The sequence below is a fragment of the Paenibacillus jiangxiensis genome, from assembly GCF_046098255.1.
Lineage (GTDB): Bacteria > Bacillota > Bacilli > Paenibacillales > Paenibacillaceae > Paenibacillus > Paenibacillus jiagnxiensis.
In genome coordinates this window covers 1-54,057 of the sequence record NZ_JBJURI010000041.1, presented here as the reverse complement: position 1 = coordinate 54,057, position 54,057 = coordinate 1, and the positions used below count along the sequence as shown (strand labels likewise).

At 50.8% G+C, this 54,057-nt stretch carries 58 protein-coding genes; 9 read left to right on the top strand and 49 right to left on the bottom strand.

Annotated features, from left to right (window positions below; translation table 11 throughout):
- From ACI1P2_RS28225 to ACI1P2_RS28200, 6 genes are all read right to left on the bottom strand, one after another.
- Positions 1-428 (bottom strand): IS1595 family transposase (locus ACI1P2_RS28225; RefSeq protein ID WP_355326263.1); only part of this gene is annotated, 428 nt, incomplete at its 3' end.
- Between the two features lie 413 nt (positions 429-841).
- Entirely contained in the window at positions 842-2,755 is a 1,914-nt protein-coding gene (gene thrS / locus ACI1P2_RS28220; protein WP_355326260.1) for a threonine--tRNA ligase, read from the bottom strand.
- A 481-nt stretch (positions 2,756-3,236) separates the two neighbouring features.
- A complete protein-coding gene (gene spoVAE, locus ACI1P2_RS28215; protein ID WP_355326257.1) occupies positions 3,237-3,587 on the bottom strand; it encodes a stage V sporulation protein AE in 351 nt (116 codons plus the stop codon).
- Positions 3,584-4,603, bottom strand: coding sequence for a stage V sporulation protein AD (gene spoVAD / locus ACI1P2_RS28210; RefSeq protein WP_355326254.1), 1,020 nt, complete (start codon positions 4,601-4,603; stop codon positions 3,584-3,586). The genes spoVAE and spoVAD overlap by 4 nt, the downstream gene beginning before the upstream one ends.
- 1 nt (position 4,604) lies before the next feature.
- The gene (gene spoVAC / locus ACI1P2_RS28205) at positions 4,605-5,084 is read right to left on the bottom strand and encodes a stage V sporulation protein AC (protein ID WP_355326252.1); all 480 of its coding nucleotides are present in this window, start codon (positions 5,082-5,084) and stop codon (positions 4,605-4,607) included.
- Between the two features lie 34 nt (positions 5,085-5,118).
- A complete protein-coding gene (locus ACI1P2_RS28200; protein ID WP_355326249.1) occupies positions 5,119-5,979 on the bottom strand; it encodes a DUF421 domain-containing protein in 861 nt (286 codons plus the stop codon).
- A gap of 208 nt (positions 5,980-6,187) precedes the next feature.
- On the opposite strand from ACI1P2_RS28200, the gene ACI1P2_RS28195 reads away from it, so the two are divergent.
- Positions 6,188-6,394: a DUF1657 domain-containing protein gene (locus ACI1P2_RS28195; RefSeq protein ID WP_355326246.1), complete on the top strand. Its 207-nt coding sequence runs from the start codon at positions 6,188-6,190 to the stop codon at positions 6,392-6,394.
- 99 nt (positions 6,395-6,493) lie between these two features.
- Here the strand turns inward: ACI1P2_RS28195 and ACI1P2_RS28190 are convergent, their stop codons facing one another.
- The 12 genes from ACI1P2_RS28190 to ACI1P2_RS28135 form a co-directional block, all read right to left on the bottom strand.
- A complete protein-coding gene (locus ACI1P2_RS28190; protein WP_355326243.1) occupies positions 6,494-6,883 on the bottom strand; it encodes an NUDIX hydrolase in 390 nt (129 codons plus the stop codon).
- 248 nt (positions 6,884-7,131) lie between these two features.
- Entirely contained in the window at positions 7,132-7,557 is a 426-nt protein-coding gene (locus tag ACI1P2_RS28185; protein WP_355326240.1) for a DUF3892 domain-containing protein, read from the bottom strand.
- 61 nt (positions 7,558-7,618) lie between these two features.
- Positions 7,619-9,082: an alkaline phosphatase family protein gene (locus tag ACI1P2_RS28180; protein WP_408976367.1), complete on the bottom strand. Its 1,464-nt coding sequence runs from the start codon at positions 9,080-9,082 to the stop codon at positions 7,619-7,621.
- 106 nt (positions 9,083-9,188) lie between these two features.
- Positions 9,189-9,659 (bottom strand): siroheme decarboxylase subunit beta, encoded by a 471-nt coding sequence (ahbB, locus tag ACI1P2_RS28175; RefSeq protein WP_355326234.1) that lies wholly within the window; start codon positions 9,657-9,659, stop codon positions 9,189-9,191.
- Positions 9,652-10,134, bottom strand: coding sequence for a siroheme decarboxylase subunit alpha (gene ahbA / locus ACI1P2_RS28170; protein ID WP_355326231.1), 483 nt, complete (start codon positions 10,132-10,134; stop codon positions 9,652-9,654). The genes ahbB and ahbA overlap by 8 nt, the downstream gene beginning before the upstream one ends.
- Before the next feature lie 3 nt (positions 10,135-10,137).
- The gene (locus ACI1P2_RS28165) at positions 10,138-11,154 is read right to left on the bottom strand and encodes a radical SAM/SPASM domain-containing protein (protein WP_355326228.1); all 1,017 of its coding nucleotides are present in this window, start codon (positions 11,152-11,154) and stop codon (positions 10,138-10,140) included.
- A 29-nt stretch (positions 11,155-11,183) separates the two neighbouring features.
- Positions 11,184-12,353, bottom strand: coding sequence for a radical SAM/SPASM domain-containing protein (locus ACI1P2_RS28160; RefSeq protein WP_355326225.1), 1,170 nt, complete (start codon positions 12,351-12,353; stop codon positions 11,184-11,186).
- Positions 12,354-12,518: 165 nt separating this feature from the next.
- Positions 12,519-13,316 (bottom strand): GNAT family N-acetyltransferase, encoded by a 798-nt coding sequence (locus tag ACI1P2_RS28155; RefSeq protein WP_355326222.1) that lies wholly within the window; start codon positions 13,314-13,316, stop codon positions 12,519-12,521.
- A 253-nt stretch (positions 13,317-13,569) separates the two neighbouring features.
- A complete protein-coding gene (locus tag ACI1P2_RS28150) occupies positions 13,570-13,971 on the bottom strand; it encodes a GNAT family N-acetyltransferase (protein WP_355326219.1) in 402 nt (133 codons plus the stop codon).
- 141 nt (positions 13,972-14,112) lie between these two features.
- The gene (locus ACI1P2_RS28145) at positions 14,113-14,358 is read right to left on the bottom strand and encodes a hypothetical protein (RefSeq protein WP_355326216.1); all 246 of its coding nucleotides are present in this window, start codon (positions 14,356-14,358) and stop codon (positions 14,113-14,115) included.
- Positions 14,359-14,487: 129 nt separating this feature from the next.
- Positions 14,488-15,525: a TolB-like translocation protein gene (locus tag ACI1P2_RS28140; RefSeq protein WP_355326213.1), complete on the bottom strand. Its 1,038-nt coding sequence runs from the start codon at positions 15,523-15,525 to the stop codon at positions 14,488-14,490.
- Between the two features lie 54 nt (positions 15,526-15,579).
- Positions 15,580-16,026: a sensor histidine kinase gene (locus ACI1P2_RS28135; RefSeq protein ID WP_355326269.1), complete on the bottom strand. Its 447-nt coding sequence runs from the start codon at positions 16,024-16,026 to the stop codon at positions 15,580-15,582.
- A 310-nt stretch (positions 16,027-16,336) separates the two neighbouring features.
- Between ACI1P2_RS28135 and ACI1P2_RS28130 the strand changes: the two genes are divergently transcribed.
- Positions 16,337-17,305, top strand: coding sequence for a cation diffusion facilitator family transporter (locus tag ACI1P2_RS28130; protein ID WP_355326210.1), 969 nt, complete (start codon positions 16,337-16,339; stop codon positions 17,303-17,305).
- 30 nt (positions 17,306-17,335) lie between these two features.
- Here ACI1P2_RS28130 and ACI1P2_RS28125 read toward each other — a convergent pair whose 3' ends face one another.
- The 8 genes from ACI1P2_RS28125 to ACI1P2_RS28090 all read right to left on the bottom strand — a co-directional run bounded on the left by ACI1P2_RS28125 (position 17,336) and on the right by ACI1P2_RS28090 (position 24,611).
- Complete coding sequence (locus ACI1P2_RS28125) at positions 17,336-18,223, bottom strand: GNAT family N-acetyltransferase (RefSeq protein WP_355326207.1); 888 nt, start codon at positions 18,221-18,223, stop codon at positions 17,336-17,338.
- A gap of 119 nt (positions 18,224-18,342) precedes the next feature.
- Positions 18,343-19,062, bottom strand: a complete 720-nt coding sequence (locus ACI1P2_RS28120) for a YebC/PmpR family DNA-binding transcriptional regulator (protein ID WP_355326204.1) — start codon at positions 19,060-19,062, stop codon at positions 18,343-18,345.
- 210 nt (positions 19,063-19,272) lie between these two features.
- The gene (glpX, locus tag ACI1P2_RS28115) at positions 19,273-20,250 is read right to left on the bottom strand and encodes a class II fructose-bisphosphatase (protein ID WP_355326201.1); all 978 of its coding nucleotides are present in this window, start codon (positions 20,248-20,250) and stop codon (positions 19,273-19,275) included.
- 40 nt (positions 20,251-20,290) lie between these two features.
- The gene (locus tag ACI1P2_RS28110; protein WP_355326198.1) at positions 20,291-21,100 is read right to left on the bottom strand and encodes a pyruvate, water dikinase regulatory protein; all 810 of its coding nucleotides are present in this window, start codon (positions 21,098-21,100) and stop codon (positions 20,291-20,293) included.
- Between the two features lie 13 nt (positions 21,101-21,113).
- Positions 21,114-21,734 carry a helix-turn-helix transcriptional regulator gene (locus ACI1P2_RS28105; protein WP_355326195.1) on the bottom strand — a complete coding sequence of 207 codons (621 nt, stop codon included), beginning with the start codon at positions 21,732-21,734 and terminating at the stop codon, positions 21,114-21,116.
- Between the two features lie 320 nt (positions 21,735-22,054).
- Complete coding sequence (locus ACI1P2_RS28100; protein WP_355326192.1) at positions 22,055-22,540, bottom strand: hypothetical protein; 486 nt, start codon at positions 22,538-22,540, stop codon at positions 22,055-22,057.
- Positions 22,537-23,334 carry a DUF3100 domain-containing protein gene (locus ACI1P2_RS28095; RefSeq protein WP_355326189.1) on the bottom strand — a complete coding sequence of 266 codons (798 nt, stop codon included), beginning with the start codon at positions 23,332-23,334 and terminating at the stop codon, positions 22,537-22,539. The genes ACI1P2_RS28100 and ACI1P2_RS28095 overlap by 4 nt, the downstream gene beginning before the upstream one ends.
- A gap of 14 nt (positions 23,335-23,348) precedes the next feature.
- Positions 23,349-24,611: a M20/M25/M40 family metallo-hydrolase gene (locus ACI1P2_RS28090; RefSeq protein ID WP_355326186.1), complete on the bottom strand. Its 1,263-nt coding sequence runs from the start codon at positions 24,609-24,611 to the stop codon at positions 23,349-23,351.
- Between the two features lie 228 nt (positions 24,612-24,839).
- Between ACI1P2_RS28090 and ACI1P2_RS28085 the strand changes: the two genes are divergently transcribed.
- Positions 24,840-25,610, top strand: a complete 771-nt coding sequence (locus tag ACI1P2_RS28085; protein ID WP_355326183.1) for a class I SAM-dependent methyltransferase — start codon at positions 24,840-24,842, stop codon at positions 25,608-25,610.
- Here the strand turns inward: ACI1P2_RS28085 and ACI1P2_RS28080 are convergent.
- From ACI1P2_RS28080 to ACI1P2_RS28010, 15 genes are all read right to left on the bottom strand, one after another.
- Positions 25,599-25,937: a hypothetical protein gene (locus tag ACI1P2_RS28080; RefSeq protein ID WP_355326180.1), complete on the bottom strand. Its 339-nt coding sequence runs from the start codon at positions 25,935-25,937 to the stop codon at positions 25,599-25,601. The two genes, ACI1P2_RS28085 and ACI1P2_RS28080, sit on opposite strands and share 12 nt — an antisense overlap.
- Positions 25,938-25,948: 11 nt before the next feature.
- Positions 25,949-26,134, bottom strand: coding sequence for a hypothetical protein (locus ACI1P2_RS28075; protein ID WP_355326177.1), 186 nt, complete (start codon positions 26,132-26,134; stop codon positions 25,949-25,951).
- 35 nt (positions 26,135-26,169) lie between these two features.
- On the bottom strand, positions 26,170-26,631 hold the full coding sequence (locus ACI1P2_RS28070) for a GNAT family N-acetyltransferase (RefSeq protein WP_355326174.1): 462 nt from the start codon (positions 26,629-26,631) through the stop codon (positions 26,170-26,172).
- A gap of 129 nt (positions 26,632-26,760) precedes the next feature.
- A complete protein-coding gene (mnhG, locus tag ACI1P2_RS28065; RefSeq protein ID WP_355326266.1) occupies positions 26,761-27,120 on the bottom strand; it encodes a monovalent cation/H(+) antiporter subunit G in 360 nt (119 codons plus the stop codon).
- A complete protein-coding gene (locus ACI1P2_RS28060; RefSeq protein ID WP_355326171.1) occupies positions 27,104-27,397 on the bottom strand; it encodes a Na(+)/H(+) antiporter subunit F1 in 294 nt (97 codons plus the stop codon). Before ACI1P2_RS28060 ends, mnhG begins: the two co-directional genes overlap by 17 nt.
- The gene (locus ACI1P2_RS28055; RefSeq protein WP_355326168.1) at positions 27,394-27,873 is read right to left on the bottom strand and encodes a Na+/H+ antiporter subunit E; all 480 of its coding nucleotides are present in this window, start codon (positions 27,871-27,873) and stop codon (positions 27,394-27,396) included. The genes ACI1P2_RS28060 and ACI1P2_RS28055 overlap by 4 nt, the downstream gene beginning before the upstream one ends.
- Before the next feature lie 5 nt (positions 27,874-27,878).
- Positions 27,879-29,393, bottom strand: a complete 1,515-nt coding sequence (locus ACI1P2_RS28050; protein WP_355326166.1) for a Na+/H+ antiporter subunit D — start codon at positions 29,391-29,393, stop codon at positions 27,879-27,881.
- Complete coding sequence (locus tag ACI1P2_RS28045; protein WP_355326163.1) at positions 29,386-29,724, bottom strand: Na(+)/H(+) antiporter subunit C; 339 nt, start codon at positions 29,722-29,724, stop codon at positions 29,386-29,388. The genes ACI1P2_RS28050 and ACI1P2_RS28045 overlap by 8 nt, the downstream gene beginning before the upstream one ends.
- A 2-nt stretch (positions 29,725-29,726) precedes the next feature.
- Positions 29,727-32,597 (bottom strand): Na+/H+ antiporter subunit A, encoded by a 2,871-nt coding sequence (locus tag ACI1P2_RS28040; protein WP_355326160.1) that lies wholly within the window; start codon positions 32,595-32,597, stop codon positions 29,727-29,729.
- 192 nt (positions 32,598-32,789) lie between these two features.
- Positions 32,790-33,863, bottom strand: a complete 1,074-nt coding sequence (locus tag ACI1P2_RS28035; protein WP_355326157.1) for a M42 family metallopeptidase — start codon at positions 33,861-33,863, stop codon at positions 32,790-32,792.
- A gap of 52 nt (positions 33,864-33,915) precedes the next feature.
- On the bottom strand, positions 33,916-34,632 hold the full coding sequence (locus ACI1P2_RS28030; protein WP_355326154.1) for a class I SAM-dependent methyltransferase: 717 nt from the start codon (positions 34,630-34,632) through the stop codon (positions 33,916-33,918).
- 284 nt (positions 34,633-34,916) lie between these two features.
- Positions 34,917-35,198, bottom strand: a complete 282-nt coding sequence (locus ACI1P2_RS28025; protein ID WP_355326151.1) for an HPr family phosphocarrier protein — start codon at positions 35,196-35,198, stop codon at positions 34,917-34,919.
- Between the two features lie 101 nt (positions 35,199-35,299).
- On the bottom strand, positions 35,300-35,737 hold the full coding sequence (locus tag ACI1P2_RS28020) for a GNAT family N-acetyltransferase (protein WP_355326148.1): 438 nt from the start codon (positions 35,735-35,737) through the stop codon (positions 35,300-35,302).
- Positions 35,738-35,911: 174 nt separating this feature from the next.
- Positions 35,912-36,769, bottom strand: a complete 858-nt coding sequence (gene yidC / locus ACI1P2_RS28015; protein ID WP_355326145.1) for a membrane protein insertase YidC — start codon at positions 36,767-36,769, stop codon at positions 35,912-35,914.
- Complete coding sequence (locus tag ACI1P2_RS28010; RefSeq protein WP_355326142.1) at positions 36,738-37,058, bottom strand: hypothetical protein; 321 nt, start codon at positions 37,056-37,058, stop codon at positions 36,738-36,740. Before ACI1P2_RS28010 ends, yidC begins: the two co-directional genes overlap by 32 nt.
- A 192-nt stretch (positions 37,059-37,250) precedes the next feature.
- Between ACI1P2_RS28010 and ACI1P2_RS28005 the strand changes: the two genes are divergently transcribed.
- Positions 37,251-38,606, top strand: a complete 1,356-nt coding sequence (locus ACI1P2_RS28005; RefSeq protein ID WP_355326139.1) for a PQQ-binding-like beta-propeller repeat protein — start codon at positions 37,251-37,253, stop codon at positions 38,604-38,606.
- A 73-nt stretch (positions 38,607-38,679) separates the two neighbouring features.
- On the opposite strand, the gene ACI1P2_RS28000 is transcribed toward ACI1P2_RS28005, so the two are convergent.
- The 3 genes from ACI1P2_RS28000 to nirB (ACI1P2_RS27990) all read right to left on the bottom strand — a co-directional run bounded on the left by ACI1P2_RS28000 (position 38,680) and on the right by nirB (ACI1P2_RS27990) (position 44,441).
- Positions 38,680-39,999, bottom strand: coding sequence for a VTT domain-containing protein (locus ACI1P2_RS28000; RefSeq protein ID WP_355326136.1), 1,320 nt, complete (start codon positions 39,997-39,999; stop codon positions 38,680-38,682).
- Between the two features lie 137 nt (positions 40,000-40,136).
- The gene (gene nasC / locus ACI1P2_RS27995) at positions 40,137-42,269 is read right to left on the bottom strand and encodes an assimilatory nitrate reductase catalytic subunit NasC (RefSeq protein WP_355326133.1); all 2,133 of its coding nucleotides are present in this window, start codon (positions 42,267-42,269) and stop codon (positions 40,137-40,139) included.
- A 39-nt stretch (positions 42,270-42,308) separates the two neighbouring features.
- Positions 42,309-44,441 (bottom strand): nitrite reductase large subunit NirB, encoded by a 2,133-nt coding sequence (gene nirB, locus ACI1P2_RS27990; RefSeq protein ID WP_355326130.1) that lies wholly within the window; start codon positions 44,439-44,441, stop codon positions 42,309-42,311.
- Between the two features lie 203 nt (positions 44,442-44,644).
- Between nirB (ACI1P2_RS27990) and ACI1P2_RS27985 the strand changes: the two genes are divergently transcribed.
- Complete coding sequence (locus ACI1P2_RS27985) at positions 44,645-44,926, top strand: hypothetical protein (protein WP_355326127.1); 282 nt, start codon at positions 44,645-44,647, stop codon at positions 44,924-44,926.
- Positions 44,892-46,112, top strand: coding sequence for a nitrate/nitrite transporter (locus ACI1P2_RS27980; protein ID WP_355326124.1), 1,221 nt, complete (start codon positions 44,892-44,894; stop codon positions 46,110-46,112). Before ACI1P2_RS27985 ends, ACI1P2_RS27980 begins: the two co-directional genes overlap by 35 nt.
- 149 nt (positions 46,113-46,261) lie before the next feature.
- On the opposite strand, the gene ACI1P2_RS27975 is transcribed toward ACI1P2_RS27980, so the two are convergent.
- Positions 46,262-46,645, bottom strand: a complete 384-nt coding sequence (locus ACI1P2_RS27975; RefSeq protein ID WP_355326121.1) for a VOC family protein — start codon at positions 46,643-46,645, stop codon at positions 46,262-46,264.
- Between the two features lie 17 nt (positions 46,646-46,662).
- Positions 46,663-47,544 carry a LysR family transcriptional regulator gene (locus tag ACI1P2_RS27970; RefSeq protein ID WP_355326118.1) on the bottom strand — a complete coding sequence of 294 codons (882 nt, stop codon included), beginning with the start codon at positions 47,542-47,544 and terminating at the stop codon, positions 46,663-46,665.
- 120 nt (positions 47,545-47,664) lie between these two features.
- On the opposite strand from ACI1P2_RS27970, the gene ACI1P2_RS27965 reads away from it, so the two are divergent.
- Entirely contained in the window at positions 47,665-48,561 is an 897-nt protein-coding gene (locus ACI1P2_RS27965; protein ID WP_355326115.1) for a DMT family transporter, read from the top strand.
- Positions 48,562-48,688: 127 nt separating this feature from the next.
- Here the strand turns inward: ACI1P2_RS27965 and nirD are convergent, their stop codons facing one another.
- Both nirD and nirB (ACI1P2_RS27955) read right to left on the bottom strand, forming a co-directional pair.
- Positions 48,689-49,033, bottom strand: a complete 345-nt coding sequence (gene nirD / locus ACI1P2_RS27960; protein ID WP_355326112.1) for a nitrite reductase small subunit NirD — start codon at positions 49,031-49,033, stop codon at positions 48,689-48,691.
- Between the two features lie 248 nt (positions 49,034-49,281).
- Positions 49,282-51,729 (bottom strand): nitrite reductase large subunit NirB, encoded by a 2,448-nt coding sequence (gene nirB / locus ACI1P2_RS27955; RefSeq protein WP_355326109.1) that lies wholly within the window; start codon positions 51,727-51,729, stop codon positions 49,282-49,284.
- Positions 51,730-52,135: 406 nt separating this feature from the next.
- On the opposite strand from nirB (ACI1P2_RS27955), the gene ACI1P2_RS27950 reads away from it, so the two are divergent.
- Positions 52,136-52,714 (top strand): ANTAR domain-containing response regulator, encoded by a 579-nt coding sequence (locus tag ACI1P2_RS27950; protein WP_355326106.1) that lies wholly within the window; start codon positions 52,136-52,138, stop codon positions 52,712-52,714.
- Positions 52,715-52,735: 21 nt separating this feature from the next.
- Entirely contained in the window at positions 52,736-53,806 is a 1,071-nt protein-coding gene (locus tag ACI1P2_RS27945; protein WP_355326103.1) for an anthranilate phosphoribosyltransferase, read from the top strand.
- Positions 53,807-53,981: 175 nt separating this feature from the next.
- Here the strand turns inward: ACI1P2_RS27945 and ACI1P2_RS27940 are convergent.
- On the bottom strand, positions 53,982-54,057 hold a 76-nt coding region (locus ACI1P2_RS27940; protein ID WP_355324935.1), incomplete at its 5' end, for an IS3 family transposase.

Here is a 54,057-nt window from a genome sequence, read left to right as displayed (position 1 = left end):
TACAGGTCGCTGTTCACCTTCACGTCTCCGCAGAGCAGCTCCCGGGCATCGAACTCCCCGATGGCATGGCGGATTTTGTGTAGCATCGACCAGGCGGTCTTGTAGGTGACCTGGATCACCTGGCTCAGCCGCATCGCCGAGATGCCATCGGGCAGCAGAAACAACTCCAGCGCCTGGAACCACTTGGTCAGGGGGAGATGGGTTCGTTCAAAAATCGTGCCGACCAAAGCCGACGTTTGATGCGCACACCTGGCGCACTCGAACATGGGAATGCGCCGGGAAGTCAGACGACTGCAGCGGGTGTGGGCGCAACGCGGGCAGACGAAGCCGTTCGGCCACTTCATCGCGATCAATGCCTTCATACAGTCCTGCTCGTTGTGATAACGGCTGCTAAAGGATTGAAGTTCCGTTTCCGCTTGGACTTCCATGTCTGCTCACCCCCGAATCAACAAAAATACGAACATAGGTTCTTTTTCTCATTATACCAAACATATGTTCCTGTTTCAAGCCGAACATCCCACTTTAGCCACCTTTTTTTCTTATCTCGTTTCTCATTTCTCTTTCCCCTTTCCTTCCCCTAGTCCCCCCAAACCCCAACCCCGCATTCTGAATAAAAGGGATAATCTTGCAAAGCTGTATGAAGAGGCGGCAGGCAACAGGCATCAGGTAACGGACACCAGACACCAGACACCAAATACCATACCTTATAGACACCCATCTTACTCTGGCTACTAGACCTCTGAGGGGGCGCGAATTCCCTTCTTGCAAGAAAGATCAAGCTCTGCTGACCACGTCTTGACTGTTGGGAATCCCTAGTGAACGAACTTATTAAGCTTCCAACTTATACTCTTTCCTGTACTTCCATGCGCAGCAGCTCTATAACCTGAGCCACGGATTGCGAGCCAAGGTCCCCCACTCCCCTTTTCCGGATGGACACAAGGCTGTTCTCTCTCTCCTGCTCGCCTACCACCAGCATATACGGTACCTTTTCCAGCTGGGCTTCACGGATTTTATAACCAAGCTTCTCACTGCGCACATCCACCTCGGCACGCAATCCGGCCTGACTCAGCGCTGCCTTAACCTTGCATGCATATTCAGCATCGTTGTCCGAAACCGCCAGTATTTTCACCTGTACAGGAGCCAGCCATAATGGAAAAGCTCCGCTGTAATGCTCGGTAAGAATGCCGATAAACCGGTCAATGGAACCATAAATCGCCCTATGAATGACGACAGGACGTTGTTTGCCGCCATTATTTCCGATGTAGCTAAGTTCGAATTTTTCCGGCATCTGAAAATCAAGCTGAATCGTACCGCACTGCCAGCTTCGTTTCAGCGCGTCCAGAATGTGAAAATCAATCTTCGGACCATAAAACGCTCCGTCTCCTTCATTGATCCGGTATTCGATACCTTTTTGCTCCAGAACATTCTGCAGGGACTTCTCAGCCTGGTCCCACAGCTCCTCCGAGCCCATGAAATCAGCCGGGCGTGTCGACAACTCGATCCTGTATTCAAAACCGAAGGTTTGATATACGAAGTCAATCAGTTCGATTACTCCATTGATTTCCCCTTCAATTTGCTCCGGCAACACAAACAGATGGGCATCGTCCTGGCAGAAGGTCCGCACCCGCATCATCCCGTTGAGAGCTCCTGAAAATTCATGGCGATGTACCTGGCCGAATTCGAAAAGACGGATCGGCAGTTCCCGATAGGAATGCAGGCTGTTTTTGTAAACAAGCATGTGCCCAGGGCAGTTCATCGGCTTAAGCGCGAATTTGGTGTCATCTACATCTGTAAAATACATGTTGTCTTTATAGTGATCCCAATGGCCGGATCGCTCCCACAGCCTGTTGTTCAGCATGAGCGGAGTCCGTACTTCATCATAACCGCGCTGTAACTGCAATTCACGCGAGAAGCTTTCGAGCTCATTGCGCAGCGTCATGCCTTTGGGAAGATAGAATGGCATTCCCGGCGCTTCTTCGGAAAACATAAACAACCCAAGTTCTCTGCCAAGCTTTCTGTGATCCCGTTTCTTTGCCTCCTCCAGCAGCTCCAAATGCACAGCAAGGTGATTTTTCTTGGTGAAAGCTGTGCCATAAATACGCTGCAGCATCTTATTGTTTGAATCTCCCCGCCAGTAAGCACCTGCTACATTCAGCAGTTTGAATGCTTTGATCATTCCTGTGGACGGAAGATGCGGCCCGCGGCACAGGTCAATAAATTCACCTTGGGAGTATATCGTAATTACCGCATCATCAGGCAAATCCCGGATCAGCTCTATTTTGAACGGCTCTTCCCGGTCTTCGAACAGCTTCAGTGCTTCCGCACGGCTTACGATCCGGCGCTCGAACGGCAGGTTCTCCTGAATAATGCGCTCCATTTCTTTTTCGATGCTGACAAAATCATCTGCAGAAAGAGGGCTCTCCAGATCCATATCGTAGTAAAAGCCATCTTCGATCACAGGACCGATGCCAAGCATCACCCTACGCTCCCCATAAATTCTCTTGACCGCCTGTGCCAGCACATGCGCTGTGCTATGCCTGTAAATCTCCAGCCCTTCCTCGCTTTCCAGTGTGATGATTTCAACAGGTCCATCCTCCTGAAGAGGTTGATGAAGATCAACGAGCCTGCCGTTTATTTTTCCAGCAACCGCCTGCTTCAGGAGACTTGGACTTATAGAAGCCGCCACTTGTGCCATTGTGGTGCCTTTCGCATACCCCCTGCTTGCTCCATCCGGCAAAATGATGTTCATCCCCATGACTGTTCCTCCATTTCCTGAATTATAGTGAAAAATGTGAACGCAAAAAAACGCAGCTCTCCTCAAGGGACGAGTGCGTTCAGCTCGTGGTTCCACCCTAATTCAACCCCGCTAGACTGTTTATGCCGACGGGCACAAAGTTAGCAAGGTCCTTATTGGTATCCGGTATCGGGGATAAAACGGTGACGCTTACTGCCATGGAACAAATCCACAGGTTCAACGCCACGGCTGCAAAGGGGTAATTTCCATCCGGTAGCTGAAGAAGCTTGCAGCCTGAACTTCTCTCTCTGGGCAGCTCGTGAAGGAAATCATGTCTTTGGTCCGTGCCTCAATATTGATATGTTGGATATCTTACAAAATCAATATAGCAGAGTCAAGACATTTTGCAAATTTTTTTAAATTTGGGCCGACTGTACGACCGTCATTCATGGACGTTGCCTGCGTTAGAGAATCAGTTGAAATCAGGGATTACACAGCAAAATTACCCTTTTGGTTTGACTACTAATGCGGCGAGAAACGAGAAAATAATCGCAGATGAGATGCCCGCGCTTGTCACCTTGAAGATACCGCTAACGACACCTATCCAGCCGACGGTTTTCAGCTCTGTGATGGCACCGTGAACGAGCGCGTTGCCAAAGCTGGTAATGGGGACTGATGCGCCTGCTCCGGCAAATTCAATGAGCGGATCATACCACCCGAGTCCGTCCGCAATCGCACCCAATACGACCAGCAGAGCCATGGTGTGTGCGGGGTCCAGCTTAAACACATCAAAGCAGATTTGCCCCAGCACGCAGATCGCTCCACCCACCAAAAAAGCCCATACAAAGATCATGATGATACACCTCCTGCTTCAATGGAAACGGCGTGTGCAATACAGGGTATGGATTCTCCCTGCTGGTAACTGATCGGGGATAGCAAAGCACCTGTTGCGACCACCAGAATACGCTTCAGCTCCCCTTTGCGTATCCGCTTCAGCAGATGGCCATAGGTAACGACCGCTGAGCAGCCGCAGCCGCTGGCCCCGGATTGTACCATTTGCTTTTCATAGTCGTAAATCATCATGCCGCAGTCCGAATATTCGGTTTGTTCCATGGGGATGTTGTGCTTGCGGAACAGCTCCGAGGCGATCTCATAGCCGACCTTGGACAGATCGCCCGTTACAATCAGATCGTAATAACCCGGTTCCACGTCCAGATCACGGAAGTGGGCCTCAATTGTATCGACGGCAGCCGGCGCCATCGCCGCCCCCATATTAAACGGATCGGTAATTCCCATATCAATGACACGCCCGATCGTGGCAGAGGTTACAACAGGTCCTTCACCCTCGGAGGATACCAGCGCTGCCCCCGCACCGGTTACTGTGTATTGGGCTGTCGGCGGTTTTTGCGAACCGTATTCGGTCGGATAGCGGAACTGCTTTTCTGCGCTGGAGTTGTGGCTGCATGTGCCGGCAAGCGCAAACTTGGCCGATCCGGAATTGACAATCATGGAAGCAAGTGCCAGACTCTCCATCGATGTGGAACAAGCGCCAAATACGCCGAGAAATGGAATCGACAATGTGCGCGCCGCAAAACCGCTGCTGATCAGTTGGGCCATAAGATCGCCGCCGATATAAAACTGGACTTGTTCCTTCGTAAGTCCGCCCGACTCAATCGCCAGCTTGGCGGCCTCTTCAATCAGCGTCCGTTCCGCTTTTTCCCAGCTGTCCTGCCCCAACGTGGAATCGCCGTGGACAATATCAAAGTCTTCAGCAAGGGGGCCTCTTCCTTCGAAAGGGCCTACGACAGTCGCCGTTGACCGGATGACCGGCTTATTTTCAAATATCCAGCTTTGATGCCCTTTTAGCATTTCATGATCCCCCTCCGCCTTTAAAAACTAAGGTCAGAATGCCGATAACAAAGGCAGCTACCGTTCCGTACACGATTACGGGTCCGGCAACCTTGAACATTTTGCCTCCGACACCGAGAACATACCCTTCACTTTGATGCTCGATGGCTGCGGATGCCATGGAGTTGGCAAATCCGGTCACAGGTACGGCCGAACCAGCTCCCGCCCATTGGGCAATTTTGTCATAAACGCCGAGACTGGTCAGGATGACCGAAATAATGATGAGGGTAGCGACAGTTGGATCACCGGCACTCTTTTTATCAAAACCACCCCAATGAATGAACATTTCCTGAATGGCCTGGCCTACAATACAAATGGTGCCCCCGACAAGAAACGCCCGCAAGCAGTTGAGGAGGACCGGACGGGGCGGTTCCTTTTGCTGGGCAAGCTTCTGGTACTCCTGCTGTGTGGGTGTCATATTTTTCTTTTTGCTGTTTGACAAGGTAAGTTCCTCCGTTTCTGCTATAGGCTGAGATTTAGCGGCTGAGCAGCGGCTTCACGTCTTTAATCACGCTATCTAGTTGTTTGCAGCACTGTTCGTACAGCTTCTTTCCATCCTTGTCTTTTGTGGATAAAGAGAACATTTCCAGATCTGCTTCGCATTTTTTGAGCGTAGCGAGCAGCAGAGCTTTCTCCTGGGGCTGCGGGACCTTCAGCTGATCATCAAACAAATCGACATAGAGCTGACCGTAAGAATCGACCTGTCCGAGGAACACGTTTTCCAGCGCAACCCCCTGTTTTTCCAGCTCCGCAGTGAGCCAGCCCCTGTTGAAGCCGATCGTTGAAAGAGGCTCGTACATAATTTCCCCATCCATGATCACCGTTTGCGGCTCCTGTTCAGGCGCTACCTTGATGCCGAGGTTTTTCGGGGTAATAGGCAGGTTTTCTTTCGTGACCAGCACATTCAATTCCCCGCTTGGTTCCATAATGGCAAACTCAACGTCGGCGGTCCTGAACACATTTTTGCTGCGCAGCAGCTCCAGCAGTTCGTCGGCTGTCATGCGTTCCTTTTTTAAATTGTCCTCGAGTATTTTACCGTCTTTAATGACCACCCTGGCTACACCGTCCATAATACCTCTGAACCTCCTGCTCTTCAGCTGAAAAAACTCGATGGCCAGAGACACAAGCACCCATACGCAAAGGGAGACGACTCCCAGGTACCATGTGCCGTCAACTTCGAGCGGAATATAGGCGGCCAGGCTTCCGACAGTAATCCCGGTTATGTATTCGAACAAGGAGAGCTGGGAAACCTGCCTTTTTCCGAGCAGCTTGGTCATGATGAAAAGAACGACTATAGCCACCAACGTACGCATAGCGACGATAAACCAATCCTGCATTGGTGCACCTTCTTTCTCAAATTCCATGAGGAAAAAATTTACAGTATGCAGGGTTTCCATTCTCATTCATTTTAAACATAGGGCAGCCTGTGGAAATCGGTAAGGATGTTGCAGGTATGTTTTTGGGAAAGGACGGTTACATTAACTTCGTTGCTTGCTGAGGAAATAGTTAACAAGCACAACTAAGCATGTGAAGGAGGTGGGTTCAGTGACCGTGGCATCTAACGTAAAAACCTGCGTAGCTTCGTTAAAAAGCGCTCAGGCAAGCCTGGAACAGTTTGCTCTGTCAACGCAAAATCAAGAGGCGAAAACGCTGTTCACAAATGCGGCTCAGCAAACACAGCAGGTCGTTCAACAGGTGGAGCAAAGAGTTCAGCAGTTGGAGAATGAAGAGCCTCAATATAAAGGCTTTTAAAAAACATTACGGATTGTCTTGGCGTGCAACAAAAGATAGAGGTGTCCCCAATAAAACGATGGTTCCAGGGGCACCTCCTCCTCACTCTGTGATGAAATCTTACATCAAGCGATTCTCTTTCTGTAACTGATCAAGAATGATTTGACTTACTCGTGACACACGATCACGATCCTGAGAGGTCAACCATAACAACTCGGCAATTTCCGAGTCTGGACGCAACTCGCCGGTGAATTCAGCGGCATAACAGGTCATTTTCACAATGACACCTTCCGACTTTCCATCCGCCTGCGCTTCAAAGGTTCCAACATAAGAGATGCTTTCCGGTAAAATGTCCACGGACAGCTCTTCTTTGATTTCCCGGATAAGTGTTTCCTCATCCGTCTCGCCGGGTTCTCTTTTCCCTCCTGGCAAATAGCAAAGCTCTTTCCCTTGGGAACGCGCGCCGAGCACACGGCCATTTTGAATGTAAATCCATGCAATCTTATCCATGATTTTGCTCACCTTGTTCACCTGCTATAGAATTTTGTAGGTTGCTGTATTTCCTGATACCAATGGGTGATTCGGCTTCATTTATTGATAATTGCCGCCAAAACTCCTCCTGTCAAGAACTGCTTGAAGTTGTGTCAGCGCGTAAAATGATAGCTTACTTAGGTGGGGTATGTATCCTCACACGCAATTACATTATATATTCCAGTAGAACAAAGCAGCCTTGGCTAATGCCAGGCTGCCATTTTTGTTCAGAACCGGGGAAGGTTGGAGAGATTGTTGTCCGGATTCCCGTCCGGATATGACCTTAACGTTTTTTGCCCCTCACGGTTTATACCTGTGTTCACATCCTCAATCAGCTCTGCTTCCGCCATTCCGATGGCTGTTGCAATGTCAACCTCTTGCCCATTGTTCAAGCGGACGGCTGCAATCGCTCCGTTCTCGTAATGCACAGCCTCGATTAGTGCCTTGCGCGGATCGATCGTGTGCGGGCCGACTCCATACCGGGTCCCTTCCCGCATAAACGTACCGGTTGCTTCAGACTGCTGCATACCTGCATCCTGCCCGGAGCCCTGGCTGTCCATAGGCTCAAAATGAGGGATAGGCTGACCGTTCCAGGCATGGTCGGCGTTGTGTGTCGACAAATTCTCGTTTGTTCCTTGTTCAGGCTGTTTCAACACTGTTCACTCCTTAACCTGTGGTGTCCTGCATTCTTAGCATTGCTCCCGGAAGGACAGCTCATGTAATAAAATTTCCGGATGAAACCACCTCCATCAGGTAGGCCTTCAGATCGATGAGCCGCAGCTTGGACGGCCTCATATCCGTTCCGGCGATAATAAGCGGGATCAGCGACTCCTCCAGGCTTAAAGAGCCATGTCCTCCCCCACCCTTATGCGTGGGGGAACTCCGGTCAGCGAGCTCATAACCAGGCTTGGCTCCCACGATCAGATACTGGCCCCGGTGGGAATTCAAAGAACCGAATATCCGCTGCAAGACGTCCGGATATTTTCCGTACCGGATTTCATGTCCTGATTCATCCGGCTGCAGATCCAGCAGCTCCAACGGCCCCTCTATCGTCCATTTCTGCTCATAATCGTCCGTCCATGTACCTCCTGCCTTGAAACGCAGCTCCTGCCCCTTTTTGGCGGCCGCAATCCATCCTTCTTCCTTCCAGGCAACAAAATCGATCCGGGAATCCACGCTCAGCGGCTGTGCAATGTGCCGTAAATCCAGAGTATCCTTCAGGCAGTAAACATAAGCCATCGTTTCGTTGACAGCGAGTACGATTTCGGTATGGGCTGTCACCTTTTGACCCGGATGCAGCACGTTATATCCTTCAAACAGCTTGTGGAGCTGGATTATAGGCTGATCCTGAGCCGGCCTGATTTGGCTGACTCCGCTGTCCCCGGAAATGACGAATACAGCCCGCTGCAGCGCCTGTTCCGGCGAACCGAAAGCCTCCAGCACGGCTTGAAGCTTCTTGTCCGCCTCCACTGCTCCTTTCAGAACAGATGGCCCTTTTTTATGCAGCAGCTTGTCCATACTGGGCATGTAGACGTATAGAAAATCAGGCAGCTGTTCCGTCCGGATCAAGTGCTTCAGTGTCTCAACCGAATATGTATCGTTCAGGCCCAGACGGTGAAATATGCTTTGCGGTGCCTGTATTCTACCGTTTAACGGGTTGGATAAGCCTCCAAGACTGAACCAGTCCGGGCCCTTGACTTGAATCCGGTCGGGCCATGATGTAATCATGCGCATCCAGGACGGGATCGTCATGGTGTGCTGGACGGGACCCCGGTATACAAGACCGTTGATCGCTCCGCAAGTAAAGCCGTGCCGTGCCAGATCTTCATAAATCGTCGGCACGGCGGGATTCAAATGCTCCCCATTCAACCGGAGGACCGCATCCTCAAGCACTGCCGGTATGCCCTGCCGGATTACTTCCATAGGCCCGGTTCCGTAATTGATCACCCTTTCAGCATCCGAATCATACCAAGCCAGGCCAGGCACAGAATGCTGATCCGGATAGGTGCCCGTCACCAGTGAGCTGTCTATCGTAACGGACATCGTTGGAAAGGAAGTGACCATATCGCGGTAATATTGACCGTGTTCAATCAGAAATTGCAGGGCAGGCAGCTTCTTCTGCGCCACTCCCTGGTCGATGGCCGAAGCCAGCAGCGAATCAATCAAAAGATAAATCACGCTCTTGCTATTTTGCGTCAACACCCCGTTCACCCACTATGACTGTATTCGGATACAGCTACTAGTGTGATCCTCTTTGCCGTTAATTATCAGCCGGCTGTGGATGTCATAAGGAGAAGCTGGTTTTCTTCAATTCTTCCGTACTGAACAGAATTTCGTACACCTGTATATGCTGGTCACGGGTGAATTGCTCTGCAATAGCCAATACGTCATTTTTGCAAATACCGTGAATCATCGCGTAAAGGTTATATGGCCAATCGTGGCAGGGAGTGCGGTGATAGCAGTGGCTGACTTCTTTATATGAAGCCAGCATGCGCCCAGCCTCATTCATGTGCTCTTCCGGGACGAGGCATACAAACAGGCCATTCGCTTCAAATCCCGCTTTTCTGTGTTTCAGAACGGCCCCGATCCGTTTCAAAGACCCAGATGCCTGCAGATGATTCAGCCGCTCCAGTACTTCGGCCACTGTGCATCCGGTCCTCCGTGCGATTTCGGCATAAGGCTCTGAAACCAGCGGGAAATCCCGCTGCAGTTCTCGTATGATGATCATATCGATGTCCGTTTCGAATTCATTCATCTTGATTCGCCCTTTTCTTCGTATCCATATTCCAAAATACGTTCAGCTTGTATACCTGTTCTGCCGGAAATTCATACAGCATCGTATTGCCCGCCGCTTCACGGATAAGCCCCAACATATTCTCCCGTTCTTCTTCGGTGCGTGCCGCCAATGTAAACCACATGTTCAATCTTCCTTCACGACGGTAGTTATGGGTCACCGTTTGAAAGCTGTTTACCACATCGGCCACGCCATAAAAAAGCTCGTCCTCTACCTGCATCGCATACAACCTCACCTCATACCCAAGCTTGCGCGGATTAAAAATGCCTCCGATACGGCGAATGATACCGGTGCCCTCCAGCTCCGCCAGTGTGTGGATCACTTCTTCCTCCCCCAGTTTCAGATCCGCCGCGATGGCAAGCCAGGGCCGTTCCACAAGAGGGATCCCCTGCTGCAGACGGTTCAGCACAAGGGCGTTCTTTGCATCTAGGTTCACCGCTTATCCCTCCACTGCTGGCTGATCGGAAATTCTTTTATAACACCAGGGCTCTTCAGCCAGGTAATTTCCGTTGCTATAAAAGTAAGACCTCGCCCGACATCCGCCGCATATATGAATATCCGGGCAAGAACCGCACGACCCTTCGTATTTCTGGAAGTTCCTTAGATCCTTAAAAACAGAGCTATGGCTCCAGATTTCATGAAATGGCTGCTCACGCACATTGCCTGCTTTAACCGGCAAATAAGGGCATACGTGCACGTCACCGTCCGGCAATACCGAGCAATAAGCCACACCGGCAAGGCAGCCGCGGGTGTAGCGCATATCGAGTCCCATGCTTTTGGCCAGAGGCATGAACTGGGGAGCGCATGTTGGCTTGATCTCAACAGAGGTTGCCTTTTGCTCGGCCAGCACCCTCTTCAACACGCCGAAATACCGTTCCCGCTTCAGTGCCTCTTCCTCTATATTCACCCCGCGTCCTGTAGGAACAAGAAAAAAGGGGTGTAATGAAACAACATTCAATTGCTCGGCAAGCTGGACCACCTGCTCGAAGTCGTCGATATTTTTTTCCGAAAGCGTCATGTTAATTTGAACCTTCATACCTGCTTCTCGAGCATGGCGGATGCCCATGACAGCTTTTTCCCACCCGTCAGATGCGTTCCTGAAACGGTTATGATAGGCAGGAGCGGAGCTGTCAATGCTAATGGCGATGCCGCCAAGACCCGCTGCCTTCAAAGCGGCTGCCTTGGCCGCGGTCAATAACGTGCCGTTGCTGCCCATTACCGGCCGCAGGCCGACTGACACCGCATGGGCTACAAGCTCACACACATCATCACGCGTCAGCGGCTCCCCGCCGCTGAGTATGAGCAGCCTGAAGCCTGCCTCTTTGATCTGATCAATTAGGCGGCGCCCTTCCTCGGTGCTCAGCTGTCCCGCAACCGGAGCATAAGGGCCGGAGTCCCGATAGCAGTGTTCGCAATATAAGTTGCAGCGCCTGGTTATATTCCAGGATATAAGCATTTATCCTCTTCCTCCTCTAAGTCTGTTCATCACACGCCAATTTCCTGATCGTTCAGGTAGCAGGAAGGATCTGGTGACCAAAAGTCACCTCCCGCTGAAGCTCGCGCCCTGAAATTGCCGTTGCAGATATCCAGCCATCGGCAATGCCGGCATCGTCCTTTAAGCAATGGCTTGCGGTTGCGCAGTCCCACCATCACTGGATGGGCAGCCTCCTTCCAGATCTCGCTGAACTTCCTTTCCCTGATGCTGCCAACTTCTACATCTCTGGTGAATTGATCCGGGTAGACACGTCCATGCCAATCAACACACGCAATGGCCACGCCGGAGCGATTGCCGCCATTGAGACGCAGCAGCTCCAGCAGCTGATCCGCCCGTTCAGGATCACGCTGCTTCATCCAGTAATACAAATAAACGCCGTCGGCATGGTTATCCACGGTCAGCAGCTCCACCCGTTTTCCTTTGCCGTGAAGGTCGAGTGTCTTGGCAATAATCCGTTCGAGAGCGCTCCTTGATTGCTCACCAGTAACATCCTCATGCTGCAGCTTGCTGCCGCGGCCGGAATAGACAAGATGATAAAAGCAGGCTCGCGGAATATTTTCCTGCTCGATAAGTTCCAATACGCCGTCGAGATCATGATAGGTATGCTTGCTGATCGTAAAGCGCAATCCCGCCTTCTGACCGATAGCAAGACAGTTGCGAATTCCCGCAATCGCCTGATTGAAGGCTCCCTGCCGACCCCGGAAACGGTCATGACGGTTTTCAAGGCCGTCAAGGCTGATCCCGACATACTGGACACCCGCATTCTGGAGCTGCTGTGCCCGTTTTGCCGTGATCAAGGTCCCGTTCGTGGAGACAACCGGACGAATTCCTTTACAGGCGGCAAAAGCAGCAAGTTCATAAATGTCATGCCGGGTGAGCGGCTCCCCGCCGGAGAATAGCAGCACCGGTACCTTGAAGTTCGCCAGATCCTCGATGAATGCCATCGCTTCTTCCGTCGAGAGCTCGCCAGGAGCACGGGAAGTACAGGCATCCGCATAGCAATGCTTGCACTGCAGGTTGCAGGCCCGTGTAGCATTCCAGACCACGACAGGACCTTTCCCTTCTGAAACGCCGTGCGGCTTATCTCCGATGGATATAGAGTAGCGCCATTGATCTCCCGTGCCCGCCATACCCGTAAGCAGCCTTGTTACATTAATCAAGAGCCCTCCCTCATTTCTCCATTATTGGATTCGAAATTTAGCTATTTTTAGTATGTTTTACTTTGTGAAAAAAAATACAAAGTTATGGCAACAAAGTGCTCTGCAATAAAAAAATTCTGCAATAAAAAAATATCCACCCACATTCTGTGGATGGATAGATATAACCTATAAGTACATCATGGACCATTGGCCGATGTCTTTAAAACCAAGTCTTTTATAAATGGCGCCTGCAACCGGATTATCATAAAATAAACAGACGCTTCGGCCTTCCGCCAAAAGGTCGGCGCATAGGCGCCGCACCAGGTGCGAGGCCAGCCCTTGCCCTCTATATTCGGGATGTGTGGCTACACCCACGATCATGGCAGACAGCGAGTTTTCGGCCGTGGAAGATGCAACCGCGATAACCTCCCCGTCCTTTTCAACAAAATAACTGCGTCCCGTGCGGCTTTGCAGTTTGCGCTGCATGCCGCTCCGCATCGATTCCCCGCTTGAGACAAATTCCTGAATCTGATCGAGCAGCGAACAAACCGCCTCTACATCCTCCACACCTGCTTGTCTGACCTCAAAATGACTGTTCGCCACCGTCTCACCACTTTCCTGCAGAGTGGTAAGCTCAGCAAAGTTCAGGCGCTTCTCCTTCGCAAAGCTGATCTCTCGGGCAAAACGATCCACTATGTACGATGAGCCTGACATCATTTCCTTCTTTTTGCCGGATAACACAAGCTCCGCAAAGCCCTGCACATCAAAATCTCCCTCTGCATAAGGAAGATAGCTGCCATCATACCGAAGCAGTATGGCCTTCAGGCGGCCGTCGGCAGCATCAAATTCTCCCCACAGTTCCTGGAAATCACGTTCAAAGCCGAAGTTCTCCACGTCTCCGATAATAAACAAATTGAGAGATGGTTCCCGCCCTGCCAGCTGCATTACACTCTCACGGTCCGCCTCCGTCAGCTTGCGAATCATATACCACTCCCCCTGGCTTTGGAAAATTTTATTTACCATAACATGTTAGCTTGCAGGCTGTAAACATGAAAATTGCGGCGTAAAAAAGAGCCCCTCATCTTGCTTATAAGTTCTCTGAGAAAAAATGGGAGAAAGAAAATTTTCGTGCTGTCGCTGGTTAGTATGTAATTCGCTGATTCTCCAAATGGACAAAACATCGTTCAACTATTTTAAAGGCCGGGGTCTCCCCGGCCGAAATACTGTACATACTGTTTTATTGCTGCCACACATCGTGGTACTCGGGATTCCTTTCAAATTGAATCCTCGCATAGGAACATAAAGGAATGATCTTTTTGCCTTCCTCTCTCGCCTCTTCGGCCACCCTGTCCAGCATTCGCTTGGCGATATCACCGCCGCGGTATTCGGGTGTAACATAGGTATGATCAAGCATCCACGTATCTGTTCCCGGTCTGACCGAATAAGTAATTTCCCCGATCAGCCCATGCTCTCCCCGGATGACAAACCCGTTTCCTTCCTTCACCAGCTTGCCGCCCGCAATCGTTTCTTCCCTCGCATTCTCGGCTAAACCTGCGGACTCCAAATCCTGAAAGCCCTCTTTCGTCGATTCAAGCATTTCTTTGGTTTCCTGCATGGAATCTTTGACCTCATTGTTCATAGTGTACACCTCCTTCGATTTTCCTTGGATGTCTTGTCATTATGTATTACCCATTCAGATGTATTCCAAATTAGGAATGACTATTTGGACAGGGTGCAGGCGGATTGCACCGCCTCATCCCTGCTTGAATGTTCTGTGATGTTATTTGCCTTCCAGTCTCTGCTGTTCTTTTGCAAGCTGCGCCTCCGCCTCTTCTGCCGCTGAGTGCGAACCCGATATATGTGACTGGGCAACTGCAGCTGTGGCATGACGAAGAGAGTGCTTCGCCTGTCCGATCATATGATCGGTTGGATGCTCCTCCGCCTGCCGCACGGCTTTATGCGCGGCTTCCACCGAATTCAGTGCCTGCTCCGCCCTGGAAGAAGCTTTGACTCCTGATTTGTCCATCTGGTTTCCTCCTTTCTGCGAGCATACCCGTTTAGTATGCAGGTCCCCAAGGCTTTGTATTCCCGCTGTCTCAGTAGTCCTCCATGTCATACAGCCTTGATCTCTGTCCTTTCGGTCATACTCAACTGCCTATTCATTCTTCAACGTAAACCTGTACAGTTGGTAGCTTCCGGTCGGCTGGCGGCTTAAACATAACAGCCGATCATTCACCCATGCGAGAGCCTGAACATTGGACAGGTTGCTGTATAACATGGAATGCTCGCGCATCTGCTTCACCTGTCTTTGGTCCATATGCATGCCATAAAGCTCGGTAACTCCTCTGTCATTAATTGCAGCATAGGCCAGGTTCTGCCCGTCAGCCGAAACAGAGAAATTAAGCACCTTTGCCTCGACAATCTGCTGCGAGCCGCCGCTATTCACATCCAACAGAAAAAGACCCCCAGGCTTCTGGTACAAAATATTATGGTTTGAGAGAACCTGAAACGCATCGATGTAGGCTTCCGCAGCCAACAGCTTCAGAGTACCTGTCTCCATCTGATACTGAAAAAGCCCGCTCGTTCGATTATTATATTGAGCGGATAAATACAAGCTGTCCGTATCACGATCAAAAGAGGCATCCGTGATTCTTTCTTCCTGGATTCCGGCTAACTGAACACCAGCATCCATTAATAGCCCTAATCGTGCTTTAAAGTATAGTTCTTGAAACAAAAACTTGTAGTCGTCCGGATCTTCACTATTTTGCAAAAAAGCGTTGTCCATATCAATTCCTATGAAATAACCTTCACTGTAAAAAACACTATTGGAAGGGGCCTTCAGCTCCCCATGGCTCATCTGTTTATTTAACAGGTTATAGGAACTGATGGTTATCTGGCCAAACTTATCCCCCCGCTTGGGTAAAACGAGAATCTCGTTGGGGCTGGTAAAATAAAATGCAGGACTGCCTTCCTCCTGCAAAGGAATGCTTTCCGAGGTGACATGATCAAGTCTCGGTCCCGACGCAGAAGCAGCGTAGGAGCTGGCGAAATCCTCTTCCCCCAGGATGAAGGTCTGATTTTTGCCTGATGTAAAAAGGTGGACTGCCGTATAAAATCCAAGTATAAAAAAACCTAACAGTCCGGTCAGCAGCAGCATATCCTTGAGCCTGGAAGGTGCAACCCTGTTAAACATTCGCTTCACCTGCAAAGCGTACAGTGACAGTCGTGCCTTGCTTCATTTTACTATTCACCTGAATGCTCCCCCATGCTTCTCAACGATGCCTTTGACAATAGCCAGGCCAAGCCCGGCGCTTCCATGCTCCCGTCCCTTTCTCCCCGGCACACGGTAAAATGGCTCGAATAAATGCTCCAGTTGTGCAGCCGGCAGCCCTTCTCCCTGGTCTGTCACCTGAAGCACAGGGATCTCTCCCTCTTTGAACACCTCGATCCGAACGGTAGAATTTACACTCCCGTAATTAATAGAGTTATCCAGCAGATTAATAATGACTTCCTTTAACCGGTTGCGATCTCCCGTCATATACAGCTTGTCCCGGGCGTTGCATTGAATGCGAATGCCGTATTTGGCCGCTTTGATCTGCAACTCCTCACTCGTTTCAAGAGCCAATTCACCGAGATTCACCGGCTCCATTCGATATTCCGTCTGGGCGGACGATGCCTGCGCCAGCGCCAGCATTTCGATCACAGTCTCATTCAGCCGCTTGCCTTCTCTAATGATAGATTCCAGTCCTCTTTCAAAAAACTCCCGTTCCGTAAATTATTTTTTGGTGATTCATCCGATCACCTTGAACTGAGTATAGAAGGCAGATGTAACATTCCATCGGGTGCATGTATCTTGGATGTAAACCATTTGTATAAAACAGCACATTGTGTCATTCCCGCTTTTCACAAGTTTTTCAAAAAGGCTTGCATCATTCAGTAAATGATAGTATGATCGACACACAAGAACATATGAGCAATTATTCATATATTAGGAGGAAAATGTTATGAGCCATTCCACACATCAGCACTCTGCACATGATCATCATGATCATGGACACAGCCACGGACATGCTCACGGCCATCACGATCACGCGCATGCTCACATGCCAAATAACAAAAAAGGGCTTGCAATTGCCCTCATCATTACAACCGGAATTATGTTTTTGGAATTCTTCGGCGGTCTTGTTACCAACAGCCTTGCCCTGCTGTCGGATTCGGGTCATATGCTTAGCGATGCCGGAGCACTCGCTTTAAGTCTGGTTGCCATGTTCCTGTCAGCTAAGGCGCCATCGGCAAAAAAATCGTACGGCTTTTACCGGTTCGAAATCTTGGCCGCCCTGCTGAACGGTGTCGCGCTGTTCGTCATTGCCGGATTTATCATTTGGGAAGCCTATCAACGCTTCTTTGAGCCTCCAACCGTAGCCAGCGGCTCCATGATGGTCATTGCTTTTATCGGGCTGTTTGCCAATTTGCTCAGTGCCTGGTTCCTGATGAGAAAAAGCGATGTGAAAGAAAATATCAATGTGCGCAGCGCCTATCTTCATGTTCTTGGTGACGCGCTTGGCTCGGTAGGCGCCATCGTGGCCGGACTGATTATGGGCCTGACCTCCTGGTATGTCGCTGATCCGATTATCAGCGTGCTCGTGGCCCTGCTCATTTTAAAAAGCGCCTGGGGCGTTATCCAAAATGCCGTTCATATCCTCATGGAGGGCACACCGGCAGGAGTCGATTCGGAACAGGTGCGCGAGACACTGATGCAGGTGGATGGGGTCGTCGATGTACATGACCTCCATATTTGGACCATCACTTCCGGAATGAATTCGTTAAGCTGCCACTTGGTGATTGCAGACCAGAAAGACCATCAGGCCGTACTGCAGGAGGCTGTCCGTCTGGTTGAAGAAAAATTCAACATTTCCCATGCCACGATCCAGGTGGAAAATGGACAGCTGCAGCATGGTGAGCTGAAAGTTTAATAGAAGAATAGTCACCTTTTCAGGTGCAGATCAAAGCTGGCGGCTCATCTGCACCTGTTCGGCATACACAATAAAGCCGATTTGCTTCAGGATTGACCCCGTCAGCGTACTCCCAACCTTGGGCAAGTTAGGAACCGTGCGGTTAATATTTTCTGCAAATTTGCCAAACACATGGCTTAACATCATATGTATTAAATATTCACTGTCAGGGTGGCCGGGAAGCACTTCGCACTGATATAAAGTAGTGGATGTGTGTTCACCATCTGTGTTGAAGCTTCTACGATAATACGCGTACCCCACCGGATCACCCAGCCCACTGCGAACGATAACAGCCTCGCCGTCTTTGACGCTCTGCCAGTGAGTCTGCCAGGGATGAGTCGCACGGTAGAAATGGAGCTGCCCTGCATGAATCGGAAGCGCAGCTTCTATATGGTAATCTGCACTGGCCTGAATACTCGGTGGAGTATAACCGTTCAAGCTCCCTTTGAGGGTTAAATACTCAAGCTCATCCACAATCTCAAAGCCCGCCTTTTTATATAACGAAATCGCCCCTTCATTTTTACTTATTGCTTCAAGCGTAACTGTCTCTACAGCTTCGCCTTTTAAGAGATCAAGTGCGGCTAACATCAGCTTCTTCCCCACCCCTTTTCCCCTCATGGACTGCGCAACCCCGGTCCCACCGTTCCAGGCGATTTTTCGTCCCTGAACGGTTCGTATGCCGTGCATCATAATGCCGACGGGCTGGTTTCTGTCAAATGCGAGCAATGTAAGCGAAGGTGACAAATCCTCTGCTACCATTCTTTTCACAAACACATCCGGTGTGGTGGAAGCATCAAAATAATACCCTTCAAAGCCGTCGTTCCACGCCTTCACAGCGTCATCAATAGTACATGAAGTCATTTTCTCAATTCGGATCAAGTTTTTTTCCTCCCCCCATTCGTTTGAGAAGATTATAGCAAAAGTTATGAACAAAAAAACTCACTTTTCGTATGGATGAATCCATACAAAGAGCGAGTTTCGCTTAATGATTCTAAATATTAGTCTTCAAATTCCACATTATGATAAACCTGCTGCACGTCCTCCAGGTCTTCCAGAGAATCAATCAGCTTCTCAAACTGTGCCTGTCCGTCTTCCGGAAGCGTTACATATGTCTGTGGAAGCATCGTTAATTCCGCAACGCTGAACTCGTCAACTCCGGCATTTTTCAACGCCTCCTGTACAGCATGGAATTGATCAGGCTCCGCGTAAACGATGACTGCCTCATCCTCCTCAAGCACGTCACGCACATCCACATCCGCTTCAAGCAGAACTTCGATGACCTCGTCAACCGTTTTGCCTTCGAGTCCAATGATGGCCGTGGCGTCAAACATATAGGCAACCGAGCCGCTCACACCCATGTTGCCGCCATTTTTGCTGAATGCAGAGCGCACGGCGGGCGCCGTACGATTCACGTTATTCGTCAGCGCGTCCACGATAATCATAGAGCCGTTCGGGCCAAAACCTTCGTAACGCAGCTCTTCATAATTTTCATCCGCACTGCCTTTGGCTTTCTCCAGCGCACGGTCAATAATGGCTTTTGGCACATTATAGGTTTTGGCGCGTTCCAATACCACTTTCAGGGCGCGGTTGGATTCCGGGTCCGGTTCGCCTTTCTTGGCAGCTACGTAGATTTCTACGCCGAACTTCGCATATACTTTACTCGTGTTGGCGTCTTTGGATGCCTTTTTTTCCTTAATATTATTCCATTTACGACCCATACTGTTCCGCTCTCTTTCTATATCGAATCTAGAAATTTGGTTTTCGTTTCAAACATGACCTTTTCCATTATAGCTCTTAAAAAGCGCTTGAACAAGCTCCGTTAGACTCAAAGGTGCTGCGCATCAATGGTTTATAAGGCACTGACTCTTCGCATTAAAAAGAAGCCGACCTCGATTTCAGGCCGGCCTCGTATTTTAGCTGATACATATTTAGAAGGATACGGCTTGAGCCAATGTGCCAAGCTGCTCTTCGAGCTGGTGGACACTCCGCACGAAACGCACGGTTTTTGTCTCGGAATACATGACCACCGAGTGGGTTTCCGCACGGCTTCCAGGCAAATAACGAACACCTTGCAGGAACTCTCCGGGTGTCACCCCTGTAGCTACAAAGAGAACCCCCTGTCGGCCCACCATATCGTCCATGGTCAGCAGGCGATCAGGCTGGTCTATACCCATCCGCTTGCAGCGCTCCACATCCGCCTCGGATTCAGGGAGCAGCCGGCCCTGGATATCACCGCCCATGCATTTCATGGCCGCGGCGGCAAGCACACCTTCCGGCGCTCCACCAGAGCCTATATACAGATCAACACCGCTGTCCGCGCAGGTGTCAATTGCGGCCATGACGTCCCCGTGCCCAAGCAGCTTGATGCGCACGCCCGCTTGTCTCAGCACCTCAATGATGGAGCGATGACGCTCCCGATCCAGGATGGAAACGGTCAGATCCGTCAAAGGACGGTCCAGCAGGAGCGCCGCTTTGGCAAGGGTCTGCTCAAGAGGATCGTCGAGCGACAGCTTGCCCGCCAGCTTGGGTCCGACGGCCAGCTTTTGCATATACATGTCTGGCGCATGAAGCAGACTTCCTTGGGGAGCCGCTGCAATAACCGAGATGGCATTATTCAGCCCCTTCGCGACGGTTTCGGTTCCCTCCAGCGGATCCACAGCGATATCCATTTTCGGTCCCTTGCGGTTGCCGACCTTCTCCCCGATATAAAGCATAGGTGCTTCGTCCATTTCACCTTCGCCAATGACGACAGTGCCATCCATCGGAACTGTATTGAAATGGCTGCGGATAGCTGTCGTCGCCGCATCATCAGCGCTGTTCTTGTCGCCCCTGCCGCTCCATCTTGCCGATTCCAGCGCTGCCGCTTCCGTAATTCGCACCAATTCCAAAGCCAGTTGACTCTCCATTCCTCATCCCTCCAAATATATATGGTTTAGTTTGTATAATTTATCTTAATAGGTCGTTTTGAATCAGGCCCGCCGTTTCCTCGATCGCTTTATCCGTCACATCAATAACAGGGCAGCCCAGCTCCCCGAAAATGCGGCTGGCATATGCGAGCTCTTCCTGAATACGTTCCATGGATGCATACTGCGCATTATTGGGCAGCCCCATCACTTTGAGGCGCTCGCTGCGGATTTTAAGTAAATGCTCCGCGTTAATGGTCAAACCGAATATTTTGCCCTCCAGCTTTTCATATAATTGAGCCGGCGGCGTAAGCTCGGGAACGAGCGGATAATTGACGGTTTTATAACCTTTATGGGCCAGGAACATGGACAGCGGGGTTTTGGATATGCGTGATACACCAAGCAGGATGATGTCTGCCTTCAGAATGGCGCTGACATCCTTGCCGTCATCGTATTGCACGGCGAAATCCATGGCTTCCACCCTTCTGAAATACGGTTCATCCATGCGGTGCAGCAGACCGGGCTTCTCGAAGGGATCGTTGTTGAACGTATCCGCAACTGCCTGCATCATCGGACCCATGACGTCCACCACACGCACACTCAAACGCACCGCTTCTTCCTTAATCGCTTCCCGCAGCTCCGGCAGGGCCAGTGTATAAGCAACCAGACCGCCTCTTTCCGCAACCTCCTCCATCATCTGCCTTAATTCCTCTTCATCTCTGACATTCATATAACGTTTGATTTCTGTGTTCGGCAGATCGAACTGCCGCATCGTCGCTTGCACGACAGCCTCTGCAGTTTCCCCGATCGAATCCGAGCATATTGCAATAAAGTGGCTTGACGACTGTACCATTCCATTCCTCCCGTTAATCCTCGGCAACCATGTCGAGCAGCATTTTAATAATGTTGGTTTTCGTAATCCGGCCCACGACCTTCCAATGGGAGCCCGGCTTCTCGGAGTCGGACGGTATAACTACCGGAAGGCTGTCGATTTGGTGAGCAATAATTTTGCGCGCCGCCTCCAGTATGGTGTCCTCCGGGGACACGGTTACGACATTGGGCTGTCTGGTCATGACCATGCTGACCGGAATAGAACCGGCTGTCGGGTTACCCAGCGTTACCTTCAGCAGATCCTTCCTTGAAGCTACTCCCGCCAGGTTCCCCTCCTCATCCGTAACGATCAGATTGCCGACATTGGCGAGGAACAGCGACACCACCGCATCCTGGATGGTTGTCATTTCTCTCACAATGACTGGAACACTGTGAATTTCCCCGACCTTCTTTTGCAGCATCTTGAACTTTTCTTCCTGTCTCGTATTGCCCTTCTGGCCGAGGAAGTAGCCAACCTTCGGTTTGGCGTCGATATAATTCAGAATAACGAGCTTTGAAAGATCCGAGCGCAATGTCGGCCTGCTCACCTTCAGCATCTCTGCAATCTGTTCCCCCGTGATCGGGGCATGCTTTTGCACAATTTTTACGATTTCCATTTGTCTTGGCGTTAGTTCGATGTTGATCCCTCCGCTTTGTTCCACGTTCCTTGTCCTGCTCACCCCCTCCATTGCTCTGCGTATTCGACATGAATCACCGGGCAGGCCAGGACGAAGTAAGTTCCAACAATTGACTTGAACATATAATACGTCATAAATAATGATTATGCAACATACTACAGCATATATAACATCATAAATATTCTCTATAGGTCTATTAATACGGTGAAGAGCTAATTGAAACTGGAAGCGTCTCAGAATATGAAAAAAAGAGGACCTCCAGATCAACGGATCTTTGGAAATCCCCTTTGCTTCATTGATTATTTGCTTGACAGTGCCAATCCGATTTCAGACAGAATTGCGCTGCCCAGATAGGTGCCTGTAAATACAAAAATGGCCACAATGGCAACCCGCCAGGAGGTTTTGCGCAGATCGACCAGCCGGTCCACCACGGAAATGCCGGCGAAGGCCAGAATCGGTGTCGTGATCGACAGAAAATTCACTTGTGCAATCGCATTAACAAACACATCTGAGATCAGGCAGAATACAAGGGACGTAATCGATACCCAGCCCAGCACCGGGAATTCGGCAAGAAATTTGAGGGGCTGTTTTTTCATAAGTTGTGATATTAAAATACCGATAAACGAAAACAGCCACAACACGGCAAGCCCACTGATCGTGCCCCACGTCACATGTCCGCCCTCACCGGCCTTCAAAAATTTCATTTGCTCCGTAAATAAAATAAGCGAGACACTTAGTAGAAGAATAAGCGCATATTTAACGTATTGATTCAAGCCTTTACTCACTTGGTTCCACCTCTTACAAACAATTTGTACATCATGCGCTGCAGCGGCACAGCCAGGAATACCATCGTATATGTGCCCAGGAAGCTTGTCAGCAGCTGGCTCGCAGCCGCGTATGCATTGATCGTCTCCGCCATATCAGGCTGCTGCGAGACTAACGCCGACGATGCAGCCGTCATCATACTTGCAGAGCCTACTCCGGACGACATCGCCAAAGCTTCGATGGAAAAGCCCAAACCGTGCAGCACCGGCGCAATGACGCTGAAGAATAAAGTGCCAAAGAGCGTACCAATGATGTACAAGGACAGAACTCCACGGCCTTCGTCCGAGTTCAGGGTATATTTTTCCGAAATATACGCCAGTTCACCTTCACGGCCCAAGCCCAGGGTAGCCCCGATCGCCTCTCGTCTCAAACCAAGCAAAATGGCCACCGGAAGTCCCAGTAAAACTGTTCCGAGGTTGCCGATCTCCTGGATCAGAAACACCCAGCCCACCTTGAAGATTTCATTCAGCTTTGGAGCTACGTCAGCTCCGTATCTGGCCATAAGCGGCAGCATGATAAAGATCAGATATTTTCCCGCAAAGCCCACATTGTCGGGACTGTAAATTTTCTTGAGCAGCCCTTTGCGGAAAACCGGCACCCCCAGCACCATCGTGATCAGGATCGCAAACACAAGCGGCAGCAGATTGATGCGGATATTTCCGACCATAAACGATTGAATGCCTATAAACTCTGACGCGGCAATAACCAAAAGCACGAAAGCAAGCAAGTATACATATGTAGCTTTGAATTTCATCAGTGTCTTTTCTCCTATTCGGTTTTCATAATGGAAGCCAGCAGTTCTTCATAAGCGGCAAAGCTCCGGCGATAAAGCTGCTCGCGGTCAATGCGGCCCTTCATGCGCTCAAATACATCGGTCAGAAAACGCGGAAATACCTCATATATGAAATCGGGGTCGATTTCCTTGAAGTCGTCGCCGTGAATCGTGCCAGAAAAACCGCTGTAGCCGATTTGGATGCAGGGAATCATATACGATAAATCCCCGATATCTCCCGCTGCACTGATGGCGTTGTTGTTCAGGATGTCCTGAATTTCCTCGCTGGCTTCAAAAGCCTCCATGACAAATGTGGACAGATAACGGTTCTGTACGAAAGGAAGATACCCCATTTGTGTGGCAATCTCCACTTCTCCCTGCAGCGCGATCGCGCTGCCTTGGGCGGCGGCGTCCATTTTGGCGGCAGCTTCTTTCATATAGTCGACCGTCTGGGTGCGCAGATCCGTTCCCACCGTAATGTGGTTAGGGATGACGTTGGTGGACATATCCGAATGCATGACAATCGGATTCATGCGCACCTTCTCCGCATCCTTCATGTGCTGGCGCGCCAGACCCAGTGCAACATTGAATAATGTGGACATACTGTACGCATTTTTGCCCGAAAAAGGATCGAAGCCCGCATGCGAGGCTTTACCCCGGAACGTATACTTTTTGTATAAAAATCCGGCCAGGTCGCAGTTGATTTCCACCGTTCTCACCGGATACTCTCCGCCCATGGCGTGAACGCATATCCCTATATCAATATCGTCAAACACACCCAGCTTCATCGCCTCAGGCTTGCCGCCGAAATAGGAAATCGTGCCTTCATCCAGCAGCTTTTGCCGGTATTCCAGGTCCAGGTACTCCTCGGCAGGCACAAATACAAAGGCAACTCTGTAGTCCAAAGCTTTATACAGCCCTGTCGAATAAAAATGCTTGTACAAAGCCAGTGCAATGGCGACCTGACTGTAGTGCCCGCAGTTATGCGCTGCTCCTGTCACCGGATCGGCACGCCAATGAGTCGGGGCATATACGGCGTCCAGCTCTGCAATGAATCCGACGGTGAGCGGTTTGCTCTCACCCAAATACGTTTTCAACCCGGTGGTACTGAAGGACTCCAATTCAATGTCCGGGTTCACCTTGCGAAGGAATTCAGCAATCAGCGCGCTGGTGCGATTTTCCTTATAGCCCAGCTCCGGATGTTCGAAAATATCACGCGCTAAACTATAAATCTCCTCATAATACTCTGTGAATGCCATATTTCCTCCTGTTTTCAGCTTATTTATTCATTTTCATGAATTTGATGTTACTTTAACGTGATAAAACATGTCAATATTTTTTCTTTTTAAACCGCATTTCAAACGACAGTAACCCCCGCCTGGCAAGGAAAATAAGAACACTATGTTGAATAATAAAGATAGATTTGGCATCTCTCTTGCTTGTTTTTTCTTGAATGGGATGTCAGTAAAAAGGAGATGTCATGAGCGATGAAGCAAAATAAATACGATGACCCGAGTTTCTTTTCAGCGTATGAAAAAATGCCGAGGTCCGTCAGAGGGCTGGAGGCGGCGGGAGAGTGGCATATATTAAAAGAATTGCTGCCGGATTTGCGGAATAAAAATGTGCTTGATTTGGGCTGCGGTTACGGTTGGCATTGCCGATACGCCCATGAACAGCAGGCAAGTTCCGTCATCGGTGTGGATATCTCCGAAAAAATGCTGCAGAAGGCCCGTGAAATGACGAATGATCCGCTGATTTCATATGTACAAATGCCAATTGAAGACATCAACTTTTCTAAGGCACAATTTGATGTCGTTATCAGTTCATTAGCTTTTCACTATGTTGAATCGTTTGAATCCATTTGCAAAAAAGTGTATGACTGCCTAAAACCAGACGGAGCTTTTGTTTTTTCAGTTGAACATCCAATCTTTACTGCCCGCAACGAACAAGATTGGTATTATGATAACGAGGGGAACCGTTTGCATTGGCCGGTGGATCATTATCAGGCTGAGGGCCTCCGTGAAACATCATTTTTAACGGAGCATGTTATAAAATACCATCGTACCCTATCAACATATATGAATGACTTAATTCATACCGGGTTCAGTATTAAAGCGGTTAAGGAGCCCGCTCCTTCCAATGAAATGTTGAAAACTATACCTGAAATGAAGGATGAAACCCGCAGACCTATGTTTTTAATGATCTCTGCGATAAAGGAGAGACAAGAAAGGGCTCAATATGCAAATCTACACAAGTAGAATAGAATATTGGGCCCGCTCTGTCGACAGCTGAACGGAATGATCGTTTATGCCGGTTTGATGGATGCCTGCTGCCGGGATAAGAAAGGCATTTTGCGGGAGAGGCAGCTCCTCCTGTCCGTTGATGACCGTGCCCTTCCCGTACAAGCACAGGACATTTCCGCCGGTATAGTCATCGATCGCATGGGTGCTGTCACTGTGCACGGCCGCACGCTCCAGTTTCATTCTTACGTCATCCTCATTGCCCGACTCCACCTTGTGGATTAATATGGAACGGTTGGTATGACCGTTTAACCAGTTGGTTACATCCTCCAGCTTCGGTTCCACAGGCTTGCCCCCTATTCAACAGTTTTTGTGTCTTTATCCGCCTGCTGACCGATACGGATACAGGATCCCTTATAACCGTCCGTCGCTTTCATTTCCGCCAGATGCTCCCGCATTTCCGCATCCCCGGGCAGATCGGCCGTCAGCTTGAGAACAGGCTGATGAAATTCCACGTGCCCTTTTTTGCCGTTTGATTTCATGACATCCCCCCCAATCGATGCATTTTCTAATGGGATTATGCCCTGAAATCCGTTTTCCCAATCGTTACATGAGGGTGATGGATGAATCTGCACAGAAAACGCTCCACACCGGGGTACTTTTCGCCAAGAGAGTGAATGGTGAATCCATATTTCCGATAAAACTCTACCGCATCATGATCTGTTTCGGCAGTCACTTCTAGCGGCTGCTCCAATGCTATCCATTCATCGATCATTTTCCGACCGATGCCTTGCCTGCGTTTTCGTATATCAACGGCCAGATGGAGAATTTCAGCGAAATCTTCTGACCGCTTGGAACCAATAATCCCCAGCACCATATTGTTATCTGTCATCACATACAGTTTTGTATCAGGTCCGGAGTATACTTTGTCCAGGATCTGGTTAAGCCTCTCGCTGCTTGATGACCCTGCTGCATAGGACAGCAGTTGTTTAACGTCCGCTATGGATGCTGTACCGTTACGATATTCGATCAGCCTCATAATGCAGCTCCTTTCCTGACAGTTCTTGTACACTCATTGTTATACAACTATGGTCCAGTTTGCGCAAACCGAAAGAGAGCTGACGAAAAAAAGCACCCTGGACGGGTGCTGAAATCATACACTTTATGCTTAACTCTTGGCTTTCTCTTCCGCATGCGCCTTTTTAAGATCATCCCGCACGCTCTGCTCCCAGAGCGAAACTCCGGAACGATAGGCGGCTCTGCCATTCAAATGGCCGGCGACGGGGCCTGTGATAAACACAAATAGAATGCCCAGCAGCAGCTTGACGCTCACATGGTCCAAATAGAGCCAAAAGTAGAGAAACGCTCCGAACAGTACAAGCAGCACGCCAAGCGTGGCGCTCTTCGTGGCGGCATGGGAGCGCAAATACGCGTCAGGCAAACGCAGCAGCCCAAAGGCGCTGAGCGCTGTAAACAACGAACCGCCCAGTACAATGATTCCGCAAATCCATTCACCGATGTTGATCATCGTCTCCACGTTCAATCACCACACCCCTTTCTATATATCTGGCAAATGCGGTCGTTCCGATAAACGTCAAAACACCCAATAGCAAAATGATATCCATGAAAGCCTTCGTCTCCAGCAGCATGCTGAGCACGGCGATCATGGACAGGATGATAATGCCGATCGTATCCAGCGCCGTGATCCTGTCCGCCATGGAAGGCCCCATCAGCAGCCGCAGCAGGCAGCCAAGCGCTGCCAGCGACATAATAGCCAGCGAAGCAATGAGCAGTCCGTGCATCATGCTCTCGTCACCTCCATAATCGCCCTTTCAAAGGTGCTTTTGATCTGGCGGGATAATTCATCCGCGTCCTCGATATCCATGGCGTGGATATAAAGCGTCCGTCCGTCATGCCCCACCTCCAGCGTCAATGTGCCGGGAGTCAGACAGATCAGACAGGAGAGCAGCGTAATTTCAAAATCCGTCTCCAGCTCCGTGGTCATGGCGAAAATGCCGGGACGAATGTTCAGCTTGGGACGGAGAATTTGCCGGACAACCGCCAGACTGGACACCCACAGCTCCTTTAGAAACAGTAGCAGCAAATATATAATCGCCAATGCCTTTTTCATATAAAACCTGTCCGGACGCGCGCGGTAAATTGCCCATATAAGCACCATGCCGATCAGATACCCCACCACAAACCGTGAAGCCGACCATTCATCGTGGAGAAAAGTCCATACCAGCGCAATCGCAATATTCAACCCAATTTGATAGGCCATCTCAACTACTCCTTTAATACGGCTTCAATATAAAGGGCCGGCTGCACCAGCACCTCTCCCGCCTGGGAAACGTATGAATAGATCCCCTCCGAAGCGAAGCCCAGAATAAAGACGATCAGCAGCAGGAAAACCGACGGGATATAGGCCAGCTTCCACGACATCGTGGTTCTGGGATCATTCCCGATATTTCCGACATTCCCGGCGTCAGGAGCAGCGTCCTTCTCCTCTCCCCAGAACGCCTTCATGAATATACGAATCAGGGAATAAAGCACGATGAGGCTGGAAGCAACACCTATAGCTGTCAGCCAGTACTCCCCTTCCCCCAGACCGCCACGCACGATCAGCAGCTTGCCGGGAAAACCGCTGAGCGGCGGAATGCCGACAAGCGCCAGTGCTACAATGAGAAACATCCATCCTATGACAGGATAACGCTTGATCATGCCGCCCATTGCACTCAGCTTATCCGTACCCGCAGCAGCAATGATCATGCCGCCAAGGAAAAACATCAGCGCTTTGGCGATCATATCATGGATCAGATAATACACAGCTCCATTCATGGCATCTCCGTTTCCAACGGCCGCGCCGAATGCGATAAAGCCGACACCGATGATGACATTGTAATTCAGGATGCGCCGAATATCCCCGTAAGCAACGGCTCCGATGCCACCCAGAATCATCGTGCCCGCCGCCAGCCAGCCGATCCAGCTTTGAATATCAAAGAGCTGCTGCGGAAAAATGAGTGTAAATGTGCGAATGATGGCGTACAAGCCCACCTTGGTCAGCAGCGCGCCGAACAATGCCGCAACTGCCGGCGGCGGAGCGCTGTACGAGCCCGGCAGCCAGAAAAAGAGGAACAGACCTGCCTTCAAGCCAAACACAATGAGAAAAAGGATCGCAATGACAGACAGAACTCCTCCCTGCCCTGCTTCTGAAATGCGCAGGCTCAGGTCTGCCATGTTCAGGGTACCTACCACGCCATATAAATAAGCAACCGAAGCGACGAACAGAGTGGATGACACAATGTTGACGAGTATATATTTCAAGGTCTCCCGAATCTGCACCCTCGTTCCTCCCAGAACAAGCAGCGCATAAGAAGCGATCAGCATCACCTCAAAGCAGACAAACAGGTTGAAAATATCCCCGGTAAGAAAAGAACCGTTCACCCCGGCAAGCAGGAATTGAAAAAACGGATAAAAATAATGCTTCTCGCGCTGCTCTCCGATCGTGCCGAAGGCGTAAAACAGACAAGCCGCGCTAACAACCGCCGACGTCAGCACAAGCAGAGCAGCAAACATATCCGCCACAAAAACAATGCCATACGGCGGTATCCAGCCCCCCATATGAAGCGTCTGGATTCCCTGTTCGTGAACCTGCTGTACGATGACAGCCCCAACAATCATATTTAACAAGACACTGACGGCGCTGATGATCCGCTGGGCTGAAACGCTATTTTTAAGAAATACAAGCACAACCGCCGTACACAAAGGAATCAAAAGCGGCAAAACAAGCAGATTATTCATGTTCTTCCTCCCCAAGCTGATCCATGCTGTCCGTACCCAGCTTCCGATAGCCCTTGTAGGCCAACACGAAGAAAAAAGACGTCACACCAAAGCTGATGACGATGGAGGTTAGAATAAGCGCCTGCGGCAGCGGGTCCACATAGGACTGCGCTTCTTCCCCAAGCAACGGAGGCGCACCTGTCTTCAGCCGCGACATCGTGAGCAGCAGCAGATGAACGCCATGGGTCAGCAGGGATGTGCCAAGAATGACCCGCAGCAGGCTTCTGGAGAGGATCATATATACTCCTACGGAAAATAACACGCCGATTGCCAAAGCCATATACAGTTCCATGCCTACTCATCCCTCACAATCGTATACAAAATATTCATCGTGACGCCGATGACGGCCAGATATACACCGAGATCAAACAGCACGGCCGTAGCCAGTTCCGTTTTGCCCAGCAGCGGAAGCTGAAAATAACCGAATGCATGCGTCAGAAACGGAACCTGAAACACGAAGGAGCCGATGCCTGTCAAGAGAGCAACTGAAAGACCGGTGGCGATCAGCTTTTTAAAATCAATCGGAATAAGCCTGTTCACCGTCTTCATTCCAAAGGCCATCAGCATCAGCACTAGTCCTCCGGAAGTCATCAGCGCTCCGATGAAACCTCCTCCCGGCTCATGATGTCCCGCAAAAAACAGGTATAACGCAAACGTCATCACGATATATACAACGCCTGTTCTGGCTGCTGTCCGGAGAATCACGTCATTACTCTTGGCAAGATACATGCCTGCTCCCGGGCGTTTGTTTGGGGATTGTAACCCATCCGCATCTGCATCCAGGCTAAGTCTCGCCAAAGCAAAGATCGCCAAAGATGCGATGCCGAGCACCATAATCTCCAGCAGCGTATCAAATCCCCTGAAATCAACGAGAATGACATTGACGACATTGCGCCCGCCGGCAAGGTTATAGCTTTCGGCCAGGAAGAAATCCGAAATGGAATCGAAAGCCCGGCTGCCGCTGGCGGCAAGGGCGATCAAGGTCATGACTACCCCGACTCCGATGGAGATCACCAGATTCGGCAGCCTAAACTTCAGTGACGACCGGTCCCTGCGCAGCTTTGGCAGATGATAGAAGCAGAGCAGAAACAGCGTAACCGATACCGTCTCGACGATAATCTGGGTCAACGCCAAATCCGGTGCCCGGAATACGACAAAGAACAGAGAAACCGCATACCCGACGGCACCTGTCAAAATAATAGAGGTGACGCGCGATGTGGCGAACGGGACCGCCAATGTCGCCAGCACAAGCACAATCAGCACAACAGCTTCGTAAAACGACATTGGGGCGTAGCCCTCCATATTGAGGCTTATCCCGTCCGCCGCATAGAACGCGATCACTGAAGCAGCGATCATAAACGAAAAAATATACAGCAGATAGTGACGGACAGACCCGGTCATATAAGTCCTCGTTACTTTAAGCGCACCTTTATCCAGCAGCTTCAGGCCCGAATCATAGACCTGATTGATGCTGATCCGCTCTGTAAAGGGCCGGTTCAGCACGCGTATCCGTCCATGCAGCGTGTACAGTACAATGCCAAGCAGCACCACCCCGATCGTCATGAATATCTCCATCGTCCAGCCGTGCCAGAAGGAAATATGCACATGAAACGATTCACCGACTGCAAGCACAGCCGGATGAACGGCTGACATGGCCGGCTCGATCAGCGACTGAGACAGCAAATTCGGGAACAGACCAAATACAACGGCGAGCGAACCAAGCACCACTGGCGGGATCAGCATGCCAAGCGGCGCTTCATGAGGCTTCCGCTCCAGTTCTTCCGGTTTCTGCTTGCCTGCAAACGTTTTGAACACAAGCAGCATGCTGTACACGAACGTAAAAATGCTGGCAATCCAGGCGACTACAGGGATAAACGCCCCCCAGGCCTGCAAATTCCATACATCCAATTCCATGACGCTCAGCACACCGGTGAAGAACATTTCTTTACTGAGAAAACCGTTAAACGGCGGCAGTCCTGCCATGGAAAATGTACCGATCAAAGCGACCGTGAAGGTCACTGGCATAAGCGACATCAGCCCGCCAAGCTTGCGGATATCCCTCGTGCCTGCTTCATGATCGATATTCCCCACAACCATGAACAGAGCGCCTTTAAATACCGCATGATTGATCAGGTGAAAGATGGCCGCTGTTGTTGCCTTGGTATAAAATAGAGCTTCCTCTCCCGTATAAAACGCAGCGGCAGAACCGATGCCCAGCAAGCTCATAATCAAGCCGAGCTGACTGACGGTGGAGAACGCCAGCATGGCTTTTAAATCAGTCTGCTTTAGCGCCCGGTAAGAAGCATAGATGAGGGTCACCAGCCCAAACCCGGTTACAAGCCAGAACCAGCCTGCCAAACCGGCAAACAGTGGGCTTAAGCGGGCAACCAGATAAATGCCCGCCTTGACCATCGTGGCGGAATGCAGATAAGCGCTGACCGGCGTCGGTGCTTCCATCGCATCCGGCAGCCAGATGTGAAATGGAAACTGGGCAGATTTCGTGAATGCGCCGATCAGAATCAGCAGCATGGCAGGCACGAGCAGCGATTGATCCGCCAACAGCCCCGCCTGACCCATAATCCCGCTAACACTAAACGTTCCAGTCATGACATAGAGCAAAATAAAGCCGCTGAACAAGGCAAGCCCGCCGAACACCGTAATCAGCATGGACTTCAAGGCTCCGTATAACGATCTTTCCCTTCGATGCCAGAAGGCGATCAGCAGAAACGACGATACGCTCGTCAGCTCCCAGAAGCAGTACAGGACCATCAGGTTGTCGGACAAGACCACGCCCAGCATAGCGCCCATAAACATGAGCAGGTACACGTAAAAGCGGTGAACCGCTTCTTTGTTCATATCCAGATAAAATAATGAATACAGGACTACCAGAGAGCCGATCCCGCTAATGAGCAGGGCAAATAGCAGACTCAGACCGTCCAGCCTGACGATAAAGTCGACTCCCAGCGACGGCATCCACGGCATGACCGAGATACCCTGTCCACCATTTTGCACTTCAGGCAGACGGCTTAGAAAATATACAAACAGCAGAACCGGGACCGGAAGAACGAACCAGCCGGCATGCACGCGGCGAGCCAGCCGCTGCGCAAGCGGGATGGCTGCGGCAAAGATGAAGGGCAGCAGGATGGCTGCATGCAGCAAAGACAAGTTTCTCTCCTCCTCATACAAACATTTGCGACTAAAAACAGCTTTTCCATAAATCTCATCATTTCGACCTAAATTCCCCAAAAAAACGCAAAAAGAGCCCGCTGTTGGCAGGCTCCTCCGGTTTAAAGCATATGCTATTTTCTGTTCGCAATTAGTAATAAGTATACATGATTTTGTATTTTGTGTCAAAACTCAGCCAAACAATTCATTCACTTTGTCACGATCGAGCTTCTTGATGACCGCTGTCAACAGTGCCGCAGCCTGATCAAAGTCCTGCTTGGACATCACTCCATTATGAGAGTGGATGTACCGCACCGGGAAGCCAACGCACAAGGTCGGACAACCGGTGCCGCTGATATGAAATTTGCCGCCATCCGTCCCGCCCCCTGGCATGACATCGACCTGAACCGGAATCCCGAGCTCCTCGGCCGTATCCATCACCAGGTCACGCAGCCCGGCATGAGGAATCATGGTGGCGTCGGACAGCAGCACAAGCGGCCCTTCCCCGACATTGGACACCGTATGCTGGGACTCATTGCCCGGCGTATCGTAGGCTACACCCACGTCCAGGGCAAAAGCGATATCGGGCTGAACCGTGTTGGCCACCGTTACGGCACCGCGCAGTCCCACTTCCTCCTGCACTGTAGCTCCGGCATAGATGACGTTGGGATGGCTGTCATTTTGCAGCCTTTTCAGCACTTCAACAGCCAGTGCACAGCCTGCGCGGTTATCCAGCGCTTTACCGACCCACAGCTCATCATTGCGCATAGTCGTAAATTCAGATACAGGCACAATCCAGTCTCCTGGACGAACGCCCATCGCTTTCGCATCCTCCGCATCCTTCGCTCCGATATCAATGTACATGTTCTTAAGCGGAACGACCTTCTCCCGCTCGGCCTTGTCCAGAATATGCGGCGGCTTGGAGCCGACAATGCCTATGTAATCCCCCTTGCGCGTCTTTACCTTCACCCGTTGGGAAAGCACTGAATGCGGCCACCAGCCGCCAAGCTGCTGGAAGCGCAGAAAGCCCTTCGGCGTAATGGCGGTCACCAGAAAGCCGATTTCATCCAGATGTCCGGCCAAAAGCACCTTCGGCCCCTCAGCGTCTCCCGTCTTTTTCCCCAGCACGCTGCCGAGACGGTCCTTAACGATCTCTTCCGTCAATGGCTGCAGATACTCCAGCATCTTATCCTTGACATTGCCTTCAAAGCCCGAAACTCCATCCGTTTCCGTCAGCTCCTTCATCATCTTGGTTATTTCGTCCATAGTGTGACCTCCTGTGTATATTTAGAATAAACCCGCAGACGTTCGTTCGCGGTCAGCCTGTCTTTTGGGCAGCGAATATAACGGAACAGGCCCTGAACTGGGTCGGCTTGTCATATTTTTCTTCAGGAATAGATTGTAGCACGGTAGACTGCTTCAGCACATTCCAATCTTTGTACGCCTGACGGAATAAAGTTAATGCTCTGTCCGTTGGCAGGTTGAGCTCGATCAGTGGCTTGAGCTTGCGGTCAGAATCCGCTTCGATTTCCTCGATTCCGGTATTCATTGTAATACAGTGAATCCCTCCCGGCGCAGTACCTGCCTTCATCCGTTCCAATACCTTGATGAAAGCCTGCTCTGAGGACACATGCTCCAGACAGCCGCAGGCAATCATGTAATCATAGTTGCCATCAGAGAGCGGGGTATGTTCTGCATCACCCTTTTCCACCCTGATCATATCCTCGACTTTATACTTCTGTGCATTTTCCTGCAGCTTTTCTACCGCTTCTTCCAGCAGGTCCAGGCCGGTGACTGTGCTTCCGGTATGTCGAAGCCGCAGCGCGACAGGAATGGCATTCCTTCCGGCTCCGCATCCCAGATCCAGCACCTCCAGCCTGCTTTTAAACCGCAGCAGCCTTTCCAGCATCTCCATCACGACAGGGACCGGCTTTGACATCCATGACCCGGGCTCCAAAATCTCTTTCTCGCTGTACAACTCATCATGATAACTCGCTTCCGCCTTGCGGGCCTTCTCGAAATCGGCTTGTTGCATGTCGCATTCCTCCAGTGTACGGTTGTTACACTTCGTCTTTCTTAGTAATAACCAAATCCGGTATGGATTGCTACATAACAGCCGCTTTTAATGCAATGCTTCCTACTCTTCTCTCAAAACCCCATCCTTTCTCCCGATTATTTTCCATTATAATTTTGTTAAAGTTCATTATGCAAAAAATAAACCCCTTCCGTCCACAACCAAAAGTCCGTGTAAGGGATAGCTTTTGACCGTTTACTTAAAGGGGTGTTGGTGTTCGGGCCATATTGGCCTTGATTTTACAGTTAATCGGTAGTCAGGTATTGTCCGCTGCCTTCGAGCATTGGGATCAGATATTCCAGTGCCTCCAGATCATCTTCCCCTGCGGCCGTCAGTCGTATGGTCGAACCCGGGGCGACAATCATCAGCATCATGCCCAGCAAGCTTTTTACATCGATCCGGTGCTCGGACTCGCCAATGCTGTAGGTTATTGTAATCGTTGAAGAAAAGCGGGAGGCCTCCGTCGAAATACGGACAAGCTGCTCCCGGCTCAGCTGTTCCTTAACGGCAAATTCATGTACTCTCATCGTGGGTTGTCTCCTTCAATATGCAGTTCTTGCTCTACTACAATTTATCGTCAAAAAGGAGCTCCAGCTAAACCTGGTTTACCCGGATTTTGGAATGGTTATCAGAATAAATCTTTGATCATATGAAAATGGGGAATCCCAACCTCTGTAAACAAATCTCCCTCTTTGACATAACCGAGCTTCTCGTAAAAAGGCACCGCGCTCAGGCGTGCATGCAGCAGGATTTCCGCAAATCCCAGCTCCAGGGCGGTCTGTTCGGCAAACTCGACCATTCTTCTCCCGATGCTTTGACCCTGCACGGCCGCGTCTACGGCCACCTGCTTCATTTGCAGTCGGCTGTCATCCAGCTTTCTCAGAAGAAGCACACCTGCCGTATGTCCATCCGCAACCGCGCGAATATGGATATCCCCGTTCTCCAGATGGGTAGGATCATCCTGAATGCTTAGCCCGAGCGGTTTTCTCAGCAACCGGTCTCTTAGTTCCAGTGTTTGCTCATATTCGGGCGAACCCCATTCCACACGTTCAACAATTACGTTCATCCCAAGTCCTCCCTGTCGATTCTGTATAGTCATAGTCAAGAACCTAATCCAATCTCCTATTATAATAGTCTTGCTGTCTGAAAGGTCAAGAGAATGAGCGGATTCATAGCAAAAGAGGCTGATTTCAAGCACGACTCGTTATGCCTGAAAATACAGCCTCTTTATTATTACATTTTAACCTTTGGCGGTGTTAAGTTTGGATTTAGAATCATCGGATTTAGAATCAGATGACTTTTCCGTTATATCCGACGGATATAGCTTTCTGAACAGGAGCGTCTGCAGCAACAGGAATGTGCCGCTCACCGTCCAGTACAAAGGCATTGCGGCCGGAGCGCTGAACGAAAACACCGCCATCATAATAGGTGAAAGGTATCCCATAATGGCAAACTGCTTGCGCTGCTCAGGAGTCATGCTCATTTGCGACACCTTGGACTGCAGCAAATAAATACAGGCGACCAGCACCGCAAGAAACGGGTCCGGTTTTCCTAATTGAAACCAGCCGAAGGAATGGGCTGCAAGCTCAGGCGTGACACGGATAGCCGTATACATACCAGACAGAATCGGGAGCTGAATCAATAATGGCAGACAGCCAATGTTCAGCGGATTGAAATTATGCTTCTTGTACAGTGCCATCATTTCCTGCTGCATCTTCTGCTGGCTCTCACGGTCTTTCTTTTTCTCGTATTTGTGCTTCAAATCATCCAGCTCCGGCTGCATACTGCTCATCACCCGCTTCATGACCTGTTGGGAACGGGCCTGGCGCATCATCAGCGGCAGCAGCAGCAGACGGACGGCCAGCGTCAAAATGATCACAGCCATACCAAAGCTTCCGCCAAACCAGCCCGCAATATGCACAAGCAGATAGGACAGCGGAAATACGACATAATGATTAAAGAAGCCCGGTGTCTGCGCATTGATTTCCGACACGCCGGCTCCGCAGCCTGAAAGCAGCAGCACGGCGAGCACCGCCGCAACAATACCTATTAATCTTCCGTTCTTCTTAAAGCCGGTGAACCCCTTGTTCTGTTTCATAAATATCCTCCCTGTTGATTCTTCTGATGGCGATCAACGGGAGGCAGCAGTCCGATGTGTCCGCATCGGGGGATTCCTTACGGCGGACAGCCCGGCATAATATGAAGGAAATTGGACGCCCTACCACAGAAATAAGCGGAAGCATGTCCTGAGCAATCCAGCCACCGCCTTCCACCCAATATTCAGTGACACCACAGTATAGATGGGCAATACAGGCGTAGCTGACCGTACAAATTAATCCGATGGTAAAAATAAAAGGAACCAGCTCCTGCAACTCAAACAAAAACAAGGGATTCACCTCCTTCCTGTGTTGCTCCCATTGTACCACTTATTCCTGCAAACTCCTAAGGCGTTAACAGAATGTCCAAACCTCCGCTTCGGGGTTTCGCCAAAATCATTACTCGCCTGCAGCACAACTTGTCGGGATGGTTCACGTCTAATTCGATATACATAAATTTACATTCTGGAGGAGATACAGCGTATGACAAAATTAACACGCCATACGATCGCAGCATGCTTGGCTTGTTCTCTGCTTCTTAGCCCTCTAAACATTGAAGGTGCGTCCCCCGCGAGTGCCGAACAGGCCTCCGTCAGCATCAGCAACACTTACTACAACAAAATCGACGCCCCTGTTTTAAAACCGGCATGGACGTACAGTATTACCGGATTGGGCAGCGACGAGAGAGAGTTTGGGGCCAACGCTATTGCCGCCAATGGGAAAATAATCGTTCTGGATAAAGACGGCAAGCTGACAGCCCTTCATGCCAAAACCGGAAAAAAGCTCTGGAGCTACGGTTCAGGTATGACCTCCCTCCTAACATACAGCAGCGGCACCATTTTCGGAATGAATAAGAATGGTACCGTCATCGCATTATCGGAAAAAGGTCAGAAAAAATGGTCGGCTGCCCTGGGTTATAAGGATGCCGATCATCTTCAGCTTGTCGGAGGTACCCTCTACGTAACGGCGGGCCTGCAATTTGCAGCACTGGATGCTGCAAGTGGCAAAATCAAATGGAAAGCTTCGGAAACCGATTCCATGTATTCATCGGGTTATCCACAGGTCCTGCAAAGTGAAAATGTGGTTATCCGAAAATATACTGTACAGGGGGCATTATCTGCCGCACAAATCAATGCATATGACGCCCGTTCAGGCAAGAAGCTGTGGGAGCATTTTAAGCAGGCTTACCCGCTTACTGTAAAAGATGGCCTTGTCTATTCGATAACCGGTGAGTATATGTTTTCAGACGATCCTGTGAATCGGAAAATTGAAGTTTCCGTTTTTAATTTACAGACCGGGGAGAGCAAGGGAACACGAGTATACCCTTGGAAAGACAAAGAAAATACGGATGGATCCTTCCGATCCGGAGGAGCGTATAACACATCGTTTCTGGATGGAAATGATTTTTATGTTTTCCAGAGAGGGACACTCGCCAAATATAATTTCTGGAAATACAGCAGCGGACAGCAACCGGTACAAAAGTGGGAACAGCTGGAATATGATGACCGGTGGCCCTTGTATACCATTTATGATGGGAAAATGTTTTACCAAAATCAACGTACCGGGGGAATGCTCGCGATGAAGCTGGCAAACGGGCAGTACGTTAGCTACGAGCTGGGAGACAACCCTACAGTGCAGGCGGACATCATCAGCAAGGGAGTATATACCGGACAATCAGACGGGGTATTTCATGCTTTTCATATCAATACGTTTAAACCCGTATTCACTTTAAAAACAGGCTCCCGCGAATTCGGGCCGACCATCCAAGCGGACGGTATGGTGTATGTGCAAAGCGGAGACAAACTTTATGCTGTGAAGCTGCCCGCTGCGCTTAAATAGATATCAAATAAAATGGGAAAAAGGCGTTTGGAGAATCCCAATACGCCTTTTCAGCATCTTAGTATTACTTTCTTCACCTTCCCTTCAACAACCGGAATATTTCCAGCAAAACGATATTCAGGCTGAGCCAGACACCGCCAAAGACATAACCTGCCGCCACGTCGCTCGGATATTGAACATTGAAATATATACTGCTGAGTCCCACCAGAAATACCGCGGCCAATACAAGCGCAAAAGCCGCGATTTTAAACCCGGTTATTTTCAAATGCCGAACCACAAGATAGGCTGCACCCCCCCAAAAGATGATCACGGCAGAAGCCTGTTCACTTGGAAAAGTATTCATCAAGCCGCCGGGGCCCACCCGGTGGAAAAGAACTTTCAGCAGCCCCTCCCACACCTCGCCTCCGGCCATTACAAAGAGCAGAAACGTACCTTCCAGCAGCCGGTCATTCCCTTTTACCATAACCGAGATCAATGCAAGCACCGCCAGCGCTACAAGCACTTGAAACGAGGCCAGGTATGCAAAACGGTTCATCCACTCAGCCCAGCTTTCATCGAATATCGCATGAACGATATAGACTGTGATGGTGTCAAAAAGGACGAACTCATGAGCCAGAAAATCCTGAACCAAGCCTGCCATCAAAATAAAAAGCAAAAGAAATGCCGCAAAGGAAGCCAGAATAAGAAATTTAACCCGGCCGAGCGAGTGAAAGGCGGCAACCGCCTTTTGCAGCCACTGAATAGTCCACAGATACAGCTGTTTGCGGTGCTTTTTATAGACATAAAAGATGATGAAAATGACAATCCCGCCAAGAGCCGCAATAATCAAATATCTGGTGATTACAGGATGGTACTCTTCCCATTTGGGCCCAAGAATTTTGCCAAGGGAAATAAATATGCTGGTCCATAACAAAGCCCCCGTATAAGCGTAAATACTGAAAATTCTAAAAGGCATGCGTATGGAGCCTGAAAAATAGCCGGTGATATGCCGGACTACGGGAAGAAAATAAGCGATAATCAGCAGTTTATTGCCGTATCGTTTGAACCATTGGGAGGTTCGCTCCAGCTTATCCGGTCCCAGGTGGATTTTGGAGCCGTGTTTTATAAAAAAAGGCTGGCCGAGCTTGTATCCTATCCAGTAGGAGAGCGTAATACCCGCAGAAGCGCCGAGAGCCGCTACCAGGATGCTTACGATCCAATTTTCCTCTCCATGAAAAACCATCAGACCGCTATAGGTCATGATAACCTCACCCGGCAAGGGCAATGCGAGAAGCTCAAGCATAAGGCCGATTCCCAAGACGTAATATCCGTACTGATCCAGCAAAAGCTGCATTTCGTGAGCCATGTTGTCATGTTCCTCCAGCAGGAAAGCTTGAATGATAAGATCTTCCATTTTTCAAAAAGTCAAAATTATTCTGTTCGTATATATTGAAGCTCATACCTTATTAACCTGTTCATAACCCTGTACCGCGAAATTTGCAAAGAAAGAAAAAAAGTCCTCCCGGATGAGAAGACTCTTTAAGCTGATGATTAATATACCCGCTTTATTCGCACTGCAGCCACCTTAAAACCGGGCATTTTGCAGAATGGGTCCAGTGCGGGAGTTGTTGCAAGGTTCACGTTCTGCACTCCACCCCAATGCATCGGGACAAAGATGGTATCATTGCGGATGTTGCCGGAGATACGGCTGCGGACAGAGAAGCTGCCCCGTTCCGATTCAATTTCGATCCACTGGCCGTCTTCGATCCGGTAACGGCGGGCCGTATCCGGATGGATTTCCGCGAAATTGGCCTCTGACCTAGCTGCGAGCGCAGGACTTCTTCTGGTCTGGACACCAGTGAGATAATGAGCCAGCACCCTGCCATTAGTCAGAATCAGGGGATACTCCTCGCTGACAGATTCCTTGGAGACCGGATTTTGCAGGGATGTGAACATCGCTTTCCCGTCGGGATGGGCGAATGCGGTGGAGAACATAAACGGCGTGCCGGGATGGTCAATGGAAGGACAAGGCCAATAGATGCCCTCCTCTCTGCGCAGCCTGTCGTACGTAATCCCATAATAGTCTGCCGCCCCGCCTTTGCTTGCCATTCTTAATTCCTCGAAGATGTCTTCAGCAGATGCATAGGAGAACAGCTGCCCTTTTCCAAGCCGTTCTGCAACGGAGCACAGGATGCTCCAATCCTGGCGCGCCTCTCCCGGCGCCGGCAGAGCCGCCTCCCGCAGCAGCACCCTTCCCTCAAGATTCGTGAGTGTGCCCGCATTCTCCAAATAAGACGTAACGGGGAGCACAATGTCCGCCATCTGTGCGGTTTCGGAGAGCAGCATATCCGCCACCACCAGAAAGTCCAGCTTTTCCAGCGCTTCCTTGACCAGATTCACATTCGGATTGGATACGATGGGATTGGAGCCCATCAGGAAAAGCGTTCTGATTTGTCCCTGATGTATCAGCTCCATCATTTCATACGCAGATACACCTTTACCGGGAATGTCCTCCGGAGCCACACCCCACACAGAAGCAACATAAGCGCGGTCCGCCTCGTTTTCGATGGATCTGTAGCCAGGCAGCTGGTCTGATTTCTGCCCGTGCTCCCTGCCGCCCTGGCCGTTGCCCTGACCTGTAACGGCACCGTAGCCGCAGCCTTCCCTGCCGATTTTGCCACTTGCGAGCACCAGATTCAGAAATGCTCTGACCGCCAAATGCCCATCCGTCTGCTGCTCCACGCCCCTTGCCGTAAAAATAATTCCGGTCGCCGCCTGTCCGTAGGCGGATGCCGCCTTGCGAATCAGTTCCTCTTCAATTCCACATAGCCGTGCTGTCTCCGCCAGATCGACCGTCTGCATGCGGGACCGCAATTCCTCGTAACCGTTCGTCCGCTCGCAGATAAATTTATCATCGATCCACCCTTCATCCAGCATGATCTTCAGCATGGCATCCGCCAGCATCATGTCCGTCCCAGGTCTGATCTGCAGATGCAGGTCAGCCATTTTGGCCGTTGCCGTAACCCGCGGGTCGATGACAATAATGAACGCCCCTTTTTCCTTCGCTTCGTTAAAATAAGGCATCAATGTCGGCTGACATTCCGCGATATTGGTGCCAGCCAATATAATACAGCGGGCCAGGGGAATATCCGCCAGCCTGCAGGTCAGCCCGCGGTCTATGCCGAAGGTCTTGCTGCCAGCCGACGCAGCCGCAGACATACAGAACCGGCCGTTATAGTCGATGTACTTCGTCCCGATGCCGATGCGGGCAAATTTGCCGAGCAAATAAGCCGTTTCATTGGTCAGCGACCCGCCGCCGTACACCCCAATGGAGTCGGGCCCAAACGCTGCCGTCCCCTCGACAAAGCGTTCTGCGATCGCTCGCAGTGCTTCCTCCCAAGTTGTGGGCACCAGCTTTCCTTCTTTTCTTATGAGGGGCTGCAGCAGCCGTTCACTATGGAGACCATGCTGGTGGGCGTTCAGTCCCTTGACACACAATCTCCCGCCGGATGCAGCATTGGGAACTCCTTCAACGGTAAATGATACAGCTCCCGAAGAAGCGGTTTCCATGCGAATTTGCGCCTTGCACTGCACACTGCAAAACGGACACTGGGTATGCAGCACTTTGTTCCATGTTCCGTCAGGCTCCTGAACAGCGGCAGCCCCTGTCGTCAACTCGTTCATTCCTTTTCTCCCTCCCGCTCTATCCTTTGCTCTAATGGTTTAAACCGTTTCAACCGGCTGTGGCCAATCCTGCAGCTCCGCCAGCAGACTCTTTAGCCTCACAGGGTCATACAGAGCTTCTCTTACCGAAAGAAGACCTGCGCGCTCCAGCCATTTCCACAAGGGCTCATCATACCAGGCCTCCTTGCGGTACAGCTGCAGGCAGGCTGTTGCCAAATCGGCGGCCCGCTCCGCGCTTTCGCTTAATCCGATTAACTGAGCTTCTCGTACAGGCCGTCCTCCCCTGCCTCCTGCATACACCTCCCAGCCTGCCGGACATGCCGCCAGCCCGAGATCGCGGATCAAAACCGCGGCAGGTGAAACGGTACCTTCAGCTACTGCTGCTGTAATCGGGGCGGGCAGACTCAAACCGTCCCATCTCAGCTTCAGCCCCGCCGCCAAACCTGCACAGCCTTCGCCGCCAACACCTTGTTCCATGGGCCCATCATGAACAAAAGCGATCCTTGATGGGTCCATGCTGCCATAGGCAGGAGATGAATGAGGCGCATGCGATTCTGTAGAATACTTCTGCAAAGCCAGATAATAATGGACTGCCGGTCTGCATACCTCACAGCCTTCATTCTGCTGCCATCCCAATTGAGCAAATACTTCTCCGGAAGTGAAAGCCGACATCCCGCTTACAGCCTGTTTGAGCTCAGCATGATCCAGCGGCGTGCAGCCGCATACCGGTACCTTCTTTGCAGCCGCAGGCTCCTCCGTTGTTCCGGCCACAGCCTTTCCCGATGCCACAAGCTTGACCAAGGCTTGAACCATTGGCCTGCAGCCGCCGCAGGAGGAGGAAGCCTTCGTGTGCTTCCTTACTTCTTCTTCCGTCTTATGGCCGTCTCTCGTAACAGCCTGCAGAATAGTCAGCTTCGTTACCGCATTGCAGGCACATACCGTCTCCTGCTCCGCCATCGCTGCAGCAGCGGCTACCATTGGATTTTCACCGCTGTCGGATACCGCAAGCTTCGTGACCTCTTCGCCAAGCTGGACCGCTTTCAGAAGAGCCGGAGCTTCAGAGATATCCCCGTACAGGATGGCTCCGGCGGTTCTGCCGTTGGCCATCGTCACTTTTTTGTAGGTTTCGCGAATTCCGTCATACTGCTGAATGGCTGTAATAACACCACGGCCGCCGATATCCCCCGCCGAAAATACATCGACTCCAGATACCTTTAATTGTGAATATGGAATGGAACCGGTGTAGGGCTCTGTCTCCATGCTGCACAGCACCTTCGCCAGCACCCTGGCCTGCTCGAACAGCGGGGCCACCAGACCATAAGCGATGCCCCGATGTTCTGCGCATTCCCCGACAGCATAAATTCCCGGAATGTTGGTTGCAAGATAATCATCGACAATGATTGCCCGGTTCGTGCGCAGGCCACAGTTCTTCGCCAATTCAATGTTGGGCTGAATGCCAACCGCCATAATGATCAGGTCGGCCTCCAATGTACCCCCATCGGCGAAGCGCAATCCATTTGCGCGTTTCCGGCCCGTAATCTTGATCGTATTTTTGCTGAGGTGAAACACCATACCCTGCCGCTCAAGCTCAGTCTGCAGCAGACCTGCCGCCGTCGCGTCCAACTGACGGTTCATAAGAAAAGGCGCGTTATGAACAACCTGGGCCTCCATGCCAAGATGAAGCAGGCCCCGCGCCGCCTCCAGGCCTAGCAGGCCCCCGCCGATTACCGCCGCCTTGCGGCAGCTGCCTGCGCTTTGGATCATCGTCTCGCAGTCTTCCATTGTGCGAAACGCCATTACCCCTTCCTTGTCCGCACCAGGGATAGGCGGAATGAACGCCGAGGAGCCGGTAGCCAGCACCAGCACATCATAGGTCACCTTACTGCCATCGGCTGCACATACGAAACGGCCGGCTGGGTCGATGCGAACGATCCGTACTCCCGCATGAAGCGTAATGCCGTTTTCTTTGTACCAGGACCAGTCATTCAGAACGATGTCATCAAATGCTACATCTCCTTTGAGCATTTTGGAAAGCATAATGCGGTTATAGTTCGGATGGGGCTCCTCTCCGAAAATGGTGATATCAAACCTTTCAGGGTCAAGCTTCAAAATTTCCTCCACACATTTGATCCCTGCCATCCCGTTGCCGATGACAACCAGCCTTTCTCTCATCCTAATCCTCTCCTTTTAGGGACCAAGACCCGTTCTCTTTATATACAAGCCTTCTGGTCGGCCAGAAGACAGAAAAAGCCCTTTTCCTAATGTAAATAGAAAAAGGGCTCCATTGCCGGGTAATACTGTCACCTCATTGTGACAGCTCATAGAACCAGCGTATTCGATGAAAGGGTTTATGTCAATAAAAATGACACATTTTAATGGAATCAAACTACTTTTTTAATTATTCAAATTTTTGTGTTATCTATATTGACATTTGTTTTGCCGCTTTTTATAATTTGAATCAAATTCACAATGCTGTGAAAAAAATCATCAGCTTGGGACACAAAGACGTGTTCCCGGCTACGGCAAAGAGGCCGCAAATCGTCTTTCAAGGACGGATTGCGGCCTTTTTTTGGGATTCAGCTAAAGAAATGGAGACAAAAACAAAAGGGAGAGAAATGAAGGATGGAGAAAAAAGGATTTTTGCAATCCGGGCATAAGCCCACCCTGCTGGGAGCATTCCTCTATTTTGACATCAGCTTTATGATCTGGGGCATGATCGGCCCCCTGGCCGTCGTGATTGCGGCGGATATCCCCATGGACCCTGTGCAGAAAGCGCAGCTGGTCGCCCTTCCGGTGCTCGGCGGATCGATCCTCAGATTGCTGTTCGGCTTTTTGTCCGACTATATCGGACCAAAGCTGACAGGACAGATCGGCATGATCGTAACGCTGCTCCCGCTGCTGCTCGGCTGGCTGTGGGTCGACTCCCTGGATCAGCTTTACGTTGTAGCGCTGCTGCTCGGCGTGGCGGGAGCATCTTTCGCAGCCGCCTTGCCTCTTGCAGGTCAATGGTACCCGAAAGAGCATCAAGGTCTGGCCATGGGCATTGCTGGAGCGGGCAACAGCGGCACTGTGCTGGCCACCTTGTTCGCCAACCGTCTGGCACAGCATTTCGGCAGCTGGGAAATTGTATTTGGACTCGCCATTATTCCGATTGCCATTGTATTTGTCGTGTTTTCCTTATTTGCCCGTAACAGCCCGAATCGTCCGGAGCCCAAGAAACTGTCTGCATACGCAGGAATTCTCAGCCAGAAGGACGCATGGGTATTCTGCGGACTGTATTGTGTAACCTTCGGCGGTTTTGTCGGCCTCTCCAACTATCTGACGATCTTCTTCAACAGCCAATACGGGCTTGCTGCCGTACAGGCAGCGGATATCACAACGATCTGCGTAATTGCGGGCAGCTTCTTTCGACCTGTCGGCGGCTTTTTATCCGATAAAATCGGCGGAGCCCGCATGCTGACCTTCCTGTATGCAGGAGCGGGAATCATGCTGGCCTGTGTGGCTCTGCTGCCGCCGCTGCCTGTCGTAATCGTTCTCCTATTCGCCGGCATGATGTGCCTTGGCGCAGGCAACGGCGCCGTGTTCCAGCTCGTGCCGCAGCGCTTCGGCAATGAGATCGGCCTGATGACCGGTATCGTCGGCGCCGCCGGCGGGCTCGGCGGGTATGCCCTGCCGCTCATTCTCGGCAATCTGTATAAAGCGACCGGCTCCTATGCTCCCGGCTTTATCACGGTGAGCCTGATCGTGGCGATAGCGCTCACCCTGATTATCGTAATGCACATAAAATGGAAAAACACCTGGCTGCGTGTTTCGACAGCAAGTACAGGCAAGGCGCTTTCCTAAGATACCATCAGTAGCACATGTAGGCTCTATATATTAAACTTTTATTCTGATCCCTAATAACATTAAAGGAAACCTGCAAAGAGCAGGTTTCCTTTAATGTTATTCAAAGCCATAGTTTTGTTTTTGCAATTGTAATGCATCTCAATCTCTTAACCTACTTTTATCCCAAATGCTAACCATCTACCATCAATATCTTCAACTACAAATTCTCTATTATTGTAATCCATATCACCCAATGAGCGCACTATTTTTACATTTGAGCTGATGAACTCTCTTTGCAGTTTTTCCTGGTTCTTTGTAATAAAGTAAGCATCATACCCATATCCATACAATTCTCTATTGGGAATTACTTGCTGCTTGTTAGATTGAGTTAGAATAATTTCCGTTGTGTCACGGTACAAACAAATATGAGGTTCAGCCGCATTCATGTACTGCACAACTGTAAACCCCATCTTTTGTTCATAAAAAGCTGCTGTTTTCAGTATATCTGGTGTCGGAAAAACACAATGTGATTCTAATAGCAGTTTGGTCATCTTACTTTCCCCTCTTATCAACTAACTTGCTGTCTTTGCGCGTCGGCGCGCCGCTCGATCAGCTCCATAAACCGGTTAAACGCGCTGGTGCGGAAGGCATTTTTACGGTATGCAAAATAAATGCTGGATCTGCGGTAGCGCTCCGGAATCGGAAAGCACTGTACTTTGCCGGCCTTCTCCCATTCCCGGACAGAAGAACGTGTCAGCAGCGAAACGCCCAGCCCAGCCGCCACGCCGCCTATAATCGCCTCCAGGGTGCCAAATTCCATAATATTCAATGGAGTTACCTTCTCCTCGCGAAGCCATTGCTCCAGTCGTTCCCGGTGGGCACAGCCCACGCCAAAAAACAGAAACGGTCTTTCCAGCACCTCCTCCAAGTCTTCATCCGTGGGTTCGGAGACGAGCACAAGCTCCTCCCTGAACGCACATATCGCCTCCAGTTCCGGATGCTCAAACGGGCCGCTGATAAAGGAGGCATCCAATTCGTAATTCAATAGGCTTTCGACCATCTTCGAACTATGACCCGTAACGAGCGACAGCTTGACCTCGGGATATTGCTTGTGATAATCAAGCATGATGCCGGGCAGATGTACTGCAGCCGTCGTTTCCAACGAACCGATCCGCAACGGGCCGGAGGGCTCCTCTGAATATTGAGTTGATTTAACCGCCTCCTCCAGCAAATGTGTGATTTGATCCGCGTATTTCAGCAGATTGCTCCCCGCCGAGGTTAGTGCGACCCCACGGCTCTGCCGGTAAAAAAGAGGGGTGTTCAGCTCAGATTCGAGCTGACGGATTCTTGCCGTAACATTGGACTGCACATAACCCAGGCTCGCCGCGGCCCTGGTAATGTTGCCTTCACGGGCTACCGCCTGAAATATTTTCAAATCCCCGCTTTCCATAGTGTACTCCTTTCATAATCATCATTTTAAATGATGATTTACATCTGTAATGATTATTTTACAAGATATCTAGCTTAAAATAAACTGGGAATACATTTTCAGAAAGGAGGTTGACGTTTCATGAGTAATTCCCGGATATTGATTCTTACGCTGTTTACGATGCTCGTAGCCGGGCTTAATTTTCCCCTTGGCAAAATATCGCTTTCTTACGGGTCCACCTTTGTGCTTCTGGGGATACGTTTCGTTGGAGCGGGGCTGTTGATGCTTCCTTTCATATGGGGACGGCCGCATCCACGAAGTGCAGCCTCCTGGCTGAAGCTTGCCGTCATTGGATTATTTCAGTCCACACTTGTGATGGGCTTGAACTATTTAAGCATGAGAACCATCTCTTCCGGAAGTGCCTCCATTTTATCTTCCAGCAACCCGATCTGGTTCATTGTTTTCAGCTTTCTTCTATTTAAAGCACGCTACCGTTCGGTGCAATGGGCAGGTGTGATCATCGGGTTCGCGGGTGTGGCAATGACGCAGGGATTTGCCGTGCAGATGCAAAGCGGGTTCTGGTTATCTCTTGGAGCAGGTATGGCGTGGGGCATGGCCACCCTGCTTACCTCTCGCTGGGGCAAAGAATTTGACACCTGGGTGATGGCGGCGTACCAGATGCTGATCGGCGGAGCGATATTATTCATTCCTGGCCCCTTCGTGGAGCATCCGTCACTTATTTGGGACGCAGCCAATCCGTTCAAGGAGCTGTTCGTGCTGGGGTGGATGATTCTCATCAGCTCCATCGCCCAATTCGTAGCCTGGTATTATGTGCTCAGCAACAGTGATCCAAACAAAGCGAACGTGTATTTATTCCTGATTCCGTTGTTTGGCGTGCTGTCGGGCTGGCTGATCCTGAAGGAGCCGCTGCACTGGTACACTATGGCAGGTGCCGTAATTATCGGCATCGGCATTTATCTGGTAAACCGGCCTGCCGGAGAACGGTCCCACGCTGTTTCTGTGGCAAAGGGAGCTTAAAGGGTACCGACTGGCGCAGCACCTGCAGGTCATACGGCAGTTGTGAGTTAACATGCAAAGGGGTATCCCGACAGCCAAACGGCCGGCAGGATACCCCTCATTGCTTCTCCACGCTGAACTGCCCTCATCAGGTCCCCGAAGCTGACTGCAGCACTTCCTTTTCCACCAAAACATATACGCTGCCCTGCTCGTCGATTTCCGTGCGGAACGTGGTCACACAGCCTTCATCCGGACTCTGAACCAGCCCACTTGCCAGGTCGATTTTCCAGTCATGCAGCGGACAGTGCACATTCGTGCCGCACACCATGCCTTCCGACAGCTTCCCGGCTTTATGCGGGCAACGGTTTTCCAATGCTTTAATGCTTCCGTCATCTAAACGGAATACGGCAACCTCCAGCTCCCCCAACCGGAACGTTCTCGCTCCTCTGAGATCGATTTCCTGTACGCTCGCTACGCGGATTTTCTCCTCCATCGATGCTTCCCCCTTAAAGTTTTGTGAGCATTACTGCCCTGATATCTCTTCGTACAAAACTACTTCGAAAGCATAGGCTAAGTTTTGTGAGCGTTACTGCCCTGATATCTCTTCGTACAAAACTACTTCGAAAGCATAGGCTAAGTTTTGTGAGCGTTACTGCCCTGATATCTCTTCGTACAAAACTACTTCGAAAGCATAGGCTAAGTTTTGTGAGCGTTACTGCCCTGATATCTCTTCGTACAAAACTACTGCGGAAGCATACGCTCATTCACCGTTTGCAGGCCGCCCAGCGGCTCAAAGTTTTTGCGCAGCTCGGGATTCTCGATAATTTCCTTCCACGGATCGGTTGTATAGCTGAGCGTTTCCGTGATTCTCGCCACCAGCGCCTTCCTTTCCTCCTCGTCCGCGAGCGCCGCCTTGATCGACTCCAGGCCCACTCTTTCCACCCAGTGCGCCGTGCGTTCATTCCAGCTTGCCTGCTCACGGTAGTACTGCAGATATGCTGCCGTCCACTCGATAACCTCTTCCTCCGTTTTCACGGTGCACAGCAGCTCTGCCGCTCTCACCTTGATGCCTCCGTTGCCGCCGACGTAGAGCTCCCAGGCTCCGTCAATAGCTACGACACCCAGATCCTTGATCGTCGCTTCCGCACAGTTTCGCGGACATCCGGAGACAGCAAGTTTAACCTTCGCAGGCGCATTCAAACGCTCGAACGCCTTCTCAAGCTTGACACCCATACCCATCGCATCCTGGGTCCCGAAGCGGCAGAAGGTATTGCCGACACAGGTCTTTACGGTGCGCAGCGTTTTGCCGTAAGCGTGTCCTGACGGCATATCGAGCTCCGCCCAAATTCCTGGAAGATCCTCTTTCTTCACACCAAGCAGGTCAAGCCGCTGTCCGCCTGTGAATTTCACAAGAGGCACGTTGTATTTTTCCGCTACGTCGACAATTTTCTTCAACTCGGCCGGAGAGGTTACACCGCCGTAAATACGGGGCACAACCGAATACGTGCCGTCTTTCTGAATATTGGCGTGATAGCGCTCATTGGTGACACGGGATTCTTTCTCGTCCTTGTACGTACCGGGCGAAATCATGCCCAGGTAATAATTCAGCGCAGGGCGGCATTTGGAGCAGCCTCCCGGCTCATCCCAGCCCAGCACATTCATAACCTCTTTCACCGTGCTCAGGCCCATTTCTTTAATGCCGCTAATGATTTCTTCACGGGTCAGCTTGGTGCAGGAGCAAATTCCTTCTTTCACGCCTTCTCCAGCTTCGTCGCCCGCATAGAACTGCAGCAATCCTTCCACGAGCGGCTTGCAGCCGCCGCAGGAAGCGGACGCTTTCGTGCATGCCTTGATCTCTCCCACCGTACGGCAGCCGCCGGCTACCGCCTCTCCGATCATCTGCTTGGTGACTCCGTTACATCCGCATACAATCTCGTCATCCGGCATTTGCTCAAATCTGGCGGTCCCGGAACCTTCCGCTTTACCGGCAGGGAAACCGAGCAGCAGCTCTTTTTCTCTGCCTGCTACGGATTCTCCGGATTTAATCAGTGAAAATAATGAGGATCCATCGGTCGTATCCCCGAACAGAACGGCTCCAACCAGCCTGTCATCCTTAAGCACAATCTTTTTATACACTTCATCAATTTCGTCCTGGTAGCGCAAAGACCGCAGCCCTGGTGCATCCTCAAACACCCCCGCAGAGAACACATCCACACCGGAAACCTTCAGCTTGGCGGATGTGACCGAACCTTCATAACCAGCCGTCTCAATTCCCGCCAGCCGCTTCGCAAGCACGGTGCCCTGCTCATACAGCGGCGCCACCAGCCCATACGTAATCCCTCTGTGCTCTGCACATTCTCCGACAGCATATATATCAGGCACATTCGTTTCCATAAAGTCGTTCACGAGGATTCCGCGCCCGGTACCGATGCCGGACTCCTTCGCCAGCTTGATTTCAGGCTGAATTCCCACGGCCATCACAACCAGATCGGCCTTCTCGGAGCTGCCATCCCGGAATACAAGGCGTTCCGCCCGTTTATGCCCTTCAATCGCCGCCGTCTGGCACCCCAGCCGGAAGGTCATTCCCTGCCGTTCCAGCTCGCCCTGCAGCATAAGGGATGATGCCGGATCAAGCTGGCGGTTCATCAGATATTTGCTGTTATGAATGACGGTGACCTCCATGCCGAGGTTCAGCAGCCCCCTGGCCGCTTCCAGGCCCAGCAGTCCGCCGCCGATGACGGCCGCCTTGCGGTATTTTCCCGCTGCATCCATCATTGTATGGCAGTCCTTGATGTCGCGGAAGCCGATTACACCCTCCTTGTCTGCTCCCGGCAGCGGCAGCATAAAGGCCTTCGAGCCCATAGCCAGCAGCAGAACATCGTAGGCCGCTTCGCGTCCAGAGGCGGATTTTACTTTCTTGTGTTTAATATCGATCCCTGTCACCGGGTCACCGGTATATAATTGGATGTCATTCTCCTCATACCAGCCCCAGTCATTGATTACGATATCCTCCAGACCGGTACCGCCTGCAAGCACGGAAGAAAGCATAATGCGGTTATAGTTCGGATAAGGCTCCGCGCCAAAAATCGTAATATCGTAGAGCCCGGGAGCCACCTTCAGCACATGCTCTATCGTTCTTACGCCTGCCATTCCGTTACCGATCATCACGAGCTTCTTTTTATTCTCCATGAGACTTCTCCCCTCCGTAAATCCCTATCTTCTTACTCCTTTAGAAATCAAAAAAGCCCACTTCTCCCTGCAAACATCTGTTCACAGGTGAAGATGGGCTTCGTTGCCGCTTGTTATGGATACGCCATTGTATCCGATACGTAAATTTTAAATTATTGCTTCAAATATATACGCATTCGGAATTCATGTCAATATTATTGACGTAAAAAATAGCCGAAACATATATTTTAGGATAATCTCATGTTTTTTCAGATATCATTTGTCACATTTCAAAAAAGAAGATTGCTTTTTCATCCAAAAGACAGCAAAATAAGCAAAAGGGTATGTCAGATTATCTATCTTTATTCATCTTTTTCTAAAAAGTATGGAGACCTAAGTCATCATTTATAGGAGGGGGAGCCTCTTCATGCGATCATTTTTGGTCATTGATGTTCAGAAAAGAGATCATCCGAGCAGCGCGGGTCCGGAGGCGATCCTGGAAGCTCACGGTTACCAGGTGTTCCTGGCCTGTGACAAAACCTCGGCAGGTCAGAAGCTTCAGGACGCCGATGCCGCTATTCTGCATCTGCCTGTCGCGTTGATCCAGATGTGGGGTGTGGAGTTGACAGAGAAAAAGGAGATGCCGCTTTTTTGGTGGTGCAGCGCGGACGCGGCCCTCTCCTCAACGGAAGATTGCGAGGTCGATGTGTCCATCGACGGAATCCTGACTCCCGGCATGAAGGAGCATGAACTGAACTGGGCGCTTCATTTCGGGTCCAAACGCTTTTTCGAGCGCAAACAGTGGAAGAGTGAGCGCGATCAGTTAAAAGCCAGGCTGGAGGAACGGAAATGGATCGATATGGCCAAGGGCATTCTGGGCGAGGTCAACGGCATTCCCGAAGCTGAAGCCTACGAGCTGCTGCGCAAGAAGGCCATGAACGAACGGAAAAGAATTGTGGACGTTGCCGTTTCTATTGTAAAGGCTCATCAAATGCTAAAGGCATAGCTCATAAGGGGGAGATTGGATATGACTATGGTTGAATTGCTGAAGGAAGTCGGACGCGGCAAGCGCGGGGCGAGGGATCTTACCTATGAGGAAGCTGCTGCCGCCGCCCGCCTTATACTCACACAAACGGCAAGTCCGGCCCAGATTGGCGCCTTTTTTACCGCTGAACGGATCAAGATTGAAAGCGTGGATGAGCTCAAAGCGTTCGTGGATGTATGCCGCAGCTTTGCGAATCGTTCCGGCGAGCGGCAAGGCATCGATTTCGCGGGTCCATATGACGGACGAACCTCGACGTTTATGGCGACTTTTGCTTCGGCCTTTATCGTGGCCTCCTGCGGACTGCCTGTCACACTGCATGGCACGGAGCCGCTGCCGCCGAAGCGGGGCATTACCATCCCGATGCTGCTCAGGGAGATGGGGATCGACAGCACACGCATCCCGCGCCGCCAAGCCGCCGCGGCAGCAGCGCTCACCGGAGTGATGTTCGTCTCCTCCGAGCAGGAATGCCCACCGCTCGGCAGACTGCGCCCGCTCCGCGAGGAACTGGGATTGCGGACCGTGCTGAATACGGCGGAGAAGCTGATTGATTACAGCTGCTCACCTTATCTTGCATTCGGGGTATTCCACAACACGGTCTTTGAAAGAACCGCCAAGCTGCTCGTTAAGCTCGGTTACCGCAAAGCTGTGATCGTGCAGGGCTGCGAAGGGTCCGAGGACCTGTTCATTGACCGCCCGACCCGGACTTATTTTGTGGAAAATGGAAATGCCCGGCTGGAGCTGATCGATCCGGAGATGTTCGGACTGGAAAGCATCCTGCCTGAGCTATCCTGGACACCGGCCCTCCAGCTTGAGGTGACGGAGCAGGTGCTGAACGGCACGGGCCATATGGCGTTTACGAATCAGGTGCTGCTCAACAGTGCAGTGCGGCTTTATATCGGAGAACGTGTGCAATCAATCGAGGAAGGAATTTACACCTGCAAATCTGTGCTTGAAAGTGGAGCTGCCCTGGACAGCTATCAACGGTGGAGAACAGCGATGCTCGACGGCCAAATGGCTGCCGCCCCCTCCGCTACCACACGCTTGCTCAGCTAAGACATGGCAAAAAACCGATTTATCATTGGGCTTGTTTCCATCATTATGGGTGCCCTGATCAAGTGGGACCGATATAATCATTTCATACATCTACTATCTGCTAGAGTAAAAGGAGTGTCCCAGATAATTCTGAACTGCACCCCGTCAAGTAGACAGTACAAAAAATAAAAGATCACTAAGCGGCCTTGGTTCTGAATTCAATGGGACTGAGGCCGTTTAGTTTTGCCTGCAACCGTTCATTATTGTAAAAG

Excerpts from the sequence above, each read along its gene's own strand:
- ACI1P2_RS28090 (WP_355326186.1), bottom strand. The coding sequence starts at position 24,611 with ATGGCATTCACAGAGTATTATGAGGAGATTTATAGTTTAGCGCGTGAT.
- ACI1P2_RS28105 (WP_355326195.1), bottom strand. The coding sequence starts at position 21,734 with ATGGAAATCGTAAAAATTGTGCAAAAGCATGCCCCGATCACGGGGGAA.
- ACI1P2_RS28130 (WP_355326210.1), top strand. The coding sequence starts at position 16,337 with ATGAGCCATTCCACACATCAGCACTCTGCACATGATCATCATGATCAT.
- ACI1P2_RS27985 (WP_355326127.1), top strand. The coding sequence starts at position 44,645 with ATGGAATCAAACTACTTTTTTAATTATTCAAATTTTTGTGTTATCTAT.
- ACI1P2_RS28075 (WP_355326177.1), bottom strand. The coding sequence starts at position 26,134 with ATGAAATCAAACGGCAAAAAAGGGCACGTGGAATTTCATCAGCCTGTT.
- ACI1P2_RS28005 (WP_355326139.1), top strand. The coding sequence starts at position 37,251 with ATGACAAAATTAACACGCCATACGATCGCAGCATGCTTGGCTTGTTCT.
- ACI1P2_RS28020 (WP_355326148.1), bottom strand. The coding sequence starts at position 35,737 with ATGAACGTAATTGTTGAACGTGTGGAATGGGGTTCGCCCGAATATGAG.
- yidC (WP_355326145.1), bottom strand. The coding sequence starts at position 36,769 with ATGAAACAGAACAAGGGGTTCACCGGCTTTAAGAAGAACGGAAGATTA.
- ACI1P2_RS28150 (WP_355326219.1), bottom strand. The coding sequence starts at position 13,971 with ATGAACAATGAGGTCAAAGATTCCATGCAGGAAACCAAAGAAATGCTT.
- ACI1P2_RS28025 (WP_355326151.1), bottom strand. The coding sequence starts at position 35,198 with ATGAGAGTACATGAATTTGCCGTTAAGGAACAGCTGAGCCGGGAGCAG.
- ACI1P2_RS28165 (WP_355326228.1), bottom strand. The coding sequence starts at position 11,154 with ATGCTTATATCCTGGAATATAACCAGGCGCTGCAACTTATATTGCGAA.
- ACI1P2_RS28135 (WP_355326269.1), bottom strand. The coding sequence starts at position 16,026 with ATGCTGGCGCTGGCGCAGGCATCGTCCGCCCAGACGGAATATCGAATG.
- ACI1P2_RS27945 (WP_355326103.1), top strand. The coding sequence starts at position 52,736 with ATGACTATGGTTGAATTGCTGAAGGAAGTCGGACGCGGCAAGCGCGGG.
- ACI1P2_RS28190 (WP_355326243.1), bottom strand. The coding sequence starts at position 6,883 with ATGGATAAGATTGCATGGATTTACATTCAAAATGGCCGTGTGCTCGGC.
- ACI1P2_RS28095 (WP_355326189.1), bottom strand. The coding sequence starts at position 23,334 with ATGAAATTCAAAGCTACATATGTATACTTGCTTGCTTTCGTGCTTTTG.
- ACI1P2_RS28055 (WP_355326168.1), bottom strand. The coding sequence starts at position 27,873 with ATGGCCTATCAAATTGGGTTGAATATTGCGATTGCGCTGGTATGGACT.
- ACI1P2_RS27970 (WP_355326118.1), bottom strand. The coding sequence starts at position 47,544 with ATGGAAAGCGGGGATTTGAAAATATTTCAGGCGGTAGCCCGTGAAGGC.
- ACI1P2_RS27975 (WP_355326121.1), bottom strand. The coding sequence starts at position 46,645 with ATGACCAAACTGCTATTAGAATCACATTGTGTTTTTCCGACACCAGAT.
- ACI1P2_RS28045 (WP_355326163.1), bottom strand. The coding sequence starts at position 29,724 with ATGGAACTGTATATGGCTTTGGCAATCGGCGTGTTATTTTCCGTAGGA.
- ACI1P2_RS28035 (WP_355326157.1), bottom strand. The coding sequence starts at position 33,863 with ATGGACGAAATAACCAAGATGATGAAGGAGCTGACGGAAACGGATGGA.
- ACI1P2_RS28120 (WP_355326204.1), bottom strand. The coding sequence starts at position 19,062 with ATGGGTCGTAAATGGAATAATATTAAGGAAAAAAAGGCATCCAAAGAC.
- mnhG (WP_355326266.1), bottom strand. The coding sequence starts at position 27,120 with ATGATCAACATCGGTGAATGGATTTGCGGAATCATTGTACTGGGCGGT.
- ACI1P2_RS28050 (WP_355326166.1), bottom strand. The coding sequence starts at position 29,393 with ATGAATAATCTGCTTGTTTTGCCGCTTTTGATTCCTTTGTGTACGGCG.
- ACI1P2_RS28060 (WP_355326171.1), bottom strand. The coding sequence starts at position 27,397 with ATGATGCACGGACTGCTCATTGCTTCGCTGGCTATTATGTCGCTGGCA.
- ACI1P2_RS28030 (WP_355326154.1), bottom strand. The coding sequence starts at position 34,632 with ATGCAACAAGCCGATTTCGAGAAGGCCCGCAAGGCGGAAGCGAGTTAT.
- ACI1P2_RS28070 (WP_355326174.1), bottom strand. The coding sequence starts at position 26,631 with ATGAGGCTGATCGAATATCGTAACGGTACAGCATCCATAGCGGACGTT.
- nirB (WP_355326109.1), bottom strand. The coding sequence starts at position 51,729 with ATGGAGAATAAAAAGAAGCTCGTGATGATCGGTAACGGAATGGCAGGC.
- glpX (WP_355326201.1), bottom strand. The coding sequence starts at position 20,250 with ATGGAGAGTCAACTGGCTTTGGAATTGGTGCGAATTACGGAAGCGGCA.
- ACI1P2_RS27965 (WP_355326115.1), top strand. The coding sequence starts at position 47,665 with ATGAGTAATTCCCGGATATTGATTCTTACGCTGTTTACGATGCTCGTA.
- ACI1P2_RS28110 (WP_355326198.1), bottom strand. The coding sequence starts at position 21,100 with ATGGTACAGTCGTCAAGCCACTTTATTGCAATATGCTCGGATTCGATC.
- nirB (WP_355326130.1), bottom strand. The coding sequence starts at position 44,441 with ATGAGAGAAAGGCTGGTTGTCATCGGCAACGGGATGGCAGGGATCAAA.
- ACI1P2_RS27980 (WP_355326124.1), top strand. The coding sequence starts at position 44,892 with ATGGAGAAAAAAGGATTTTTGCAATCCGGGCATAAGCCCACCCTGCTG.
- ACI1P2_RS28155 (WP_355326222.1), bottom strand. The coding sequence starts at position 13,316 with ATGATTCGCAAGCTGACGGAGGCGGACCGTGAGAGTGTAATGCAGCTG.
- ahbB (WP_355326234.1), bottom strand. The coding sequence starts at position 9,659 with ATGAATGAATTCGAAACGGACATCGATATGATCATCATACGAGAACTG.
- ACI1P2_RS28140 (WP_355326213.1), bottom strand. The coding sequence starts at position 15,525 with ATGTTTAACAGGGTTGCACCTTCCAGGCTCAAGGATATGCTGCTGCTG.
- ACI1P2_RS27950 (WP_355326106.1), top strand. The coding sequence starts at position 52,136 with ATGCGATCATTTTTGGTCATTGATGTTCAGAAAAGAGATCATCCGAGC.
- spoVAD (WP_355326254.1), bottom strand. The coding sequence starts at position 4,603 with ATGCTAAAAGGGCATCAAAGCTGGATATTTGAAAATAAGCCGGTCATC.
- spoVAE (WP_355326257.1), bottom strand. The coding sequence starts at position 3,587 with ATGATCTTTGTATGGGCTTTTTTGGTGGGTGGAGCGATCTGCGTGCTG.
- nirD (WP_355326112.1), bottom strand. The coding sequence starts at position 49,033 with ATGGAGGAGAAAATCCGCGTAGCGAGCGTACAGGAAATCGATCTCAGA.
- thrS (WP_355326260.1), bottom strand. The coding sequence starts at position 2,755 with ATGGGGATGAACATCATTTTGCCGGATGGAGCAAGCAGGGGGTATGCG.
- nasC (WP_355326133.1), bottom strand. The coding sequence starts at position 42,269 with ATGAACGAGTTGACGACAGGGGCTGCCGCTGTTCAGGAGCCTGACGGA.
- ACI1P2_RS28000 (WP_355326136.1), bottom strand. The coding sequence starts at position 39,999 with ATGGAAGATCTTATCATTCAAGCTTTCCTGCTGGAGGAACATGACAAC.
- ACI1P2_RS28200 (WP_355326249.1), bottom strand. The coding sequence starts at position 5,979 with ATGCAGGATTGGTTTATCGTCGCTATGCGTACGTTGGTGGCTATAGTC.
- ACI1P2_RS28145 (WP_355326216.1), bottom strand. The coding sequence starts at position 14,358 with ATGGACAAATCAGGAGTCAAAGCTTCTTCCAGGGCGGAGCAGGCACTG.
- ACI1P2_RS28085 (WP_355326183.1), top strand. The coding sequence starts at position 24,840 with ATGAAGCAAAATAAATACGATGACCCGAGTTTCTTTTCAGCGTATGAA.